A 57,671-nucleotide genomic window follows, 5' to 3' on the forward strand; every position below is an offset into this window, starting at 1 on the left:
ATGGGTACGGCAGTTCGAGGATCTGACCAGCCGCCACCGGGACTACCGCATCGGCAGGTTTACAGAAAAAGAACGGCGGTTCGCGATCCGGATCAAAGCCCATTTCACGGGCATGGGCGGCATAGTTACGGCCCACGCAGTAAACACGGCGCACAGGAAATTGTTCATCACAGCCAACAACCGGAACGGTAACAGGCGCTTGTGGTTCAAATACGTATTGCGTCATTTTCTCTCTCCCAAATTAATAGCGTGCTTCGCGGAACAACCCCAGTGCTTCCTGAACCGGTCTGTCCGAAAAACTGAATAAGACGGTATCTTCGTGGGTCTGGAACGACACGCCGTGCCAGGTTGGCACCACAAAGATATCTTTTGGCGAAAAGTTGAAGGTCTCGTTACCAATGGTGACCTGCCCACATCCTTCCACCACGTGGTAGATAGTGCTGTCGGTGGTACGCGCCATCCGTGAGGAAAAGCCCTGCGGCAACAGTTGCAGGAAGGTTCCCATCGAAGGCATGGGATAACCGCCGGTTACCGGGTTGACGTAACGCATCTTGTAACCGTCCCACTCATCGGCGTCGCCCATGCGCGTCAGGTCATGCAGTGCTTCACGGCTGCGATCGTAGCGATAGTTAAAAATCGGCGATGAGTTACCTTTCTGATGACGCAGCGGCAGCATATTGGCCGCGTAGCGCGGTAAGTAATCCCCTTCCTTGCGCGTGACCGGCTGCTGATCTTCCGGGTAGTCTTCCGCAAAGCCACAGCCCAGCAGGTTCACCAACGGCAGGTCCAGACCGTCCAGCCACACCACCGGTTCACTGCCCGGGTTGCCGTGATCGTGCCAGCGCCACTGCGGCGTCAGAATAAAATCGCCTTCATGCATCTGGGTGCGCTCACCGTCCACAGCGGTAAATGCCCCTTTCCCTTCGACAATAAAGCGCAGCGCAGACTGATTATGACGATGACTCGGCGCAACCTCGCCCGGCATAATTAACTGCAATCCCGCGTACAGCGTTGGGGTGATTGAAGACTGTCCACGCAGCATTGGGTTTTCCAGCACCAGCACGCGGCGAATCGCCTCTTTCGCGCCAATCAGATCGCCACTTTCCAGCAGCAGCGGGCGGATCTCCTGATAGTTCCAGTACGCAGGCGCGCAATGTGCGTTCGGTGTTGGCGGCACCAGGCGGTGCAGCGACTCCCACAGCGGGGTCAGATTCTGCCCGGAAATATGCTGGTAAAACTGCTGACGGCTGTTCTTAACGTCCTGATTCAGTTCAGACATAGGGATTCTCCTTATTCATTCACAACACCTGCGCGTGGCAGAGTATTTGAGGCAGAGGCCGACTGGCGGATAACAACCGTCAGCAGCGTAAGCATTACCGCGCTGATGGCCGCCGGGACGGCAATAATGAAAAACAGGTTATCGAATGAGAAATTCATCGCCATCATCACCCCGCCGGAAAGCGAGCCGACAATCGCGCCGCAGCGCCCCACTGCATTAGACCAGCTGACGCCCGTCGCCCGGCTTTGTGTCGGATAAAGCGTGGCGGTTAACGCATTAAGACCAACCTGAGAACCGCTGATGCCGATGCCGGTGCCAAAAATAGCCAGTGCCATCAGCCACAGACCGTTTTCGCTCAGGCCAATCATGACGATACACACTGCGCCCAGCGCATAACTCACGGCCAGCACGCGGAAAGGATTGTATTTGTCCATCAGCACGCCCAGCGCCAGTGCCCCCAGCGTTCCTCCAATCTGGAAGGCGGCAGTTACCCAGGAGGCATGCTGCAGATCAATTCCACGATGGTTAAGCAGCGTTGGCATCCAACTGGAGAGCAGATAAATAATCAGCAGGCTCATAAAGAACACTACCCATAGCATCAGAGTAATAGGCAGTTGTCGCCCAACGAACAGCTGGCGAATGCTGCCTTTAGCTATCGCGGCACCTTCGTTGAGATAAAAATGGGTATTGTCATAACGTTCCCGGGTGATGGCGCTAACGGTTCTGGCAATCACGTTTTGCGGCAGTTGACGACGAACCTGCCAGCGCGGGGATTCCGGTAGCGCAAACAGCAGAGCAACAAACAGCATTAGCGGTAGAACGCCTCCCAGCACCAGAATGCCGTGCCAACCAATCACCGGCACCAGCTGTGCGCTGACGATACCGCCCATTGCCGATCCCAGAGTAAAGCCACAGAACATCATGGTGACCAGTGCGCCACGCCGACGCGCGGGCAGGTATTCCGAAGTCATAGTAATGGTATTCGGCATCGCGCCGCCCAGCCCTAAGCCGGTAAGAAAGCGCAAAATAACCAGCGTTTGCAGATCGGGTGAAAAAGCCGAAATTAGACTAAGCGCACCGAACAGCGCCACGCAGAGTTCTATCACTCGTTTGCGGCCAAAACGGTCGGACAGCGGGCCACAGAGCAGCGCGCCAGCGGTCAGCCCCAGCAGACCTGCACCAAACAGCGGTGCCAGATCGCCGGCAGTCAGTTGCCAGTGAGTGCGAATGTCGGGTGCGATAAAACCAATCGCCGCGGTATCAAATCCGTCGAGCATGACAACCAGAAAGCAGCAGATGATAACGCGCCACTGGGTCTTACCGACGGGGGCGGAATCGATCAGTGCTTGTAGATCACGTTGTTGAGTCATAGTGAATGCCTCAGTGCAGGTAGAGTAGATGTCTGTTTTGTTTTAGGTATGTTGCGACTTTGTATGTTTGGAGATGAAATGTACAATGGCTTTTCATGCAGAGGCATAACCTGGAGGTTATAGCAAATGGCAAACTGGGCGCAGAAACTGAAGTTGCAACACCTGCAAACGCTTATCGCGCTGGGCGAACAGGGAAATCTGACGCACGTCGCCCGGATGATGAATATCACCCAGCCCGCGTTGTCGAAATGGTTATCACAGCTCGAAGATGAGATTGGCATCACGCTCTTTGAACGTCACAGTAAAGGCTTGCGTCCTTCCGAAGGCGGCAAGTTGCTACTGCAACATGCCCAACGCCTGATCAATGATATGGAGCGTTCGCAGTATGAAATCGCCCGTTTTAAGCAAGGCGGCCTTGTAGGGAGTCTGAAGATTGGCTGCTCGCCGGTAGCGACCGACTGTGTTTCACAGGCAATACTGGGTTTGCTCACAGAACTGCCAACCCTGCATCTAAATATTGAAGAGAAAGTGATGACCCCGCTGCTGCACGATCTGCTCGCGGGTTCGGTGGATGTCGTCGTCGGTCGGGTCGGCGGTCGGGCGCTTCAGTTGCCGCTCAATTATCAAGTGCTGTATACCGAGCCGGTCTGTTTCGTCGCCCGCCCCGATCATCCCTTGGCAAAATATCCCCTGCTCACCTGGCACGATCTGGCTAACTGGCGCTGGATTGTCTGGCCGACAGGAACCCCTATCCGGATAAGCATTGATAACGCGCTGGTTGATAACGGCGTAATGTTGCCGGAAAACATCATTGAATCGGCATCAATCAACGTCAGTACCAACCTGCTGCAAAGTAGCGACATGATCTCTATTCTTTCTCTACGGCTGGCACAACGGTATGCCGCCCAGGGACAACTGGTTATCCTGAATCTGCCGAAGATTGAACAAAAAGGCAGCGTCGGCGTATTCTGGCGCAACAACGAAACGCCGACTACCGCCCTGAACCGTTTTCTGTACTACCTGGCACAAGTTTAGCGCGGAGAGTTAGGGCCATCGCCCGATGTTCCAGATATCTATTTCCTCTATGCTTAGAATTCATGATGTGATCGGTAGCACGTTTTTAAGTTTAATTGTATGATGAATCAGTCTCGTCAAGGGTTTCAACTATGAGCAAAGCACTGAACGTTATCTGGCAATATTTGCGCGCATTCGTCCTGATTTATGCCTGCCTCTATGCAGGTATTTTTCTTGCATCGCTACTCCCTATCACCATTCCGGGCAGCATTATCGGCATGCTGATCCTATTTGTCTTACTGGCTTTGCAGGTGTTACCGGCAAAATGGGTTAACCCCGGCTGCTACGTGCTGATTCGCTATATGGCCCTGTTGTTTGTCCCGATTGGCGTGGGGATCATGCAGTACTTTGACCTGCTGCGCGCGCAATTTGGTCCGGTGGTGGTGTCTTGTACCATCAGTACGCTGGTCGTTTTCCTGGTGGTGAGCTGGAGCTCGCACATTGTGCACGGTGAGCGCAAAATCGTTGGGCAAAAAGAGGCTAAAGCAAAAAAATGATGTCGTATATCTGGTGGTCATTACCTCTTACGCTGGCGGTATTTTTTGGCGCACGTAAGCTGGCAGCTCGCTTTAAAATGCCTTTGCTGAACCCTCTGCTGGTCGCCATGGTGGTAATTATTCCCATTCTGCTGCTGACCGGTATTCCCTACGATCACTATTTCAAAGGCAGCGAAGTGCTGAACGATTTGCTGCAACCTGCCGTGGTCGCGCTGGCCTATCCGTTATACGAACAGTTGCACCAGATTCGCGCCCGCTGGAAATCAATCATTGCTATCTGTTTTGCTGGGAGCGTTGTGGCGATGGTAACAGGTACAACAATCGCCTTGTTGATGGGCGCATCGCCGCAAATTGCCGCGTCTATCATGCCAAAATCGGTCACCACGCCTATCGCTATGGCCGTGGGAGGCAGTATTGGCGGCATTCCGGCTATCAGCGCCGTATGCGTCATTTTTGTCGGCATTCTCGGGGCGGTATTTGGACATACGTTACTCAATGCCATGCGTATTCGCACTAAGGCCGCTCGTGGGCTGGCAATGGGCACCGCGTCGCACGCCCTGGGCACCGCACGCTGTGCGGAACTGGACTATCAGGAAGGTGCGTTTAGCTCACTGGCGCTGGTCATTTGCGGCATTATTACCTCGCTGGTAGCCCCGTTCCTGTTCCCGATTATTCTGGCAGTGGTGGGTTAATCTTCATTTTTTAGCTATTTATTTGCGATGCGTTGCACATTTTTCATTTAAGTTTCATAAGTTGCATACACAATGAGATTTGGATCACATATAAAGCCATAACAGGCCCGTAAACTACGATTCCATTACATTGTTATGAGGCATCGCCATGCATCCACGTTTTCAAACTGCTTTTGCCCAACTCGCGGATAACTTGCAATCAGCCCTGGCCCCTGTTCTGGCGGATGTGCATTTCCCCGCCATGCTGACTGCTGAGCAGGTCTCTTTGCTGAAACGCGAATCGGGACTGGACGAAGACGCGCTGGCATTCGCTCTGCTGCCGCTGGCTGCGGCCTGCGCACGTACTCCGCTGTCCAACTTCAACGTTGGGGCAATTTCTCGCGGCATCAGCGGCAACTGGTACTTCGGTGGGAACATGGAGTTCCTGGGCGCGACCATGCAGCAAACTGTTCATGCCGAGCAAAGCGCTATCAGCCACGCTTGGCTGCGCGGTGAAAAAGGGCTCGCCGCCATCACCGTCAACTACACGCCGTGCGGCCACTGTCGCCAGTTTATGAACGAACTGAACAGCGGACTGGATTTACGGATTCATCTGCCGGGACGTGCGCCACACATGCTACGTGATTACCTGCCAGATGCCTTCGGCCCGAAAGATCTGGAGATTAAAACGCTGCTGATGGACGAGCAGGATCACGGCTTCGCGCTGCAGGGCGATGCGTTGACCCAAGCGGCAATCACCGCTGCTAACAGATGTCATATGCCGTACAGCAAATCCCCAAGCGGCGTGGCGCTGGAGTGTAAAGATGGCCGTATTTTTAGCGGCAGCTATGCTGAAAATGCCGCCTTTAACCCGACCCTGCCTCCGCTGCAAGGCGCGTTAAACCTGTTGAATCTGAACGGTTATGATTATCCAGATATCCAACGCGCCGTGCTGGCTGAAAAAGCCGACGCGCCGTTGATTCAGTGGGATGCGACCTCCGCCACGCTGAAAGCACTGGGCTGCAATAATATTGAGCGCGTTCTCCTGGGTTAATCGACTCAATAACGCCAGTTCGTAGGCCGGATAAGGTGTTTACACCGCCATCCGGCACTATGCAGAATGCCTAAAATCCCCTCAATCAGACTGCTGTTTCTTGCGCTACGTCTTCCGGTACAGTAGCCTGATTGAAATTCCATCCAAATAACGAGTTTTCTGCATGTTAAAGCGCGTGTTTTACAGCCTGTTAGTCCTGTTAGGCTTGCTGCTTTTGACTGTGCTTGGACTCGATCGCTGGATGAGCTGGAAGACGGCTCCCTACATTTACGACGAACTGCAGGATTTGCCCTACCGCCAGGTCGGTGTGGTTCTGGGCACGGCGAAGTATTACCGCACCGGCGTCATCAATCAGTATTACCGCTACCGTATTCAGGGCGCATTGAACGCCTATAACAGCGGGAAGGTAAACTATCTGCTGTTAAGCGGCGACAATGCCCAGCAAAGCTACAACGAACCCATGACGATGCGTAAGGATCTGATTGCCGCAGGCGTCGATCCCGCTGACATCGTGCTTGATTACGCCGGGTTCCGCACGCTCGATTCCATCGTGCGTACGCGTAAAGTATTCGACACCAACGATTTCATCATTATTACTCAACGATTCCACTGTGAGCGCGCCTTGTTTATTGCGCTGCATATGGGCATTCAGGCCCAGTGCTACGCCGTACCTTCGCCAAAAGATATGCTCACCGTGCGGGTACGTGAATTTGGCGCCCGTTTTGGCGCACTCGCCGATCTCTACATTTTCAAACGTGAGCCCCGTTTTTTAGGCCCACTGGTGCCCATCCCTACCATGCATCAGGTACCGGACGATGCGCAGGGGTATCCGGCGGTCACGCCTGAACAATTACTCGAATTACAAAAGAAACAAGGAAAATAAGCATGGAAGGAAAAACGATCTTTATCGTTATTGGCGTACTGATGATTGTTCTCTGGACGTGCAGAGAAGGCCTGAAGGGACTGCGTTCCGGTATCGTCGAGAAAACAGTGAAAGGTTCGCAGACGCCAATGATCATTTCTCGCGCTAAAGAACCCAGCACTTACTGGAGCTATATCATCGTTTATTTCGGTATGGCCATTGGTGCACTGTTCACTGGTATCTGGTTACTCTTTATCAAATAAAAAACCGATGCAGAAAGCCTCTGCACCGGTTTTATTTTTCTCTTCCCAGATTACTTCTTACGCGCGTACTTCAGTGAGTCCAGCGCGACCGCGAAGATGATAATGCCGCCTTTGATAATATACTGCCAGTAAGGGTTCACGCCGATGTAGGTCAAACCGTAGTTGATGACGGTGAAGATAATCACACCGGTCACTACGCCAAACACGGTACCTACCCCGCCGCTGAACGACACGCCACCAACCACGCACGCCGCAATCGCATCCAGCTCATACATAAAGCCGAGGTTGTTGGTCGCAGAGCCGATACGTCCGGCTTCCAGCAAACCACCGAAGGCATAGAACACGCCAGACAACGCATAGATAATCAGCAGGTTCAGCGCAACGTTTACACCGGACACTTTCGCAGCTTCCGGATTTCCGCCGATGGCGAAAATGTTTTTACCGAAGCGGGTCTTGTTCCACAGCACCCACACAAAAGCCACCGCAATCAGCGCATAGAAAGTGATGTAGGAGAGTCGGAAACTGCCCAGTGCAATAAAGCCCTGCGCAAAGGTTGAGAATCCACTGTCAAAGCCAGAAATTGGCGATGCACCGACGAAGTCGTAGTACAGGGAGTTGATCCCGTAAACGATAATCATCGTACCCAGTGTGGTAATAAATGGCGTTACGTTCAGATAAGCAATGATAATACCGTTCACCAGACCGATAATGGCGCCAATCACGCAGACAATCAGCACCACTACAATGATCGGCATCGTCGCCATTTCCGGGAACACCTTGTTGGCATTCTCCATCGACTGCAACAGAGTTGCCGCCACCACTGCCGCCAGGCCAACCTGACGCCCCGCCGACAGGTCGGTCCCTTGGGTAACAATCAGTCCAGCCACACCCAATGCGATAATAATACGCACCGAGGATTGCGTGAGAATATTACTCAGGTTCAGTAAGCTTAAGAAAGTGGGATCCTGGAAAATAATAATCGCCAGCAAAACCAAAAGAACAACGTAAATTCCGCCTTCTTTCAGGTAAGTAAGAAAACTTTTCTTATTTAACGCACTCATGAGGAGCCCCTAATCTTAAAGGTGCAAAGACGCAAGACGGAGGATTTCGTTTTGCGTTGTTGTTTTAGTGTCAACAATTCCAGCAACGAGACCATTGCTCATCACCAGAATACGATCGGTAATACCCAGCAGCTCCGGCATTTCAGAGGAAATAATAATAATCCCCTTATCCTTTTTCGCGAGTTCGGCAATCAACTGATAAATTTCAAATTTCGCACCAACATCGATTCCGCGCGTCGGTTCATCCAGCATCAGAATTTCTGGCTGGGTTAATAACCAACGACCAATAACCACTTTTTGCTGATTACCGCCAGAAAGTGAACCGATTTGCGTACGATGACCCGGCGTTTTTACCCTCATGGAGTCAATTACCCACTGGGTATCACTCTTCATGCGGGAATTATCCAACAGACCAACTTTGTTTTTATAGTTTTGGATATTGGAGATTAACGAGTTAAAGCCAATGTCCAGATACGCATAAATACCGGTTGAGCGGCGCTCTTCCGTGACCAGTGCAAAACCATGGTTGATGGCTTCATTTGCACTGTGGTTATTAATCTTTTTGCCGTGTAGCGTAATCGTACCCGATGACTTCTCACGAATACCAAAAAGCGTTTCAACGATATCCGTGCGTTTTGCGCCTACCAGACCGGCAATTCCAAGAATCTCCCCTTTGTGCAAATCAAACGAGATATCACGAATCGACGGCTGGCGCAGCGAGGTCAGGTTACGCACTTGCAGAATGACTTCACCAGGTTTGTTTTCTTTATCCGGAAAACGTTGGTTTAGTGAACGTCCAACCATCATGGCGATGATCTTATCCATATCCAGCCCTTCCAGCGGCTGGGTCGCAATCCACTGACCGTCGCGCAGAACGGTAATTTCATCGCACAGCTGGAAGATTTCTTCCATTTTGTGAGAGATATAAACAATACCGCATCCACGCTCTTTCAGCTTACGGATGATGGTGAACAGATGGTTAACTTCTTTTTCGGTTAACGATGAAGTTGGCTCATCCATGATGACGATTTTGGCGTCATAGGAGAATGCTTTCGCAATTTCAATCATCTGCATTTGTGAAACGGATAATGTGCCGACACGCGCACGCGGATCGATATCAATATCCAGTTCATCAAATATCGCTTTGGTATCGCGGTACATTTTTTCCTGATCGACAAACATGCCTTTGGTGGGATAGCGTCCCAGCCACATGTTGTCCATCACAGAACGTTGTAATACCAGGTTTAATTCCTGGTGTACCATCGAAATACCATTTTCGAGCGCTTCTTTCGCAGAATGAAAATCGATTTCTTTACCCTGAAATAAAATACTGCCGGAATCTTTTTGATAGATGCCGAAAAGACATTTCAATAATGTTGATTTCCCCGCTCCATTCTCTCCCATTAGGGCGTGAATAGAATGCGGGCGGACTTTTAAATTGACATTATCAAGCGCCTTAACGCCGGGGAAGGACTTGTTGATGCCGGTCATTTCCAACAAGTATTCGCCTGACGACTGAGTATGTGTGCTGACCATAATTATACCTTGTTGGCCTTGCAGAGTGCGTTATTAAGGGCGCAATGAAATTGCGCCCACATACGGAGTATTTATTTGTTGGTGAACTCTGCCAGATTATCTTTATCGACACCTACGTACGGAACGCGAACAATCTTGTTCTCAATTTTCCAGTTAGTGCCATCTGCCGCACCTTTACCGTCAGCCAGGTTTTTCGCCAGATCGAAGGTGGCTTTCGCCTGGTTGTTGGCATCGTTCAGCACGGTACCGGCCATGGCGCCAGATTTCACCAGAGCCAGCGCTTCAGGCAGCGCATCCACACCAAATACTGGTACGCTGGTTTTGTTGTGCGCTTTCAGCGCTTCAACTGCACCCATTGCCATCGCATCGTTGTTAGCGATAACCACTTCAATTTTGTTCGCGTTTGGACCAGACATCCACGCATCCATCTTATCTTTCGCCTGAGCGGTATCCCACATTGCAGTATCTAACTGCAGCTGCTCAGTTTTAATGCCTTTGTCGTTCAGCTCTTTAATCACGTAAGTGGTACGTGCTTCAGCATCCGGGTGTCCCGGTTCGCCTTTCAGCAGAACAAACTGAATTTTGCCGTCTTTGTTCAGGTCCCAGTTCGGGTTAGCTGCCCAGTGTTTGGCAATCAAATCACCCTGAATAATGCCGGACTCTTTAGAGTCGGTACCGACGTAATACGCTTTGTCATAGCTGTCCAGCGCTTTACGAGAAGGTTCTTTGTTGAAGAATACGATCGGTACGTTCTGTCCGCGTGCTTTTTCAATGACCGTGCCAGCAGCTGCCGGGTCAACCAGGTTAATCGCCAGTGCTTTAACGCCTTTTGCCAGCAGCACGTCGATCTGATCGTTTTGTTTGGACTGGTCGTTCTGCGAGTCGTTCATCAGCAGCTGTACATCTGGTGCCGCTTTGGCATCTTTTTCAATAGCCTTACGTACTACAGACATAAAGTTATCGTCATACTTATAGATAGTTACACCAATGCGGGTATCAGCAGCGTGCGCAGCCGCGCCGAATAACATGCTTGCCATTACAGCAGACAGGGTCAACACCTTCTTATTCATGGTATCTCCGGTTTTATTATGCAGGGTAGTACTTGAGATAAATGCTCGGCAGGCAGAACGTTACTGAAGTGTTACTGAACGCCGAAGCTCACTTTTAAAAAATATTTCTTCCGTGTCTGGCAACGCTCCAAAAACAGGCTTTAATTTTTGTTTAAGGCACCTATACCTCGATGAAAGTGATTATTCACCGTTACATAGTAGTTACAGCGCAACAAACAGTGTCATCATAGCTATCGCATTGTTAATATACTGTGAATTTACTCACATATTGAAAGCGGTTACATCGCGCAACGTTATGAGTTAGTGATCGGTGCCGCATTCTGCCGCAACGCGACTGAATGACGACGCACCAGTGTTGGCATAAAACAATGTGACGCCTGCGGATCCAACGTGCCAGCCGCCCCTTGTAGCGCAAGCTCCGTCGCCATTTTTGCCATTGAGGCAATGGGATAGCGCACAGTGGTTAGCTGCGGATCGGTGTAACGCGCGATGGGAATATCATCGAAGCCAATGATAGAAAGGTGTAATGGAATAGCGATGCCGTTATCTTTTAGCGCAGTCAGCGCGCCGGCTGCCATATTGTCGTTGTAAGCAAAGACCGCCGTCAGTTGTAAGTTACGCCCCAGCAGTTCCACCATCGCGGACTCTCCACCCTGCATATCGGGCGAACCGGTGCCGACCCAGCTTTCTGCCGCAACAATCCCCTGCTCTTGCAGGGCAGTTAACCACCCTTCTTTGCGCATGGCGTCATCTTCAATGCGGTGGCTTGATGCCAGATAACCGATGCGTTGATGACCATTATTTAGCAGCATTCGGGTAGCCATTTTGGCACCGCTGATGTTATCCAGGCAGACGCAACGGTGTGCGTAGCCAGGAACAAGGCGGTTGATCAGAACCATGCCGGGGATTTGATCCATAAACTCGGCCAGTTCCCGATCGCTCAGTGCTTTAGAGTGTACAATCAGTGCGTTACAGCGTTGGCGAATCAACACCTCAATGGCATGACGTTCTTTTTCCGCCTCATGGTAGCTGTTGCCAATCAGGACATACTTCTGATGCTGCTGGGCAACCATATCCACGGCTTTTACCAGCGCGCCAAAAAACGCATCTGATACATCCATGACGACAACACCAATCGTGTCGCTTACCTGCGTCGCCAGCGCTTGTGCGTTGGCATTAGGTCGATAGCCAAGCTGAGTGACTGCCTTCATTACCGCTTCACGCGTATCGGGACTCACCAGCGCACTGTTGTTCAGTACGCGGGAAACGGTCGCTACAGAAACGCCAGACTGCCGTGCCACATCACGAATGGTTACCATATTCACTGCCCTGTTTTAGATTGCGGCTGCCCGCAGACACCCCAGGCTGGGTATTTTGTCAGCACAATGAAACGGACTGCGTGAGTGATGTCACAGGAATGAAAGCGCTTACATCCATTTTGTTAATGAATGTGATCCAGATCGTTATCTGGATGTTCGCGGTAATGATGTCCCCGCAGCACGCAGGGTTAATTGACGCCACAGCCATTCCACCGGGCCCTGGCGGTAAAAACGCAGCCATATGACAGAGAAAAGTAAGTTAATCGCCCAGACCGGGATGACGAAAAACAGCAGCTCCAGCCGGTCAAATTTCATAAATAAACCGGCCTGATAAAACAACGTGGTGCAGATTAAGGTTTGTAACAGATAGTTGGTTAATGCCATGCGCCCCACACAGGCGATAGCAATGACCCATTTGAAGCGACTAAGCTGCGGCCAGAAACCAAACATCAGCGCGGCATAACCAATGGTTTGCAAAGGCGCACCCAACTCTCGCGGGGCTTGTAACAGGAAGGCACACCAGCGGTAGGACCAGTCCAGTTGCCACTGGGCGACGATAGCAGGCAGGTTAATCGCCATGCCGATAATAACCAGCAAAACGCCAGTGCGTCGATAATGCTGCAAACTGTACTGCCCTTTTAGCCAGCCGCTACGCATTAATGCCGCGCCGAGCAGCATCATTCCCGCCAGTTGCCAACCGTATTGCGCACCCAGCGCCAGCAAGCTATTGGACATCATATCCACGCGATTGCTGATTGCTTCCATTCCGCCGTTCACTTTCCAGTATTTTTCATACAGCAACGCTGAAGCATCCGGTGTCCAGGCGCGGCTGGTTTCGCTCCCGGAGATCACTCCCAGCAGCAGCAGTACGCCAACGCCCACCAGATACAGCAGCACACCGGTGTTAAATAAGCTTTTTACCGACGGCGCATCCCGGATCAGCCGCCAACAAATCAGGCCGATCAAGCCATATGCCAGCAGGATATCGCCATCCCAGAAGAGTAAACCGTGAATAAAACCCAACAGCACCAGCAACGTAAGCCGCGACTGGATCCAGCGTTTACCACGCGGGAGCAGCATTTGCAGACCGGCACCGAACAGTAGCGCAAACAGCGTGAGGAATTTTACCTGCGCGAAGAGATCGAGCAGCGCCCAGGTCCAGGCGTCGGATAAGGTGATGTTGCCATACCAGGCGGGATTGAGGTATGCCGCCTTTGGCAAGCCAAAGGCGCTAATATTGAGAAGCAGGATACCAAGAATGGCGACGCCACGAATAAAATCCAGCGTGACATTACGCTCCATGGTTCCTGCCCTAATCAGTTGTGATGACGTACTGCGCGCAGAAATTCCTGACGCGTGTTCTGGCTGGACTTAAACAATCCGCCAAGAGAAGTGGTGGTGGTCGCACTGGTCGCATCGCGAATGCCGCGCGCTTTCACACAGTAATGCACCGCATCAATCGATACCGCCACATTATTCGTCCCGAGCAGCGTTTGCAGCGCGGTGAGAATTTGCTGGGTCAGACGTTCCTGTACCTGCGGACGCTGCGCAAAGAACTGCACAATGCGGTTAATCTTCGACAGACCAATGACCGAATCTTTCGGAATATACGCCACCGTCGCTTTGCCATCGATAGTGACAAAGTGGTGTTCGCAGGTGCTGGTCAGCGTGATATCGCGAACCGTGACCATCTCGTCCACCTTCATTTTGTTTTCAATGACGGTGATTTTCGGGAAGTTGGCGTAATCGAGGCCGGAGAAAATCTCATCGACATACATTTTCGCAATGCGATGCGGAGTTTCCATCAGACTGTCATCGCTCAAATCGAGATTGAGCAATTGCATAATCTCGGTCATATGGCCAGAGATAAGACGTTTGCGTGTTTCGTTATCCATCTCTTGCACGGGCGGGCGCAGCGGGGTTTCGAGACCACGCGCAACCAGCGCTTCATGAACCAGTGCCGCTTCTTTACTGAGTGATGACATTTCTTCTTCTCCTGCAGGTGGGGCGCCTCTGCCCTGCATGGGGCAAAGTTTTTAGGCTGTGTCACAGCCAGAACATTGTGCGTGAGGCGGCGCACATAATCCAGTATTCACCGTGATAATTATTGAAATTGGCACAGCCTTTCAGCGTTGCTGATTTCACTTGTCGTTCAGCCCGGTGACGTCGAGTGTTAATGTAAAGTTATATAGATGATGAAGTATGTTTGCTCAATGCGGAAGTGAAAGTTACTCACAGTGCTATGAATAATCTGTATTATGATGAGTTCGCAAACACATTCAGGTTCAACACAACAAGGAGCCACGCATGGAAATGCTTGAAGAGCACCGCTGTTTTGAAGGCTGGCAGCAACGCTGGCGTCACGACTCCGCCACGTTAAATTGCGCCATGACCTTCAGTATTTTTCTTCCACCACCCCGTGATAACGCCGCGCCTCCGGTGCTGTACTGGCTGTCGGGCCTGACCTGTAATGATGAAAACTTCACTACCAAAGCAGGCGCGCAGCGCATTGCAGCTGAGCTGGGTATTGTTCTCGTGATGCCGGACACCAGCCCGCGCGGCGAGCAGGTTGCCAACGATGATGGCTACGATTTAGGTCAAGGGGCAGGATTTTACCTCAATGCCACCCAGCAGCCGTGGGCAACGCATTTTCGTATGTATGACTATCTGCGTGATGAGCTTCCGGCACTGATTCAGTCGCAGTTTAACGTCAGCGATCGCTGCGCCATCAGCGGACACTCCATGGGCGGCCACGGCGCATTGATTATGGCGCTGAAAAACCCCGGGAAATACACCAGCGTTTCCGCCTTTGCGCCGATCGTAAACCCTTGTCGCGTTCCATGGGGTGAGAAGGCTTTTAGCGCTTATCTGGGCGAAGATAAAACACAGTGGGCAGAGTGGGATAGCTGCGCGTTAATGCTGGCCAGCAAACCCGCAGACGCGATCCCGACGTTAATCGATCAGGGAGACAGCGATCAGTTTCTTGCCGATCAGTTGCAGCCCGCGGTACTGGCCGAAACTGCCCGTCAGACCGCATGGCCAATGACGCTACGCATCCAGCCTGGTTACGACCACAGCTATTACTTTATTGCGTCGTTTATTGAGGATCACCTGCGCTTCCACGCCCAGTATTTGCTGAAGTAATTCCTGAGTTGAGGGCGGAAGCCCTCTTCATTTCTCCATCATTCCTTCACTTTTTCTCCTTTTTTCTTCCCCCACTATCTTATTGATTAAAAAAGCATTTCACTCCAAATCATATCAAACACAAATGATTTCTATTATCATTTGTGTTTACAAATATTCATACTTTTGTACAATCCCCACGCTTCTTTACTGAAAAGAGTCCTTAAAAGACAAATACATACAATTGTCATGGCCTTTCACATGACGCGCAGTTTGATTCATTTAAATGGAATGATACAAATGACTATACCTCACGTTAAGGCTGTAGCTGCCGCAGTATGCGTCGCCTGCCTCCCATCACTCGGCCATGCCGCTGAACAAGACACCGTGGTCGTTACCGCTACCGGTTTCGAGCAGAAAATTCAGGATGCCCCGGCTTCAATATCTGTTATTACCAAGCAGCAGATTGAGGACAAAGCCTATCGAGATGTCACCGATGCGCTAAAAGATGTCCCTGGCGTCGTCGTCACTGGCGGGGGGAGCAGTAGCGATATCAGTATTCGCGGTATGGCTTCGCAATACACACTCTTCCTGGTCAACGGTAAACGCATCAGCACCCGCGGTACACGTCCTAACAGCGACAACTCAGGTATTGAGCAAGGTTGGCTGCCGCCGCTGGAATCCATCGAGCGTATCGAGGTAATCCGCGGCCCGATGTCGTCCCTCTATGGCTCTGATGCGATGGGCGGCGTCATTAACGTCATCACCAAAAAAGTGTCGAATACTAAAGCCTGGACCGGCTCTTTGCACGGCGATGCCACTTTCCAGGAAGACAGAGATTCCGGTGATATTTACCAGACCAACGCCTATGCGTCTGGACCACTGATTGACGGATTACTTGGCGCGAAGGTGACCGGATTATTCTCCCACCGCGCAGAAGATGAAATCGTAAATGGCTACAATGAACAGCGTATGCGTAGCGGGGGATTAACCCTGAACTTTACGCCAGATGATAAAAACGACATCGATTTCGATTACGCACGTGAATTGCAGGATCGCGACAGTACGCCAGGCAAATCCATGGCAGAGGAAAACTGCCGTAACGGAAGCTGTAAGCCCAACAGTAAAAGCGAAAACAAGTATGTGCACACCACGTACTCAATAACCCACAGCGGTTATTACGACGACTTCAACTCCACCAGCTATGTCCAGCAGGAAGAGACCGATAACCCCGGTCGCCAGATGAAGTCTTACAACACGATTTTCAATAACCAGAACCAGGTCTTCCTTGGGGCACACACCCTGACGCTAGGCGGGCAATACCGTTATGAAAAACTGCGCGATAACGGTAACCAGCTGCAAGCGGCTGATGGGCTTAACAAACTAACTCGCTGGAGCTGGGCGCTGTTTGCTGAAGATGAATGGGCCGTAACCGATACCTTCACGCTGACCGGCGGTCTGCGTATGGATAAGGATGAAAACTACGGTGACAACTGGACGCCACGCGGCTATGGCGTATGGCATCTGAGCGATCAGTGGACCTTAAAAGGTGGCGTTTCCGCGGGCTATCGTGCACCGGATCTGCGCCAGTCTTCTGCCAGTTGGGGACAGGTTACCGGCGGTGGCCGTCTGAACGGAATCATTGTCGGCAACCCGGATCTGAAGCCAGAGAAAAGCCTCAGCGAAGAGATCGGTTTACTGTGGGATAACGGCAACGACCTCAACGCAGGCGTTACGTTGTTCAATACCGACTTTAAAAACAAAATCACCGAAGTTCGCCGTTGTAACAGCAGTTCCGATCCGGCCTGCACCATCGGCGGCACCCATTATGACTTCGTCAGCGATCGCGTTAATGTCGATAAAGCCAATATGCGCGGCGTAGAATCCACCTTCGGCTGGAAAATAACCTCCGACGTCAACTGGACCGCGAACTACACCTACACGGAATCTGAGCAGAAAAGCGGTCAGTTCTCTGGCCAGCCGTTGAACAAAATGCCGAAGCATATGTTTAACACGACGCTGGACTGGCAGGCCACCCAGGATCTCGGTTTCTGGAGCCGTCTGAATCTGCGCGGGAAAACGTCTGAATACCTGAGCCGTACCTCAATGGCACAGGGCACCCCGTCCTATACTCAGGTCGACGTTGGTTTACGTTACTATGCTACCAAGGATCTATTGATGACCGCTGGCGTGTATAACGTGCTGGATAAACAAATCGATTACGATACCTACGACACCGTTCTTGATGGACGTCGTTACACGGTTGGCATGACTTACAGCTTCTAAGTCTGACGCAATAAAAAACCCCGGTACTCATCATGCCGGGGTTTTTGTTATGCTTTTTTATACTGTTACTTCTTCACGCGACCCGGAAATTTCATTTCGCTGTAGCGAACAAAACGGGTTCCTTTGGTCAGCTTATAGCCAAACCAGATAATCAGGAACAGCGGGATACCGATATAGGTAGCCATCACGCCGCCCCAGTCAATGCTGTCTTTCAGGAACGCTTCGTAGTTCTGACCCAGGGTGATAATCAGGCACAGCACAAAGGCGAAGATCGGACCCAGCGGGAAGAAGCCAGAACGGTACGGCAGATCCTTCACATCGTGACCCTGCAGCACATAACCGCGACGGAAGCGATAGTGGCTAATAGCAATCCCCAGCCAGGCGATAAAGCCCGTCATCCCGGAAGTATTCAGCAGCCACAGATACACGGTCTGGTTGCCAAACATTGAAGTCAGGAAGCACAGCCCCGCCACCACGGTGGTCGCATACAGCGCGTTACGCGGTACGCCGCCACGAGACAGTTTACCGAAAATACGCGGTGCTTTACCGTCACATGCCAGGGTATAAAGCATACGCGTGGAGGCGTACATCCCGGAGTTACCTGCCGACAGCACCGCCGTCAGGATAACTGCGTTCATCACCGCTGCCGCAGACAGCAGACCCGCATGCTGGAATACCAGCGTGAACGGGCTAACGCTGATGTCTTTTACATCGTTACGCAGCAGGCTTGGATCGGTGTACGGAATGATCAGGCTGATAATCAAAATCGCGAACACATAGAACAGCAGGATTCGCCAGAATACCTGACGTACCGCACGTGGAATGTTCTTTTCAGGATCTTCAGATTCGCCAGCCGCGATACCGATAAGCTCTGTCCCCTGGAAGGAGAAGCCGACGATCATCGCCACGCCAATCATCGCAGCAAAACCACCGGCAAACGGTGCATCACCGGTCGTCCAGTTGCTCCAGCCCACCGGCTGAGCGCCTTTGAAGATACCGAAAATCATCATCACACCGACCACGATGAAGATAATGACGGTGGTAACTTTGATCAGCGAGAACCAATATTCCGCTTCACCAAATCCGCGAACGGAAATGTAGTTCAGCAGGAAGATAACGCCGAGGAACAGCGCACTCCAGATCCAGCCCGGCGTGTCCGGGAACCACCAGCTCATCACCAGCTGTGCGGCCACCAGGTCAACGGCAATCGTTACCGCCCAGTTGTACCAGTAGTTCCAGCCCAGCGCGAAGCCAAAGCCCTCTTCTACGTAGTTCTGACCGTAGGTGGAAAACGAGCCGGAAACCGGCATATAGGCAGCCAGTTCACCGAGGCTGGTCATCAGGAAGTACACCATCAGACCGATCAGAATATAAGAGAACAACGCGCCGCCTGGACCCGCTGCAGAAATAGTTGCACCAGATGCAACGAAAAGACCTGTACCGATGGAGCCTCCAATGGCAATCATCGTCAGGTGACGCGCCTTCAGTTCACGACGTAGCGTGGGCGCTTCTGTGGTTTTAGTTTCGGAAACCATGTGAAAATGCTATCCATCCAAAAAATGAGGCGCGATTGTAGCAGACGAAATGGCATTCTTCCGGCACAAATACGCTGTTATAAGAGACCTTCATGACTGGCCGCGGATTATAAGTAAAGCAGAAAATTTGCGGCGCACAGCGGTTAAGATATAACCGCCGTTCTATAAAGAGATGACCTTACGACTGTAAGCGCCCTATTCGCCCAGCTCGACCTGGTCGCTGTAATGCAAAAATCGCGTAATGGCATTGGAGATGTGTTTTTGCCTGTGATGCACGCGCCAGAGAGTGCGGACTAAACGCGGCAGCGGCACGGGAACTTCGCTCAGCGTTCCCGCCTGCAGATGCTCCGCAATGACCCGACGCGACAAGCAGCTGATCCCGAGACCATGGCGTACCGCATGCTTAATGGCCTCTGAGTTACCCAACTCCATTGCCATCTGAAATCTCGGCAGATGAGACAACAGCAGGTAATCCACCAGTTCACGCGTACCGGATCCTCGCTCACGCAGGATCCACGGCGAAGCCGCCAGCTGTTCCAGCGTAACAGGCCCCTTTGTGAGCGGTGACGACGGTGCGGCAAACACCACCAGCTCGTCTTCCAGCCACGGTTCAGAGATAATTTCAGTACTGTGACAAGGCCCTTCGATCAGTCCGATATCTACCCTAAAATCCAGCACCGCATTGATCACATCCTGACTGTTACCCACGCTCAGCTCGAGCGGCAAATCAGGAAAATCCTGCCGATAGCGGGCGATCATAGCAGGCAAGATATAGTTACCAATGGTGCTACTGGCATAGACCCGAATGGCACCATTATCTTCGCGAAAAAGCTGCTCGATTTCGGTCGTTTGCTCAAGTAACGCCAACGCTCGTGGGTAGAGCAAACGCCCGTGCTCATTGACCACTAGCCGTTTGCCGACGCGGTCAAACAGTTGCACGCCGAGTTGCCCTTCCAGATCGGTAAGTGCCGCACTCACCGCCGATTGCGACAATGCCAGCATGACAGACGCCTGGGTCGTTGAACCGCTTTTTAGTACCTCAGCAAACACTTCAAGTTGTCGCAAGGTGATATGCATAGTCGTTTTCCACCGGATATCCGTTACTTACCACTTATAGAGATTAATTATAAATATATAATCAATTTTATTTTTAAACCACTTCGCCGTACTCTTTTACCCAGATAAAGGAGAAGGATATGACAGAACTCACCTTGCAGACTCATCGTCGTACAGCGTGGCATTTTATTCCGGGGCTTGCCCTGAGTGCAGTTATCACTGGGGTCGCCTTATGGGGTGGATCTATTCCCGCCGTCGCAGGTGCCGGGTTCAGCGCCCTCACCTTAGCAATCTTGTTGGGGATGGTCCTCGGCAACACCGTCTATCCACACATCTGGAAAAGCTGTGACGGCGGCGTGCTATTTGCTAAACAACATTTATTACGTTTGGGGATCATCCTCTACGGCTTCCGCCTCACCTTCGCGCAAATTGCTGACGTCGGCGTCAGCGGTATCGTGATTGATGTGTTAACGCTGAGCAGTACCTTTTTGATTGCCTGCTTCCTGGGGCAGAAAGTGTTTGGTCTGGACCGCCACACCAGTTGGCTGATTGGTGCGGGGAGCAGCATTTGTGGGGCCGCCGCCGTGCTGGCAACCGAGCCGGTAGTGAAAGCGGAAGCCAGTAAGGTAACCGTCGCTGTCGCCACCGTGGTGATCTTCGGTACCATCGCTATCTTCCTGTATCCGGCAATGTATCCGCTGCTGGCACACTGGTTTAGCCCAGAAACCTACGGCATTTACATTGGTTCCACCATGCATGAAGTAGCACAGGTAGTGGCTGCCGGGCACGCCATTAACCCGGATGCAGAAAACGCCGCGGTTATTGCCAAAATGCTGCGTGTCATGATGCTGGCACCGTTCCTCATCCTCCTGGCCGCACGCGTTAAACAGTTGTCTCCGGCTACGGGCGGTGAGAAAAGCAAAATCACTATTCCATGGTTTGCCATCCTGTTCATTGTGGTCGCGATTTTTAACTCGTTCCACCTGCTGCCGCAGTCGGTTGTGAACATGCTGGTAACGCTGGATACCATTTTGCTGGCAATGGCAATGGCTGCACTGGGGTTAACCACTCACGTTAGCGCACTGAAAAAAGCCGGTGCCAAACCGTTACTGATGGCCCTGCTGCTGTTTGTCTGGCTGATTGTCGGTGGTGGTGCGATTAACGTCGCTGTCCACGCCCTGATGGCATAAACGATCACGACTCACCTCCATTAACCCGCTATACTCTCCCTTTTTGTATTTGAGTATGGCGGGTTAAATTTATGAAATATATCGGAGCGCACGTAAGCGCCGCTGGCGGTCTGGCTAACGCCGCTATTCGAGCCGCAGAAATCGAAGCGACCGCATTCGCCCTGTTCACCAAGAATCAGCGCCAGTGGCGTGCTGCGCCGCTAACCACCGAAATCATTGATGATTTCAAATCTGCCTGCGAGAAGTACCACTACACCTCCGCACAAATACTGCCTCACGACAGTTATCTGATTAACCTCGGTCACCCGGTCAGCGATGCGCTGGAAAAATCACGTGATGCGTTTCTTGATGAAATGCAGCGCTGTGAACTGCTGGGCTTATCCCTGCTGAACTTTCACCCCGGCAGCCATTTGATGCAGATCCCGGAAGATGAATGCCTGGCGCGCATTGCCGAATCCATCAACATCGTCCTCGCTCAGACCCAGGGCGTTACGGCAGTTATCGAAAATACCGCCGGACAAGGTAGTAATCTGGGATTCAAGTTTGAGCACCTGGCCGCCATTATCGACGGCGTCGAAGATAAGTCCCGTGTTGGCGTTTGTATTGATACTTGCCACGCTTTCGCGGCGGGTTACGATTTGCGTTCCGCAGAAGAGTGCGAAAAGACGTTTGCGGAATTTGAACGCATTGTCGGTTTCAAGTATCTACGCGGTATGCACCTGAACGACGCCAAGAGCGCGTTTGGCAGTCGCGTTGACCGTCATCACAGCCTGGGTGAAGGTAATATTGGCCATGATGCCTTCCGTTGGATTATGAAGGATAATCGTTTTGACGGTATTCCGCTGGTACTGGAAACCATTAATCCGGATATATGGGCCGAAGAGATCGCCTGGCTGAAAGCCCAGCAAACAGAAAAAGCAGTGGCGTAACGATCCCCGCGCGCCAGACAAGCTGGCGCGTATCAAGTGAGCGTAACCAGATCCTCTGGCATATGGTTGTACAAAATCCGCCAGAAATGCTCAGCCGTTTTATTCAAACGGGTATCCATTCGGTAAATATAGGCCTGAATTGGCACCATCAACTCCGGCGTGTCCAGACAAACCAGGCGCTTATCCCGTAGTTCGTTCACGATCGTCCACGCTGGCAGCCAGGCGATACCATGACCATCCAATGCCATATTCTTCAATAGCTCACTCATCGAAGACATAAACAGCGTACGCGCTGAAATACTACCCACCTCCGCCAGGTGACGGTTAACCAATCTTCCCATGTAGGAAGTGCTGGTATAGTTCAGAATCGGCACCTGCGGCTGATAGATATCAAACAACGCCTTACCCTGTGCATCCGCAGCACAGACGGGATACAGCTCAGACTCAAAAACCTTCAAGCCGCAGAAAGGCGACTGCATTAAGTCTTCATCGCGAAAGGAGATAATGAAATCACTTTTCCCTTCGCGCAATGTATTCACCGCCTGGACTACGTCAATCGCTTCGACGTGGTAAACAAACTCCTCGCCCCATGCCGACATTGAATGTACTAATCTGGGCAACATCGTCAGCGACAGAGAATGTGCCGCCGCTATTTTGATATTGGGAACGCCAAGCAGGTTGTGACCACTTAGCTCATCTAAATTGCATTCCAGCTGTTGTAGCAGGCTACGGGTCTGCGAATGGAATAACTTACCCTCCTCCGTCAGCTGCAGTGGACTTGTCGTACGGTCAAACAGCAGCACCCCAACAGCGGATTCGAGCGCCTTGATCCGCCGACTAAATGCCGGTTGGGATAGGTTGCGCTCCTCTGCGGCCTGAGAAAAATGACGACACGCTTCCAGCGTCAGAAAATCATATAACCATTTTGTCTCGATATTTTTCATGCCTGTCACGCGGATGTTTAAATATGTCGATTAGTCTTAAGCATCATGCCTGAATATTCCCGGAGATGATATTCAACATCAGCATCTGGTGATTCGTTTTTTGCATAATACCTTCGTTTTTGACATTAACATGTTTCTTTACCCATCGACCACGACCGCTCACCCACCGCGTAATGTCGGGCCTCTGGCTGATTACCGGCCTGCTGAAGTGGTAAAAGACATCACACTCATGCGTTTTTTGCATTGAATCAAACATTATTGCATTTCTCCTCACGACACTCTGCTGTTAAACATAAGCACCAGATAGAAACCAGCTCTGAATATTAAAAATCGGTAAATAGAGGTATATATCGTGAAAGGTTTAATTGGCGTACTTGGTGGTATGGGGCCTGCTGCAACCGTCGATCTTTTTAATAAATTCGTCACCTTTACCGCAGCACAACGCGATCAGGAACATATTCCATTAATTATTTCATCCATCCCTGATATTCCAGACCGAACTGATGCGTTAATGCATCATGGTCATTCCCCACTTCCGGCAATGCGTGATTATATGCACAAACTGGAAGATGCTGGTGCGGAGTGTATTGTGATCCCCTGTAATACCGCCCACTTTTGGTTTAATGAATTAAAAGAGTGCTGTCATACAGAGTTACTCAGTATCGTTGAAACAACCATGAATGAGGTCAAAAACTGCGGAAAATCACGTATCGGTTTACTTGCTACTAACGCCACCCTTTACATGGGACTCTACCAAAAAGGCATAGAATCTCTTGGTTTAACCTGCATCAGTCCTGATTCATCCGGTCAGGAAAAGGTCATGGAAAGTATTTATTGCTTAAAAGCCGGCGACCTTAAGCGGGCACAAACGCTGATGAATGAACAGGCTGAAGTGCTCTTCTCACGCGGCGCACAAATCATTGTACTGGGATGTACTGAAGTCCCCGTCATTCTTGCCGACGCAGTCAGAAAGTCTCCAGATAAATATATTGACTCAACCGGTTCATTAGTTCGCGCCGGTATTAAATGGTACGAAAAACGAGTTGGCAAACATCATCTTCTGGCGCAATAACAGCCGTTACCAGATTAATAAAGCATTAAACAACCACTTATTTTAATAACAAATTATTCTCTGGCGGAGGCCATTATGGTTTGGTTAGAAATTATCGTCGTGTTGGGTGCAATATTTTTTGGTATCCGCCTCGGCGGAATAGGTATCGGTTTATGCGGTGGTCTGGGGCTGGCTATTTTAACGTTGGGATTTGATCTGCAAATTGGCTCGCCACCCGTTGACGTTATCCTCATTATTATGACAGTTGTCGTGGCAGCATCGGCGCTACAGGCCGCAGGAGGTATGGATTATCTGGTTCGCGTTGCCGGTAATTTCATGCGGCGTAACCCTAAATATATCAATATTATTGCACCGATTATCACCTGGTCGATGACCATTATGGCCGGAACAGGGTTCATTGTATTTTCTACCCTGCCAGTGATTGCCGAAGTCGCCAAAGAGTCCGGTATCCGCCCTTCTCGTACTCTCGCCGGATCCGTAGTCGCCTCCCAGGTGGCGATATCCGGTTCGCCGATCAGTGCCGCAATGGCGGCTATGCTGACCATTATGGAAGGCAACGGTATCACTTTTATTCAGGTCATGGCGGTATGTCTGCCAGCTTCGTTTGTCGCCGCGATGGTTGCCGCTTTTATCGCCTCACGTCAGGGATGCGAGCTTCAGGATGATGAAGTCTATCTGGAACGCCTGCAAAAAGGATTAGTGCGTAAATATGAAGGGCAAAACAGCACCACGCCGGGTGCCAAACTCTCAGTCGCCCTGTTTATGCTGGCAACGGTCGTCATCGTTATTCTTGCCGCCTGCCCGCAGCTACGCCCTGGATTCGATGCTGGCAACCCAATGAATACCCGGGATATCATCATTATCTGTATGCTGGCTGCCGCTTGCCTGATGGTGGTGTTATGCAAAACATCAACCGATGCTATTGTCCTGACATCCACGTTTCGATCAGGGATGAGTTCACTGGCGGTCATTCTCGGGATTGTTACACTGGGAACGACCTTTATTGATGCCCACTTAGCGGAGATTAAGGATATCGCAGGCGATATCCTACGGGCTTATCCTATGCTGTTGGCACTGGTACTGTTTGGTACCTGCGCGCTTCTTTACTCGCAAGGTGCCACCACGCCGCTGATCATCCCTCTGGCCGTTGCGCTCGGCGTGCCTACATGGGCAATTCTGGCCTCCTATGTGGCGGTAACCGGGGTGTTTGTTCTACCAACATACCCGACTTCGCTGGCGGCAATGGAGTTCGACACCACAGGGACAACGCGCGTGGGCAAGTATGTCTTAAACCATCCGTTTATGCTGCCAGGACTGGGTGGGATCATTGCTGGCGTTGCCTTTGGTTTTATCATCGCGCCAATGATTGCCTGACCCGTTTTATTAAGGCTGGATGGATTATTGTGGCGATGCTGCAACGGTATAGGTAAAAACATAAAAAAGGGGCAGAGAATTCTCTGCCCCTGCTATTGACGTTAAATCAGGCCGCCTTTGCCACAACCTCAGCTTCCGGGCGCTTCAGCACCGCGTAGGAGAGACCGGCTACCAGCGTACCAGCAATAATTGCCAGCAGGTATCCCAACACCGGCGTGATTGCGCCTGGGATTAACAGGACAAACAGCCCGCCGTGTGGCGCCATCAGCTTCGCACCCACCGCCATCGAGATAGCCCCGGTAATCGCACCACCAACGATACAGCAAGGCAGAACGCGCATTGGGTCACGGGCAGCGAACGGGATTGCCCCTTCGGTGATAAAGCACAGGCCCAGTACCAGGGCAGCTTTGCCGCCTTCCTGCTGCGCTTTGTCGAACTTACGACGCGCAACCAGCGTTGCCAGACCCAGAGCCAGCGGAGGTACCATACCCGCAGCCATGATGGCCGCCATCGGCGCATAAGTTTGCGTACTCAGCAGACCCACACCGAAAGCATACGCCGCCTTGTTAACCGGACCACCCATGTCGGTACACATCATGCCACCAAGAATCGCGCCAAGCAGCACCGCATTGGCCGTACCCATGGTTTGCAGCCAGTGAGTCAAACCTTCCAGAATACCCGCCACCGGTTTGCCGATCAGGTAAATCATGGCCAGACCAACCACCAGGCTTGAGAACAGCGGAATGATCAGGATCGGTTTCAGCGCTTCCATACTCTGCGGGAGTTTCAGCTTCGTGCTGATAAGCTTCGCCACATAACCGGCAAGGAAACCAGCAATAATCCCGCCAATAAAGCCGGAACCGGTGCTTACCGCCAGCATACCGCCGATAAGACCCGGCGTCAGACCCGGACGGTCAGCGATGGAAAACGCGATATAACCTGCCAGTACCGGCACCATCAGCGCGAAGGCTGAACCACCGCCAATCTGCATCAGCGCCGCCGCCAGCGTCCCCTGCTCTTTAAACGCTTCGATACCAAAAGCGAACGAGAGTGCAATACACAGACCGCCAGCAACCACCATCGGCAGCATGTAAGAGACACCCGTCAGCAGGTGACGATACGCCCCCGCGCTCTCTTTCTTACTTTCGGTTGCTGAAGTCTGCGCTTTACCGGTTGGCTGGTACGGTGTTGCTTCTTCCAGCGCTTTGTCCAACTCCTGCTTGGTTTTCTTCAACGCAAGACCGGTAGAGGTGCGGTACATCGGTTTGCCGGCAAACTTCGCCAGATCAACTTCAATGTCAGCGGCCACAATCACCAGATCAGCCTGAGCCACTTCTTCCGGCGTAATGGCATTACCTGCACCAACAGAACCTCGGGTTTCAACCTTCACCCACCAGCCACGTTTTTTCGCTTCAGTTTCAATCGCTTCAGCGGCCATAAACGTATGAGCAACACCGGTCGGACACGCCGTCACCGCCACCACGCGTTTTGGACCACTGCTGGCCACAGGTGCTGTTGCAACCGGGGCGCTGTAGGGTTTTGCATGGCCTTTAGCTTCGCTGAGGAAGAGTTCAGGATGCGCAACCGCACGACCAATGTCGCCCAGCCAGACTTTTTTGCCGTTCAGCGAACTGTCGGCAGGAAGCGTATCGCCCAGAACAATTGCCAGTTCGGCATCATTCGGATTATCAATAATTTCCAGATGTGCTTTCTGTGCCGCCGCTCCAAGCAGGGTTTTCGCCATGTAAGCGCGAGCCTGGCCGAGATTAGCGTCAATAATCAGCAGCGTTTTCATTATGCCTCTCCTGCTGTCAGTTAAACGGTTTTAAGTCGACACGCGCCATCATTGCGGCCAACTGAGGACGATCGGTAATGCCTACATTACTTTGGCTTACCGCCAGGGCGGCAACAGCCGTCGCCAGACGCAGGGTATGTTCGCTGGACTCACGCATCAGCAGACCGTAAATCAGACCGCCAACCATTGAATCACCTGCGCCGACGGTGCTGACCACCTCAACTGACGGCGGTTTAGCAATCCACTCACCTGAGGCGTTAACCCACAGCGCACCTTCTGCGCCGAGTGAAATCACCACATGAGCGATCCCCTGTTCACGCAGCGCATGCGCCGCTTCAATCACATCTTTCATTTCCGGCAGCTTACGACCGGCCCAGATTTCCAGTTCGCGACGGTTTGGCTTCACCAGCCATGGTGCCGCTTTCAGACCTGCTACCAACGCTTCACGACTACTATCAAAGATAATGCAAGGACACTGACTACGCAGGCGCGTCATCCAGTCGGTGAAGGCTTCCGGGCTCACGCCGGTTGGCAAACTGCCGCTGACGCACACCATGTCGAACTGGCCCAGCCAGCTCAGCGAATCATTTACAAAGCGTTCCCAGTCAGCCGGGGTGACTTCAAAACCAGAGAAATTGAAGTCAGATACTTCACCGTCTTTTTCGGTCAGCTTGACGTTAATACGGGTACGGCCCTGCACGACCTGAAAACGGTTGGCAATGCCCAGCTCGCTGAACAACTGCTGAAAACCATCCTGGTTGTCTTTACCCAGGAAGCCGCCCACAGTGACATCGATACCTAAATCCTTCAAAACCTTAGCGACGTTGATCCCTTTCCCTGCCGCATGCAAACCGGTGGTTTTAACCAGGTTCACTTCACCGCGTTCAATTTCTGGGCAGAAACCCACCAGGTCGTAGGCCGGGTTAAGGGTGATAGTAGCAACACGTCTGCTCATTACACGCCCTCCCCAAGACCTGCCGCGATGGCTTCGCCAATCGCCTTCAGCGCCTGTTCAGCATCTTCACCTTGTGCAGTAAAGCGCAGGTGATGTCCTTTCTTCACGCCTAACGCCACAACTTTCATCAGACTGCGTCCATTCGCCGGCTTGCCGGTTCCATCAAGATTTGTCACGGTAATTTCACTGTTAAATTGTTTAATCGTATTCACCAGCATGGTGCCCGGGCGGGCATGTAAACCATGCTCATTGCGCACAATAAATTCGGCGCTCAGTACATCATCAGTTAAGGCGTCATCGCTGGTCAGCAGCGCCAGCACCGTTGCCGCATCAGCTTTCAACAAACGGTCAGCTTTATTATTCAGCAGCAGATCGCCAAGGCGCTTCAGCACAGCAACCGGTTGATCGTCATTCATGGCGACGGTCACCAACAGGGCGGCAACTTCACCTTGTACATCGAACGCTGTTGCTGCACGGCTGACCGCAACGGCGCTACGCACGTTACCTTCAGCACAGTCATTCAGCCAGATCCCCTGACCAAGATTCATCGGCTGCTCATTGATTGCTCTGGCCACAAAGGTGGCGTCAACCGCACCGACTTCTTTCAGCCGTGCCGCGTTGAGTGCCTGCAGCGTCACCAGCGAGTTGGCCACGACATCCAGCGACAGCGTTTCGTTATCAAGCTTCAGCTGTTCACTTTGCTTTTCACCCATCAGCAGCGCACGCAGTTCTTCCGCCGTGGTCGCGGACTTCAGCTGTTCAGCGACGGAGTCATCGCTCAGCACGTGTGTCAGCTGACGCAGTAAACCGAGGTGTTCATCAGAGCTTGCGGCTATACCGATTGCCACATAAGCAACCTGCCCTTCGCCCCAGGTCACGCCCTGTGGAAACTGAAATACCTGCACACCGGTTTTCAGTACCTGATCGCGCGTGTCCGTCGTACCGTGAGGAATCGCAATACCGTTGCCGAGGAACGTGGACGTCTGTTGTTCGCGCGCCAGCATGCCATCGACGTAGCCTTCCGCGACGTTACCCGCCTGCACTAAGGCAGCGGCAACCTGGCGAATAGCCTCTTCTTTATTCCCGGCCTGTTCGCCCGGGTGAATATCCTGAACAGATAACTGGAACATGATTCTCCTCTCCCGCTGAATTGAAACGATTCAGCCAACATGAGAAAAAAGGCGTCACCCGACTCCATCAGTTAAGGCAAGATGACGCTGAAACGTTTCAAGAAGTCTTGCTCTTTTTTCTTCAGCACACAAGTAAAGTTGACAAATTACTTGCTGAATTTAGAGATAACGCACATTTTCTCTGCGAAGGAGAAAAAAATGCTGACGCAAAAACGCCGTCAGCTTGTCAGATTCAGCAACGTCAGCAAACAGCATTCTTTGACTGAAATGCTATTTTGATTTTTGATGCCGATTTTGATTTGGCTCCCTGTTTATTTTCTGACAAGCGGCGTAAACTCCGCGTCTCTTCACATCATTGATATCAAAACATGCATAACACCCCCGTAGCCGCCACACCCAAGGCGTTTGATTTAACGTCTTCGGCGTTCCTGCTTGTCGCATTTCTGACGGGTATCGCCGGTGCGTTGCAGACGCCAACGCTCAGCCTTTTTCTGACGGATGAAGTCCACGCCCGTCCCGGCATGGTCGGGTTCTTTTTTACCGGTAGCGCTGTGATCGGTATTCTGGTAAGTCAGCTTCTGGCCGGACGTTCAGATAGAAAAGGCGATCGCAAGAACCTGATTGTGTTTTGCTGCGTGCTGGGGATGCTGGCCTGCGTGCTGTTCGCCTGGAACCGTAATTATTTTATCTTGCTGTTTGTCGGGGTATTCCTCAGCAGCTTTGGATCGACCGCCAACCCGCAAATGTTTGCTCTCGCCCGTGAACACGCCGACCGCACAGGTCGGGAAGCCGTCATGTTCAGCTCAATATTACGTGCACAGGTTTCGCTGGCCTGGGTAATTGGCCCGCCGCTGGCCTACGCGCTGGCCATGGGATTCAGCTTTACGGTGATGTATCTCAGCGCGGCGGTGGCGTTTGTTGTCTGCGGCGTAATGGTCTGGCTGTTTTTACCCTCAATGAGTAAAAACGTGCCTCTCGCGACAGGCGCAGTTGAGGCCCCGCGCCGCAATCGACGCGACACGTTGCTGCTGTTTGTTATCTGCACATTAATGTGGGGAACCAATAGTCTCTATATCATTAATATGCCGCTGTTTATCATCAACGAACTGCATCTGCCGGAAAAACTGGCGGGCATCATGATGGGCACCGCAGCCGGACTGGAAATCCCAACCATGCTGATTGCTGGCTATTTTGCAAAGCGTCTGGGTAAACGTCTGTTGATGAGAATTGCCGTGGTTGCCGGATTCTTCTTTTATGCCGGTATGCTGCTGGCTCACTCTCCGGCGATATTGCTTGGCTTACAGCTGCTGAACGCGATTTACATCGGTATTCTCGGCGGGATTGGTATGCTCTATTTCCAGGACCTGATGCCGGGACAGGCGGGTTCAGCCACCACCCTCTATACGAATACCATTCGCGTGGGCTGGATTATTGCCGGATCGCTGGCGGGGATTGCCGCTGAAATTTGGAACTATCACGCGGTGTTCTGGTTTGCGCTGGTGATGATCGTCGCCACCGTCGTGTGCCTGGCGCGCATCAAGGACGTTTAAGGCGCGGTTAGCGCTTCAAGCTCGATGAGATAAACCATGGCCTGGTGCGTCGTCCGCCCGCACATTTCCGCACCAGGCTGTAAACCGCCGCACACCTTTGGTCGTAGCGGCGACGCAAAAATTTTGCAACGCAGGGATTCATCCAACTGAACGCAGGGCGTATTAGCGGGTTTGCCATCAGGCATACCGGGGATGGGACTGGAGATTGAAGGCGCGGTGCAGCATGCACCACAATCCGGACGGCATTCCATACAGTACTCTCTTAATCGTAAACCATCGGATTGTGCGGGAAGGGCACAGTACCACCTTTTTTGCACCAGCAAAAGCATGAATTCCGCTTGCCTGAATGCCCCGGCGCGAGTAGTTTTACGCGATATTTTAGACACTCCTCACTACAGGATTTTTTCGATGCCAAGAGCGAACGAAATTAAAAAAGGTATGGTACTGAACTACAACGGCAAACTGCTGATTGTAAAAGATATCGATATTCAATCACCGTCTGCACGTGGTGCTGCCACGCTGTACAAAATGCGTTTTTCTGATGTGCGTACCGGTCTGAAAGTTGAAGAGCGCTTCAAAGGCGACGATATCGTGGATACCGTCACTCTGAGCCGTCGTGGCGTTGATTTTTCCTACGTCGATGGCAACGAATACATCTTTATGGATAAAGAAGACTATACCCCGTATACCTTCACCAAAGACCAGATTGAAGAAGAGCTGCTGTTCATGCCGGAAGGCGGTATGCCGGATATGCAGGTACTGACCTGGGACGGCCAACTGCTGGCGCTTGAACTGCCGCAGACCGTAGACCTGGAAATCGTTGAAACCTCACCGGGGATTAAAGGTGCTTCAGCGAGTGCGCGCAACAAGCCAGCAACCCTGAGCACCGGTCTGGTGATCCAGGTTCCTGAGTATCTGAGTGCGGGTGAAAAAATCCGTATTCATATCGAAGAACGTCGCTATATGGGCCGTGCAGATTAAGCTCCTGTCGTTACAGGTGAACCAAAGATAATGACATGTTGTCTCTGGCAAAATGTTCCGTTCACTTTAGTGATATCACTTCTCTGAAACGATACTGCCTGTGAACGTGTTAAGGGTACTATCGCCGTACCCTTAACAATCCCGCCGGGAGCCTGGGTTGCAAGGGAGGCGGCGGTGAGCCTCCCTTGCACGTTCACGGGTATCTGCGCTTCAGAGAAATGACTCCGCTGAGGTGAACGGAACCCTATGCCGCAATAAAATATGCTCCATAATGCTTAACTGACTGGCATTACAACGCAGGCTGTCCCTTTTTTCATTTTCAGCGCTGGCTGCTGAAATAAAAATCATCCATCAGCAATGACTCCAGATACTGTTCATCCTCTTGCATAAAACGCACTATCAGATTCACCGCCTGAGGATAAAACCCCTCGTTATCCCGCACCAGACAAGCGTCGCGAAATAACGGTGCCCAGCACAGAATATGATGATGCAAAAAGTAATATTGCGCCGATAGCCTCTCCTCTTTAGCAACCATCCTCGCCATTAATGCCAACTGCACAGCAATATGATCGGAGGGTTCATTCTCTCGCGCTGCCAGACCTTGCTCAATCAGCAGCACATTCATTTGCCGACGTTCTTCTGCCGCTGTCGTGTGTGGATAGTGCCCTGCATAGGGAGAAACACTTGCCGGCGGGGCCAGCAGAAACAGCGAGGCAAAATCTGCTGCCAGCTCCAGCTGTCGGGAGTCGCGCCGCAAAACCCGGCCCAGGCTGCGCTCAAAACGTTTAACCTCGGCAGACACTCCAGGAACCGCCGCCAGTGAGGCAATCCAAGCCTGGCTATCGCCGTTTTCCAGACTGGCGAGCTGTTTTTCATCCAGTTCACGAAATAGCAGTTGCGAAAACCACTGGTACACAGCTGCCCGCTGCTGATGAATTTGCTTATGCTGCACTGGTCCCCTCCTCTTTCACAATCTGCGGACCACCGAAAGCCGTCACCTGCGGGGCTTTCTGCTGATAACGCTCGACCTCCACCAGCACGGTATGCGCTGAAGGCCCCTGGGCCAGCTGTGAAGTACCGATATCCGCGCTCAGCACGTTCGGGTCGCCATAGGTGCATAATGTCCCGGCTTTCCCCCCTTCCTGCGGGGAGTACCATGCACCTTCATGAATACGGACCACGCCAGGGGAAAAATCCGGACTGACAACTACGCCAGCCAGTACCTGACCGCGAGCGTTAAAAACGCGGGCGATATCACCGGCTTTTAAGCCACGAGCGGTGGCATCCTGTTCACTGATATAAAGCGGTTCTCTTCCGGCAACCGCATAGGTGTTGCGAAACGCCTCGCTAGAGCACAGTTGGGAATGCAGACGTTTGTCCGGATGGCAGGATTGCAGATGCAGCGGGTATTTATCTTTTTTGCCGCTATGGGTACGCTCAAAGGGTTCCATCCACACCGGATGCCCCGGACAATCCTCATAGGCAAAGCCCGCGATGGTTTTGCTGTAGATTTCAATCAGACCTGACGGCGTTCCCAGCGGATTCAGGTCTGGCTGGTCGCGAAACTCACCGTGACGTACCCACGGCTGGCCCGGCGGATATTCAATATATCCGTCCCCCTGCCAGAACGTTGTGAAATCCGGTAATGAGACGCCGAGCGATGCCCCCATCTTCACACCTTCGTCATAAAGCGCCTGTATCCACTGCATTTCATCACGGTTTTCACGGTACACCGCTTCCTTGTCAAAGCGCTTACACAGCCCGGCAAATACATCAAAATCATGCCGCGCTTCATATTGCGGTTTGACGATCTGATGCAACGCCATCAGCCCTTTATTCGAATGCGTACCGAACTGCTCAATATCGTTACGTTCAAAGCGGGTAGTAACGGGCAGGACGATATCGGCAAATCGGCACGACGCGGTCCATTGGTGATCCAACACCACCACGGTTTCCAGCTTGTTCCACGCGTCGATCATGCGATTCCTGTCCTGCTGCGCATGAAATGGATTCGCCGCGCTGTAGATCGCCATTTTGATGTCAGGCCAGGTTAACGTCTCGCCGTTAAAGGCAACCTTTTTGCCCGGCTCAAGCAGGCAGTCAACGATACGCGAAGTGGGGATATGCTCCGATGCGCCGCGAAAATCCGCGTTGTACTTTGCCTGCGGGGGATTCGTGATCCCTCCCAGTCCAGAAAGCACAGGCCCGGCGGATGTTACCGTACCACCGCCGTTGTAGTGCCAGCCAAATCCTACCCCGCCGCCGGGCAAACCAATTTGACCGACCATGCTGGCCAGCACCACCAGCATCCACGGATACTGCTCACCATGGTGCATGCGTTGTACGCACCAACCGCCCATAAACTGTGTCCGACCTTTCACCAACAGGCGGGCGAAGTCTCGGATCTGCTCTGCCGTCAGGCCGCAGATTTCAGCCGCCCATTCGGCATTTTTCGGCTGTTTATCGGTTTCGCCCAGCAGATACGGCAAAAACTGCTCAAAGCCGACGGTGTAATCGGTAATAAACGCCGTGTCGTACAGTTTTTCTTCGTACAAGGTATGCGCCAGCGCCAGCATTAACGCCACATCGGTTTGTGGCCGCAACGCCAACTGCTCGCAGCCAAGATAGTTTTGCGACTTGCTACGCACCGGATCAACACTGATAACGCGCATCTTACCCTGCGCTATCGCCTCTTTAATCTGCTGCCAGTAGCCAAACGCATCGTGATCGGGAACCAAAAACTCGATCTGCAAGTTCTTGATCGGATCGCAGCCCCACAGCACGATGGTATTGCTGTTTTGAATCACCAGCGGAAGCGACGTCTGCTGCTCATAAACTTCCAGCGAACCAATCACATGCGGTAAAATGACCTGTGCCGCTGCCGCAGAATAGTCGCCGACGGTTGTCACATAGCTACCATGCAGGCCAAGTCCCCGATCCATCGCCCCGCCCGCTTTATGGTATTTGCCCACCATTTGCCAGTCGGCAAGCCCGGTAAATACGCCTGATGAGCCATAGGTTTTTTGCACCCTCTCCAGCTCTTCGTAAAACAGATCCAGCGCCTGATCCCAACTGACCCGTACAAAACGGTTATCTCCGCGCTGACTGCGATCTGACTTCTCACGCTTACGCAGCCAGTCCAGACGCACCATCGGGTAGCGCACCCGCGACGGGTTGTAGACCACTTCACGCACCGCGTTCAGCATATCGCAGGGGTATTTGTCATGTTTGAACGGACGGGTTTCGGTCCACTCACCGTTGACCACTTTGGCTTCAAAAGCGCCATAGTGCGAACCAGATTGGATCCACTGTTCGGGATTTTCCCCCGCCGCCCACACTTTTGATATCAGCGGATTAGGCGCCAGTGCACTGGCAGCCCCCACCGCCAGCATTCCGTTGAGAAAACGGCGACGGGACGGATTAAAGTCATGAATATCCATACATTATCCTTACTTTTTGTTGGTTTCAGACACATCGCTGGCGTGGGTCTGGAGGTATTTCAACAACGTACGTTCCTCCACCGGATTAAGCCGGTAATAGGTCGACATGGCTTTCAGTCCGGCGATCCAGCCGTTAGCGGTATATCGGGTTGTAGGAGGAGTGCTATGACAGGCGCTACAGGTGGATTGCAGCATTTGATCTGAGTACTCCCAAATTGGCGCAAGCGTGTTGATAAAGTCCTGATCGGTGGCCCAGGCGGTGACGCTCACCTGCTGCCATTCCTGATGTGAGTCAGGATCGACCTGGGTTTGTAGCACTTTTACGTTCGCCATCAGGGGCTCATCGAGAACGGCGGAGAAAACGCGTTTCCCCATATACTGGGTGATCACCCGTCCACGCCCTTTGCTTTCTCGCCAGCCCGTGATTTCGAGCTGCACGTTACTGCCTTCTTTTTTCAGCACCTTGACCTCGGTAGCAGGAAATAACAGCGCCTTCCCGGCCGGACTCCCTGCCGTTGCCGCCAGTGATTTTTCGCTTAATGAGAACAGTGTGGTCGCATCTGTTGGCATATCTCCCTGACGCTGTAGCTGCTTATAGCGATCGCGAAAACCGCTGCTCATATCGGGTTTGTGATGGGCTATTCCTTTGTGACAATCGATACAGTTACTGTCTTTTGCTGCCGCTGCGGTCATTTGCGCCGCCGCGTTTGCCGATTGCTTGCCATGATCCATTGCCTCATAGCTATGGCAGGATTTACACGCCGCTGAATTATTCGCGCTCATGCGTGCCCACTCCCGCTGGGCCAGCTCCGGGCGTTTGGCAGCAAACTTTTCAGGAGTATCGATAGAAGGAGAAATAAAGGTGTGATAGAGGTCGTTTAAGGCTTCAGTTTTACGAATAAGCGTTGGAACAACGCCCGGGGGGATATGACAATCCTTACACTCAGCCCGCACGCCAGATGCGTTACGAAAATGCACGCTGGTTTTATATTCCTCTCCAGCAGTGCGCATCGAGTGACACGATAAACATAATTCGGTGGTACTGGTGTAATGAACGCCTTGCCACGTTCCCCAAATAGCCAAGGCCATTGCCACCGCCCCAGCCAATACGCACCACAATGCGTTCTTTCTTATCCACGACATGCTTGCCTCCATTTTTTTAATAGCGACACGCTAAGGGATAATAAAAACCAAAAATAGAGACAGCGATGGCAAGCTATAGGAACAGCCGCTACTCCATGAGGTGTATCAAATAGTAAAAACGAGAAATTCGTAATATAGTGGCTATATATTAATAAGGAATTCCTCATGCTTACATTAACGCTCAATAGAGAACTCCGCACTCCGCTGCAATTGCAAATTTTTCAATTTTATTTCCAGGCTATTCAGCGGGGAGATTTGCTTTGTGGCGATAAGCTTCCCTCTATTCGCGAGCAGGCTCAGGTATTGAACGTAGCCAAAATAACGGTAGTGATGGCCTATGATAAGCTTATGGCTGCAGGGTTAATCAAGAGCCGACACGGCATTGGCTATGAAGTGATATTCACCACGCCTGTACGTATAACACCAACGCATGTGCCCGTTACCCAGGGTTCTCCGCCGACAAAACCTAAAGCTGCCGGAGTCTCAACCGATGTTTACGCCGAGCCTGGACGAGAGTGCTACTGTCGGATGGGCGTCCCCGATCCCAACGCTTTTCCCTGGTCAAGTTGGCGGAAATGGAATAATGCTCCAAGCATACTTAAAGAACAATTATTTACCCGATACCATTCACCAAGTGGATTATTTTCACTGCGTGAGCAATTGGTCAGATACCTTAATTTATCCCGCGGAATTAATACCCGAGCAGAGAACATCATCATTACCAACGGGATTCAGGAAGGATTATCACTGCTCAGCCAAATATTTATTATTCATCATGCTGTCAGTCAGCAAAAAAAGTGCCATATTGTGACCGAATCCCCTTGTTATTCTGGCGCATGGCATCTTTTTAATTATTACGGTGCAGACATTACGTCAATTGCCGTAGATAACCACGGGCTGCAAACAGATAATTTACCCGAGTATGAAACCCAGCTTTGTTATGTTACTCCAGCGCATCAGTATCCGATGGGAAGCGTGCTTTCACTGGAGCGCCGTCAGTCATTATTAACGTGGGCGCAACGCGTCGGCGCTTACATCATTGAAGATGATTACGATGCCGTTTTTACCTATGGGGAAAATCCCCTTCCCGCGCTGAAAGCCATGGATTATCACAACCGGGTTATCTACATGGGGACATTTTCTAAAACGCTGGGGCCAGGCGCACGGCTTGGCTATCTTATTTGCCCTGATGAATTGCTTCCGGCGGTACAGAATATGAAAGCGCTCAATAACAACGGCAGCCAGTGGTTGTTGCAGCAATTTTTGGCCGAACTGATGCAAAATCAGGTGTTTTATACGCATATCAGCAAGCTGGCCTGCAGCTATGCGACGCGCCTCACCCTGTTACGCGATGGCCTTTCCACTCTGTTTCCCGAAGGGAAAATCGCTGGCGCAACGGCAGGTCTGCACCTCTCATTACGCATTGCCAGACACGCAGAATTCATCACCAGGTTGCAACAATGCTGCCTGTTGGCCGGGATCCGTTTCGACACTCTGCCGGATATAGAAAATGGATCAGAAGCAGCATGGCGCAAAGAGAACAGCGATGCTGTTATGTTTTTTGGATTTGGTGGATTGCAGATACAGCAGATCAATAAAGTGCTGACAGTGCTGGAGCAGGCGCTCGCGCAGCCTTGATGAAAAACAGGGATCGCGCCTGTCGCGCAATCCCTGTTGTTAGACTTACAGCAGATCGCGGAACTGCGTTTGTTTCAGCGCCAGCTCAACGCCACGGACTTCTGCCAGGCCTTTCAGGCGGCCAATCGCAGAGTAGCCCGGGTTGGTTTTCTTGTGCAGATCGTCAAGCATCTGGTGTCCATGATCCGGACGCATCGGGATAGGACGCAGGTCGCCCGCTTTTTTACGCCGCTGCTCTTCGCTCAAAATGGCAGCCACCACCGATACCATATCCACATCGCCCTGCAGGTGCGCACCTTCATGGAAGGTTTTCGGGTTATCTTCACGACAGGTTGAGCGCAGGTGCGTGAAGTGGATTCGATCGCCAAAGGTTTCGATCATTTTCACCAGATCGTTATCAGCGCGCACGCCGTAAGAACCGGTGCACATGGTGAAACCATTATTAATGCTATCGACCGTTTCTTTCAGCCACTGCATATCTTCGATAGTCGAAACGATACGCGGCAGGCCGAGGATCGGGCGCGGCGGATCGTCAGGATGCACGGCCAGACGCACGCCGACTTCTTCTGCCACTGGCACAATCGCCCGCAGGAATACCGCCATATTATCGCGCAGATCGTCCTTGCTGATGCCGTCGTATTCAGCGAGACGCGCACGGAACTGATCCAGCGTATAGCCCTCTTCTGCACCAGGCAGGCCAGCAATGATATTGCGGGTCAGTTTTTCAATTTCTGCATCACTCATGGCATTGAAGTAGTCCATCGCCTGGCGTTGTTCTTCGGCGGTATAATCCGCTTCAGCTCCCGGGCGTTGCAGAATGTGAAGTTCAAAGGCCGCAAAAGCAATCTGGTCAAAACGCAGCGCTTTGGAACCATCCGGCAGTTGATATTCGAGGTCGGTACGCGTCCAGTCGAGGATCGGCATGAAGTTATAGCACACCGTATCGATACCACAGGTCGCCAGATTACGGATACTCTGCTGATAGTTGGCAATCCACGTTTGATATTGACCTGAACGCGTTTTGATATCTTCGTGGACAGGGATACTTTCCACTACCGACCAGGTCAGCCCTTTTTCAGCCAGAATGGCCTGACGCTGCTGAATTTCTTCTACCGGCCACACTTCACCGTTAGGAATATGGTGCAAGGCGGTCACAACACCCGTTGCGCCAGCCTGACGCACATCATCAAGCGATACCGGATCGTTAGGTCCGTACCAACGCCAGGTTTGTTCCATTGTTTCACCTCACAAGTTGTTATACCAAATTAAATCATCTTAATGACGACTACCATACAGGCATCCGTCAACTGATCAACACATTGCCGATGATTGGTTGATCAAGCTCACATTCCCCGGATAAATGAGGCACACCAATTCAATTTGTTGTCATATAACTTTATACTACCATTGTTAATTTATGGTTAATCAGGTGTATTAAATGAAAACTATTGCCTCAGCGCCACTGGCGGAAAATGTCATGATGCCGCAATACGACCGCCAGCAATTAAAAACGCGGATTGTGCATTTTGGTTTCGGTGCTTTTCACCGCGCCCATCAGGCGTTACTAACCGACAGGGTGCTGAATGCGCAGGGTGGAGACTGGGGTATTTGTGAGATCAGTCTGTTCAGCGGCGATCGACTGATGAGCCAACTGCGCGAACAGGATCATTTATTTACCGTGCTGGAAAAAGGGGCCAACGGCAACCAGCCAATTGTTATCGGCGCCGTCAACGAATGTCTCAACGCCAGGCTGGATTCGCTGGCGGCCATTATCGAAAAATTCTGCGAGCCTCAGGTGGCTATTGTCTCACTAACCATCACAGAAAAAGGCTACTGCATCGATCCGGCGACAGGCTCGTTAGACCTCAGTAATCCACGTATTGCTCACGATCTGCAAACACCGACTGAACCGCACTCTGCCCCCGGAATTATTGTTGAAGCCCTACACCGCCGACGTGAACGCGGGCTACAGCCGTTTACCGTCCTCTCTTGCGATAACATCCCGGACAATGGTCATGTGGTAAAAAACGCCGTCCTTGGAATGGCGGAGAAACGTTCACCAGAACTGGCAACCTGGATTCAGGAGCATGTCAGTTTCCCAGGCACCATGGTCGACCGCATTGTCCCTGCCGCCACTGAAGAGTCACTGGCCGAAATTGCCCGCGAGCTGGGGGTTGCTGATCCTTGCGCAATCAGCTGCGAACCGTTTATCCAGTGGGTGATTGAAGATAATTTTGTGTGTGGCCGCCCACAATGGGAAACGGCGGGCGTCCAGATGGTCGAAAATGTGTTGCCGTGGGAACAAATGAAACTGCGGATGCTGAACGGCAGTCATTCGTTTCTCGCTTATCTCGGCTATCTGGCCGGGTTCCAGCACATCAGCGACTGTATGCAGGACAGCGCATTTCGTGAAGCCGCTTACCGCCTGATGCTCAACGAACAGGCACCTACGCTGCAAATTACCGATGTTGATTTAGACCAGTATGCCCTAAGCCTGTTGGAGCGTTTTGCCAACCCAGCGTTGAAACATAAAACCTGGCAAATCGCGATGGACGGTAGCCAGAAATTACCCCAGCGCATGTTGGAAGGGATCCGCGTACATTTAGCCCGCCAAAGCGAGTGGCCACTGCTGGCGCTCGGCGTCGCGGGCTGGATGCGTTATGTGAGCGGCGTGGATGATTCAGGCACCGCTATTGATGTTCGTGACCCGTTGAGTGAAAAAATTGCCGCTCTGGTTAAACAGACCACAGAGTCAGAACGCGTCAACGCCCTGCTTTCGCTGCGCGAGATTTTCGCCACCGATCTCGTACAGAATCCGCAGTTTGTCGCGGCCATTCAGCAGGCCTGGCAACGCATTGCCCAATACGGTGCGCATCAGGCTGTCATCGAGACGTTAAAAAGTTAACGATTTCTGCCATTAAGCAGGACGAAGCGCCTCTTCGTCCTCTCACCCCTTCTCTTTTTCCCCGTTTTTCGCCAGGATTGTTAAATGCCATTACGGTAATTTATGATTCTGGAGTAAATGTGACTAAAACCAATCTCATCACCGGTTTTCTCGGCAGTGGCAAAACCACCTCTATTCTTCATTTATTGGCAAACAAAGATCCTGCTGAGAAGTGGGCCGTGCTGGTTAATGAGTTTGGTGAAGTTGGCATTGATGGCGCGTTGCTGGCCGACAGCGGTGCGCTGCTAAAAGAGATCCCCGGCGGCTGTATGTGCTGTGTTAACGGTCTGCCAATGCAGGTTGGCCTCAATACGCTGCTGCGTCAGGGGAAACCCGACCGCCTGCTGATTGAACCCACCGGCCTCGGGCATCCCAAACAGATTCTGGATTTACTCACCGCACCGGTTTATGAGCCGTGGATCGATCTGCGCGCAACCCTCTGTATCCTTGATCCTCGCCTGTTACTGGATGAGAAAAGCGTCGCCAATGACAATTTCCGCGATCAGCTGGCCGCTGCTGATATCATTGTTGCCAACAAAACCGACCGTGCCACGACGGAAAGCGAAAACGCCCTGCAAAGCTGGTGGCAACACTTCGGTGGTAATCGCCAGTTAGTTCATGCCGACCATGGGCAAATTGACGGTCAGCTACTGGATTTGCCCCGACTAAACCTGGCGGAGCTTCCTGCAAGCGCGGAGCACGCCCATAGCCATGCCAACAAAAAGGGGCTGGCAGCGTTGAGCTTACCCGCACAGCAGCGTTGGCGGCGTAGCCTGAACAGCGGTCAGGGCCACCTGGCCTGCGGTTGGATTTTTGACGCCGATACAGTGTTCGATACCATCGGTCTGCTGGAATGGTCGCGTCTTGCTCCTGTTGGACGCGTAAAGGGGGTAATGCGTATTAAAGAAGGACTGGTACGCATTAACCGCCAGGGAGACGACTGGCATATAGAGACGCAAAACGTCGCGCCACCGGATAGCCGTATTGAACTCATCGCCGATACCGAGACCGACTGGAATGCGTTACAGAGCGCGTTGTTGAGACTTCGTTTAGACGCTAGCGCGTAAGGTTGCCTTCGTTTTTAGCAATGGTAAACGACGATGAAAACCCGATACCCTTTAATCCTCCTGCTTAATATTGCGGGCCTGGCACTGTTTCTGTCCTGGTATATTCCAGCCGGGCATGGGTTCTGGTCTTCACTCGATACGGGCGTCTTCCGATTTTTTAATCACAAATTGATTGAAAGCCCACTGTTCCTGTGGATTGTTGCTATTACCAATAACCGGGCATTTGATGGCTGCTCATTGCTGGCTATGGGCGCATTGATGCTGCACTTTTGGATCAAAGAGACGTCGGAAGGTCGCCGACGTATTGTGGCTATCGGTTTGGTTATGCTGCTCACCGCAGTGGTATTAAATCAGCTGGGCCAGGCGCTTATTCCCGTTAAACGCGCCAGCCCCACGCTTATGCTGGATAATATTTATCGCGTCAGCGAACTGCTGCATATTCCGACCAAAGATGCGTCGAAAGACAGTTTTCCTGGCGATCACGGCATGATGCTGCTTATTTTTTCCGCATTTATGCTGCGTTATTTCGGAAAAGTCGCAGGAATAATCGGCCTTATTATCGCTGTGGTTTTTGCCTTCCCGCGCGTAATGATTGGCGCCCACTGGCTCACCGATATCGTGGTTGGTTCCATGACGGTGGTCTTGATTGGCCTTCCCTGGTGGCTAATGACGCCATTAAGCGACCGATTAGTCACTCTGTTCGTGAATTATCTACCCGGCAAAAACAAACAATTTTTAAACAAATAACGCAGAGTAATTAACATCATCAGGGATACTTCTGATTCCCTGATGATGCCGGGCAATATTTCATCATTCTGATTGTCATTCTCCTGTCATCTTATTCATGTTTAAAATGAGTAGGTTGCGTATTTTTTACCCTGATTGTTCTTAATTTAGACAATGCCGTTTATTCACTTTCTGTATCAATTTTTCTTATAAGAAATCACGTAAAATCACTCGCATTGACCGGAACGATCGGGTAATCTCGAACTCGTTTTGCCTCGCGGGATAATTATTCCCTTTCAGAATAAATTTGTGCGTTCTGCCACAGATTTGACCTTAAGGAATTGTCTCATCGTGCGATGGTAATTAGTCTCGTCACGTTTGGCATTTTTTATAACGATATTTATCGTTAAGGACTTCAAGGGAAAACAAACAAAATGGTCAAATCTCAACCGATTTTGAGATATATCTTGCGGGGCATACCCGCGATAGCAGTTGCAGTTCTGCTTTCTGCATGTAGCACAACGAACACCGCCAAGAATATGCATTCTGAGACGCATGCTGTGGGCAATGGAGATAACTCTTCACTGCAAGCCTCTCAGGATGAATTTGAAAATATGGTACGTAATATCGATGTTAAATCACGTATTATGGACCAATATGCTGACTGGAAAGGCGTGCGTTACCGCCTTGGCGGCAGCACCAAAAAAGGTATTGATTGCTCAAGCTTCGTGCAGCGTACATTCCGCGAGCAATTTGGTTTAGAGCTTCCGCGCTCAACCTATGAACAACAGGAAACGGGAAAATCCGTTTCGCGCACTAATCTGCGCACAGGCGATCTGGTTCTGTTCCGTGCTGGTTCTACTGGCCGTCACGTCGGTATTTATATCGGTAACAACCAGTTTGTACATGCCTCGACCAGCAGTGGCGTTATCATTTCCAGCATGAACGAGCCTTACTGGAAAAAACGTTACAACGAAGCTCGCCGGGTTCTGAGCCGCAGTTAGTTTCGTTTGGCAGCTATCCCTTGGCTATCCTGATGAGACATTCCAAAAGCACTGCTTCGGCGGTGCTTTTTTGTTTCACCCTGCCACTAAGAAAAATCTCACAACATGAGTCATTTCAGGTTATATTCATACAGAGTAAGCGGTTAAATCAGGTAAAATAAGGATCTATGTTCAGACGCTCTTCTTCATCCGGTCGGAAAATCCTGCTTTCCTGTATGTTAACGGGGCTTATCGTCGCAATACTCGTGAGTACCCTGCAGTTTTTCGTCACCTGGCATAAACGAGAAGTTAAGTACGACACGCTCCTTGCCGATATCCAGAATTACGTCAGCAGCTACTTCACCGACCTCAAAACCACCACCGATGCCCTTCAGCCGCTGGTTGCCAACAGTTGCCAACAAGTCGGCGCTAAACTGACCTCCAGTGCAGCCTTCAGCCTGAACGTTCGCGCTTTCTTACTGGTAAAAGACGGCATCGCTTTCTGCTCTTCCGCGACAGGTTCCATGTTCACTCCGATTTTGGATTTGATACCAAACCTCGATATCAGCAGAAATATTGATGTGGAATTACTTCCCGGTACGCCCATGATGCCGGATAAGCCAGCGATCATGATTTGGCACCGAAACGCGTCGTTCAATGATAGCGGCGTATTTACCTCACTGAATATCAATCTGGCACCTTATCTGCTCTATACCGCCCGGCAGGATGATTTTGACGGTATTGCGATTATCGTCGGTAATACCGCAATTTCGACATTCTCATCGCGAATCATCGATGTCTCCGCTCTTCCTCATACCTCCTGGCGGCAGGCCACTCTTGAAGGGATCCCGCTTAAAATTCGCTTATACGCACAAGAGTGGAGCTATACCGACGTCTGGTATTCTATTTTGTTGGGATGTATGGCCGGGATTATTGCCGCCCTTCTCCTCTGGTACTACATCTACAGCATCCGTTTACGCCCAGGCAAAGATATCCTCAACGCCATCAAACATAACCAGTTTTATGTGGTGTACCAGCCCGTCGTAGAGATGCAAACGCTGGAAGTGAAAGGCGTCGAGGTCCTGTTACGTTGGAATCACCCAACAACGGGCGAGATCCCACCGGATGCCTTTATTCATTACGCTGAATCACAGAAAATGATTGTCCCACTGACTCAGCATCTCTTTAAGTTGATCGCCCAGGATGCCCCGGCGCTGCAAAAAGTGTTACCCGCTGGCGCAAAATTGGGGATCAATATCGCGCCATCGCATCTGCATGGCGAGACATTTAAAGACGACATCCGGCACCTGCACGCTTCACTTCCCGCAAACTATTTTCAGATAGTGCTGGAAATCACTGAACGAGATATGCTCAATCAACACGAGGCCACAAAGCTATTTGAATGGCTGCATTCCGCAGGTTTTGAAATTGCGATTGATGATTTTGGCACCGGCCATAGCGCGCTTATTTATCTGGAACGCTTTACCGTTGACTACCTGAAAATCGATCGTGGGTTTATTAACGCCATTGGAACAGAAACCCTGACCTCTCCGGTTCTGGACGCCGTGTTGACACTTTCTAAACGTCTTAATATGCTGACGGTTGCGGAAGGGGTAGAAACTCCTGAGCAAGCCCGTTGGCTGCGCGATCGTGGAGTGCATTTTTTCCAGGGATACTGGATTAGCCGACCATTAAAGCTTGCTGATTTTGTGCGTTGGATGGCACAGCCCAATAAGCCGACGTGGTGATCGCAGTATGCGATTCATATACTCTCACTCGCCGCTACATCCCTTATCTTTCAGGCATGATGCCCGTCGGGTTGTGGCAGGAAAAGGAAATCGCTTTTATATGATCCCTCGCGTACTGCTTCTGTTTATTACCCTCATCGGGTTTAGCGCCCAGGCGCAATCCATCAAAGAAAGCTATGCTTTTGCCGTACTGGGTGAACCGAAGTACGCATTTAACTTTAATCACTTCGATTATGTGAATCCCGCAGCCCCTAAAGGGGGTCAAATCACCCTGTCCGCCATTGGCACGTTTGACAACTTTAACCGCTATGCGATGCGCGGTAACCCCGGCGCACGTACCGAAACGCTTTACGATACGTTGTTTACGACCTCTGACGATGAACCTGGTAGCTATTACCCGCTCATTGCCGACAGCGCACGCTATGCTAACGACTATTCCTGGGTAGAAATTGCCATTAATCCACGAGCGCGTTTTCACGATGGCTCACCCATTACCGCCCGCGACGTCGCATTCACCTTCCACAAATTTATGACTGAAGGCGTGCCGCAGTTTCGTCTGGTCTACAAGGGAACAACGGTAAAAGCCATCGCGCCATTAACCGTACGCATTGAATTAGCCAAACCGGGTAAAGAGGACATGCTCAGCCTGTTTTCATTACCCGTGATGCCAGAGAAGTACTGGAAAGATCATAAGCTCAGCGATCCCTTATCATCGCCACCGCTCGCCAGCGGCCCTTATCGCATTACGAAATGGAAGATGGGCCAGTATATTGTCTATTCGCGCGTCAAAGATTATTGGGCCGCTAATCTGCCCGTCAATCGTGGACGCTGGAACTTTGATACCATCCGCTACGACTACTATCTGGATGATAACGTCGCCTTTGAAGCGTTTAAGGCCGGTGCGTTTGATCTGCGTCTTGAAAATGATGCCAAAAACTGGGCGACGCGTTATACCGGGAAAAATTTCGCGAATCATTACATCATCAAAGATGAGCAAAAAAACGAGTCCGCGCAGGATACCCGCTGGCTGGCATTTAATATTCAGCGTCCGGTATTCAGCGACCGACGGGTACGGGAAGCCATCACGCTGGCCTTTGATTTTGAATGGATGAATAAAGCGCTGTTCTATAATGCCTGGAGCCGGACCAACAGCTATTTTCAGAATACCGAATATGCCGCGACAAAATACCCCGACGCAGATGAGCTGGTGATACTCGCGCCCTTGAAAAAAGATATCCCCTCTGAGGTCTTTAGCCAAATCTATCAGCCGCCAAAATCAAAAGGCGATGGCTACGACCGCGACAACCTGTTGAAAGCCGATACCTTACTGGAGCAGGCCGGGTGGGTACTAAAGGGTCAGCAGCGCGTAAACAGCGCCAGCGGTAAACCTCTGAGCTTTGAACTGTTGCTCCCGGCGGGCAGCAACAGTCAGTGGGTGCTGCCGTTCCAGCACAACCTGCAGCGCTTAGGTATTACCATGAATATCCGCCAGGTGGATAACTCACAAATCACGAACCGCCTGCGCAGTCGCGACTATGACATGATGCCGAGGTTGTATCGCGCGATGCCGTGGCCGAGTTCGGACCTGCAAATTCTGTGGGCCTCTCAATATATTGATTCCAGCTACAACGCCCCCGGCGTACAAAGCCCGGTGATTGATAAACTGATCGACCAAATCATCGCGGCACAAGGTGATAAAGCCAAATTGATCCCACTAGGCCGGGCACTGGACAGGGTATTAACCTGGAACTACTACATGTTGCCGATGTGGTTTATGGCAGAGGATCGCATCGCCTGGTGGGATAAATTTTCACATCCTGCTATTCGCCCAATTTACACCATTGGCCTCGACAACTGGTGGTATGACGTCAACAAAGCGGCGAAACTGCCCGCTGCCAGACGACAGGGAGAATAAATGGGCGCGTATCTGATTCGACGTCTACTGCTGGTGATCCCAACGCTTTGGGCCATCATCACCATCAACTTTTTTATCGTGCAAATAGCCCCAGGCGGACCGGTTGAACAGGCCGTCGCCGCCATTGAGTTCGGGCAAAGCGGGGCATTACCCGGCGCGGGTAGCGAAGGCGTTCGCGCCAGCCACGCGCAAACCGGCGTTGGTAACATCAGCGACAGTAATTATCGAGGCGGCCGGGGTCTGGACCCGGAAGTGATCGCCGAAATCACTCGCCGCTATGGGTTCGATAAGCCCATTCATGAGCGTTACTTCAAAATGCTCTGGGATTACATTCGTTTCGATTTCGGTGACAGCCTGTTTCGTAGCGCCTCGGTGCTGACGCTTATCAAAGACAGCCTGCCTGTTTCCGTCACGCTGGGGCTGTGGAGTACGCTCATCATCTATCTGGTGTCGATACCGCTTGGGATCCGCAAAGCGGTGCATAACGGCAGCCGGTTTGATGTCTGGAGCAGCGCATTTATTATTGTCGGCTATGCCATACCGGCCTTTCTGTTTGCCATTTTGCTGATCGTCTTTTTTGCCGGGGGAAGCTACTACGACCTGTTCCCGCTTCGCGGGCTGGTTTCGGCCAATTTTGACTCCCTGCCCTGGTATCAGAAAGTAACCGACTACCTTTGGCATATTACCCTGCCGGTGCTGGCGACGGTGGTTGGTGGGTTTGCCGCACTGACTATGCTGACCAAGAACTCATTTCTGGATGAGGTGCGCAAACAATATGTCGTCACCGCACGCGCTAAAGGGGTCAGCGAGAAAAATATTCTGTGGAAACATGTGTTTCGCAATGCCATGTTGCTGGTGATCGCCGGCTTCCCGGCAACGTTTATCAGCATGTTTTTTACCGGCTCACTGCTGATTGAAGTGATGTTCTCACTTAACGGCCTGGGATTGCTGGGTTATGAATCCACCGTATCACGCGACTACCCGGTAATGTTTGGCACGCTTTATATCTTCACCCTGATCGGTCTGCTGCTGAATATCCTCAGCGACATCAGCTATACGCTGGTCGATCCTCGTATTGATTTTGAGGGACGCTAATGTCGCGATTAAGCCCCGTCAATCAGGCCCGCTGGGCGCGCTTTCGCCACAACCGTCGCGGCTACTGGTCGCTGTGGATTTTTCTGGTGCTGTTCGGTCTTAGCCTGTGTTCAGAACTGATTGCCAATGATAAGCCGCTACTGGTGCGCTACGACAATAGCTGGTATTTCCCCCTGTTCAAAAACTACAGTGAAAGCGACTTCGGCGGACCGCTGGCGACTCAGGCTGATTATCAGGACCCGTGGCTACAACAGCGCCTGGAAAACCAGGGCTGGATCCTGTGGGCACCAATACGCTTTGGGGCCACCAGCATTAACTTTGCCACCGATAAGCCCTTCCCTTCCCCACCTTCCGCACAAAACTGGCTGGGAACAGACGCCAACGGCGGTGATGTACTGGCGCGCATCCTCTACGGCACACGTATTTCTGTCTTGTTTGGTCTAATGCTCACTCTCTGTTCGAGCGTGATGGGCATTATGGCTGGCGCAATTCAGGGCTATTATGGCGGCAAGGTGGACCTGTGGGGGCAACGATTCATTGAAGTTTGGTCAGGAATGCCAACGCTGTTTCTCATCATCCTATTGTCGAGCGTGGTCCAGCCTAACTTCTGGTGGCTGTTGGGCATTACCGTATTGTTTGGCTGGATGAGTCTGGTTGGCGTGGTGCGCGCGGAATTTTTACGTACCCGAAACTTTGATTACATTCGAGCCGCTCAAGCGCTAGGCGTAAGCGATCGCAGTATTATTCTGCGTCATATGCTGCCTAACGCGATGGTCGCGGCCCTGACTTTTTTACCGTTTATTTTATGCGCCTCGATAACCACCCTGACCTCACTGGATTTTCTTGGGTTCGGTTTACCGCTTGGCTCGCCATCACTGGGAGAACTCCTGTTGCAGGGTAAAAACAACCTGCAGGCACCGTGGCTTGGCATCACCGCATTCATCTCCGTTGCCCTGCTACTATCGCTACTGATCTTTATTGGTGAAGCGGTACGCGATGCGTTTGATCCCAACAAGGCGATTTAAAATGACACAACCTCTGTTAGCCATTGAGAATTTATCGGTAGGTTTTCGTCAACAAGAGACCGTGCGCACCGTAGTCAATGCCCTCTCACTACGGGTTGATGCCGGACAAACGCTAGCGCTGGTGGGCGAGTCTGGATCGGGGAAAAGCGTGACCGCGCTTTCTATCCTACGGTTGTTACCGTCCCCTCCGGTAGTTTACCCTTCCGGAGACATCCGTTTTCATGGTGAATCATTACTTCACGCCAACGAGCAGACGCTTCGCGGCGTAAGGGGGAATAAAATCGCCATGATTTTCCAGGAGCCGATGGTGTCACTGAACCCGCTCCACAATCTGGAAAAACAGCTTTATGAAGTGCTGTCGCTGCATAGGGGAATGCGTCGGGAAGCGGCGCGGGCAGAAATCCTGACCTGCCTGGATCGCGTTGGCATCCGTCAGGCAGCCAAACGTCTCGCAGATTACCCACACCAACTGTCCGGCGGTGAACGCCAGCGTGTGATGATCGCCATGGCACTGCTGACACGACCTGAGCTGCTTATTGCTGATGAACCGACTACCGCGCTGGACGTTTCCGTTCAGGCACAGATCCTGCAATTGCTGAGGGAACTACAGCGCGAGCTGAATATGGGATTACTGTTCATCACCCACAACCTGAGTATTGTGAAAAAACTGGCCGATACCGTGGCGGTCATGCAAAACGGCCAGTGCGTTGAGCAAAATAGAGCAGCACAGTTGCTCACTGCGCCAACGCATCCCTACACGAAGAAATTGTTAAACAGCGAACCTTCCGGCGACCCGGTACCTTTGCCTGTCGGGCAAGCTCCGTTGCTGGAAGTGGAAAAACTCCGCGTCGCCTTTCCTATCCGCAAAGGTATCCTGAAACGCGTGGTGGACCACAACGTCGTCGTTAACGACGTCAGTTTTTCCCTCCGGCCCGGTGAAACGCTGGGGCTGGTTGGAGAGTCAGGCTCCGGAAAAAGCACTACCGGACTGGCGCTTCTGCGGTTAATCACCTCGCAGGGAAGCATTGTGTTCGATGGTCTGGCACTGCATACCTTAAATCGACGCCAGCTGTTGCCGGTCCGTCACCGTATTCAGGTGGTATTTCAGGATCCCAACTCCTCGCTGAACCCACGCCTGAGCGTGCTACAGATTATCGAGGAGGGGTTGCGCGTTCATCAGCCTACCCTGTCAGCCGAACAACGCGAGGCACAGGTGAAAGCGGTAATGGCGGAAGTGGGATTGGATAGTGAAACGCGACATCGTTATCCTGCGGAGTTTTCTGGCGGACAACGCCAACGCATTGCTATTGCGAGAGCATTGATTCTCAAACCTTCCCTGATCATTCTGGATGAACCAACATCGTCGCTCGACAGGACCGTACAGGCGCAAATCCTGACGTTGTTAAAATCCTTACAGGAAAAGCATCGGCTGGCTTATATTTTTATCAGCCATGATTTGCACGTAGTACGCGCATTATGCCATCAGGTTATTGTGCTACGTCAGGGAGAGGTTGTGGAGCAAGGGCAATGCGAGCACGTCTTTAACGCACCACAGCAGGCCTATACGCGTCAGCTGCTCGCGCTAAGCTGACGCTCAAAAAGGATTGTTGTTTGAAAACGGTTCTGCGATAGCCACGCCGAAGTTTTTCAGTCTGCAGGTCGCGGCAAATTCGTCCTGGCGATTCACAAACAGGCACGGCTCTCCTTCACATTCCAGTACGGAACAAGGAACCTCGATATCACTGAGGGCCTGGCTGAGCTTATGCATGACTGACCACGCGCTGTCACCATCAGGACTGAGCAATTTGAGTGCCACCAGGCTGTTCTCATTACTCTGACCGTTTTGCGGAATCGGTTCAACTTTCGAACCTGCGAAACCCACCGACCAACGATAGCTCTGCGGCAGACGATGAACGATTGAGAGTTGTAATGTCATCACTTTCTTTCCCTGGAAGCACAATCACTTCACAATTATTTTACATCAATATTAACACATCATTGACAATACGTCTTTAGACAGTTGGTAAACGTTTACATCCAGTACTTATGCTGCTTACAGAACCCAGTAATTAAATTTATTCAACGGTTCTGGCATATTTCCGGGCTATATGTACTCGTTTCTGCGATCTAACTCAACCTTTTTAACTACAATGATGTGACTTTTTACATAAATTGATTTTACATAAAATAAACATAAGCGGGGGAAATGATAGATTTGCGGTTGATGTACATCAACTCTGGAGACCTTATGGCCCCCAGGTTGTGTAATAGATCACCGTTTTTGAGCGCGACTGGCGTAAAGATAGAAGAGAATTGAGCAGGTAGCGCAAAATGCGATCGACCATATCATTGGCCAGGCCGAGTTAAAGGTCGCCAGAGACAACAGGGCCCCGACAATGGCGCCAATACCAAAGCGGAATGTCCCAGCCAGCGATGACGCCGTTCCCGCCATATGCGGAAATTCATCCAGAATAACCGCCATGGCGTTTGATGACACCATCGATACACAGCCAACAAACGCCGCAACGCCAACGACCAGAGCCCAGAACCCCAGCCCAAACAGTGCGCTAAAGACCATCCATCCCGCCATCACGAACTGGATCCACAGACCGGTACGGAACATATTCAATGCCCCAACCCGACGCACAAAGCGACTGTTGATGATAGTCATCACGAACAGGAATACGATGTTCAGTGCGAAGTAATAACCGAAATGCTGCGGTGAAACGTGGTTGATCTCAATGTAAACAAAGGGTCCGGCGCTCAGAAACGAGAACATCCCGGCAAAGCTGAACCCGCTGGCCAGCATATAGCTCAGCACTCGTTTATGACGAAACAGCGAGGCAAAGTTGCCAATAGTGGTACGCAGGCGAAACGGCTGGCGACGCTCTACAGGCAGGGTCTCTTTGATCAGCGTAAAGATCATCACCGACGCCAGAACAGCCGCCATGGCGAGGATCCAAAAGATATAGTGCCAGCTAAGCCATACCAGCACCCAACCACCCACGATAGGTGCCAACAAAGGCGCAATTGTGGTCACCAGCATGACGAATGACATCATGCGCGAGAACTCTTCCTTCGGATAGATATCGCGCATCAGGGCGTTGATAACCACGCTGGCCGCCGCGGCAGCCAGACCGTGGAAGAAACGCATCACGATCAGTTGATCAATAGTTTGCGCCAGGGCGCAGGCCACTGCCGCCGCCGCAAACACCAGCGTTCCGCCCAGAATCACCGGCTTGCGCCCAATGCTGTCAGCCATTGGGCCATAGAGCAACTGCCCCACTGCAAACCCCAGAATATAGGTACTGAGGGTCATCTGCGCGCTACCCGCAGGCACACCAAACTGTTCTGAGATAACAGGTAGCGCCGGAAGATACATATCAATCGACAACGGCATCAGCATGGCTAACAAGCCAAGGATAAAGACTATGGCAATTGACGAGTTCTGCCGGGTGGTCACATTTAGCTCCTGAAATTAACGCGGGGTTAAGTTAACGCTGGCGATTTCTTCTTCGGTCAATGGACGGTATTCACCCGGCTCCAGATCGTCATCAAGCCTGATGTCACCAATTCGTTCACGGTGCAGTTCCACAACGTGGTTACCCACCGCGGCAAACATACGTTTTACCTGATGATAACGCCCTTCGCTGATGGTCAATCGCACCTGAGTTGGCGTAATGACCTCCAGAACAGCCGGTTTGGTCAGGTCTTTTTCATTATGCAACTGTACGCCATGGGCAAACTGCTCGGCGGTATCGTCTGCCACTGGCGACTCCAGCGTCACCAGATAGGTTTTCTCACAATGGTGACGAGGAGAGGTGATACGATGCGACCACTGTCCGTCATCGGTCATCAGTACCAGTCCGGTGGTGTCGATATCCAGACGCCCTGCCGCATGCAGTTTGTAGGCAACCGGTTCATCAAGGAAATAGAGCACCGTCGGATGATCCGGGTCATCCGTTGAGCAAACATAACCCTGAGGCTTATTCAGCATAAAATAGCGCGGGCCATTTTGTTGAACCAGGGAATTACCGTCATATTCGACGTCGTGTTCTGGTAGCAGCTTAAAGGCACTGTTTTTAACGATTTCACCGTCGACGGTAACGCGGTTAGCACGGATCTCACGCCCGGCAATAGCGCGGCTGACGCCGAGTTGCTGAGCGATAAATTTATCAAGTCGCATGAGTGTGATTTTTGCCTGTAAAAATACGAGAAGCGGGTTTACGCCCGAAAAGTGGGACTATTATCCGCCCAGTATAGCGGTGTTACACCATCCCTCAAGGGAAATGATTCATGGCATACTATACATTGTTGCTGTTTACCTTAATGAGCTCATGATTTTTACTCTTCGCCCGTACCAAAAAGAAGCCGTGGACGCCACGCTCAACCATTTTCGCCACCACCGCACCCCGGCGGTTATCGTCCTGCCAACCGGCGCGGGCAAAAGTTTGGTGATTGCTGAACTGGCCCGCGTGGCACGTGGTCGCGTACTGGTACTGGCGCACGTCAAAGAACTGGTCGCACAAAACCATGCCAAATATTGTGCGCTGGGGCTGGAAGCCGATATTTTTGCCGCAGGCCTGAAGCGTAAAGAGAGCCACGGGAAGGTAGTCTTTGGCAGCGTACAGTCGGTAGCGCGTAATCTGGACGCCTTTCAGGGTGAATTCTCACTGCTGATCGTCGATGAATGCCACCGTATTGGCGATGATGAAGAGAGTCAGTATCAGCAAATCCTCACTCACCTGACTAAAGTAAATCCCCACTTACGTCTGCTCGGGCTTACCGCCACACCTTTTCGTTTGGGTAAGGGCTGGATTTATCATTTTCATTATCATGGTATGGTGCGCGGTGATGAAAAAACGCTGTTTCGCGACTGCATTTATGAATTACCGCTGCGCTACATGATTAAACACGGCTACCTGACGCCGCCAGAACGCCTCGACATGCCGGTCGTGCAGTATGACTTTAGTCGCCTGCAGGCGCAGAGTAACGGCCTGTTTAGCGAAGCGGATCTGAATCAGGAGCTGAAAAAGCAGCAACGAATAACGCCGCATATCATCAGCCAGATTGTCGAGTTTGCCCAAACCCGCAAAGGGGTGATGATTTTCGCCGCCACCGTTGAGCACGCCAAAGAAATTCTGGGCCTGCTGCCCGCTGACGACGCCGCGCTAATCACTGGGGATACGCCAGGCGCTGAGCGCGACGTGCTGATTGAAGAGTTCAAAGCCCAGCGCTTTCGCTATCTGGTGAATGTGTCGGTCCTGACCACCGGCTTTGATGCCCCGCACGTTGACCTTATCGCCATTCTGCGCCCGACGGAGTCAGTTAGCCTTTACCAACAAATTGTCGGTCGCGGGTTGCGCCTTGCACCGGGTAAAACCGACTGTCTGATCCTCGATTATGCCGGCAACCCGCACGATCTGTACGCACCGGAAGTGGGTGCTCCGAAAGGGAAAAGCGACAACGTTCCGGTACAGGTGTTCTGTCCTGCCTGCGGATTTGCAAACACCTTCTGGGGCAAAACCACGGCAGACGGCACGCTGATTGAACATTTTGGCCGCCGCTGCCAGGGATGGTTTGAAGATGATGACGGCCATCGCGAACAGTGCGATTTTCGTTTCCGTTTTAAAAACTGTCCACAATGCAACGCGGAAAATGACATTGCTGCCCGCCGTTGTCGGGAGTGCGACACGGTGCTGGTTGACCCGGATGACATGCTGAAAGCCGCGCTCAGGCTCAAAGATGCGCTGGTCCTGCGCTGTAGTGGTATGGTGTTACAAAACGGGCAGGATGATAAAGGCGAATGGCTGAAAATCACCTATTACGATGAAGATGGCGCTGACGTCAGCGAACGCTTTCGCCTGCACACTCCCGCGCAGCGTACGGCCTTCGAACAACTGTTTATTCGCCCGCACACCCGAACACCCGGTATACCCTTACGCTGGATAACCGCCGCCGATATCCTCAATCAGCAGGCGTTGTTACGGCATCCTGATTTCGTGGTGGCGCGCATGAAAGGTCAGTACTGGCAGGTCCGTGAAAAGGTCTTCGATTATGAAGGACGCTTTCGTCGGGCACATGAATTACGCGGTTAATCGTACTTTTGATTGATGTACCAGCCGTTTGAGTATAGAATCTCGCCCGCTTTTGCATACGCAAAGCAGATCACTTACCTGTTGCTGGGTCGCCTGTAGCAGGAATTATTAAAGAGAGATTTAAATGTTTACTATCAACGCTGAAGTACGTAAAGAGCAGGGTAAGGGTGCGAGCCGCCGCCTGCGTGCCGCTAACAAGTTCCCGGCAATCATCTACGGTGGCGCAGAAGCCCCGATTGCTATCGAACTGGATCACGATGCAGTTATGAACATGCAAGCTAAAGCTGAATTCTACAGCGAAGTTCTGACCATCGTTGTTGACGGTAAAGAAGTTAAAGTTAAAGCTCAGGCTGTACAGCGTCACCCGTTCAAGCCGAAGCTGTCCCACATCGACTTCGTTCGCGCGTAATCGCAAACAAGTTGAAGAAAAACCCCGCCAAGGCGGGGTTTTTTTATGGGGTTTTGTCATCGATACTGATGGTTCTCGTCGACCGGATAAGGCGTTAACGCTCTCACCCGGCACACGGTTTTATTTCCCGCCAGACGTGCGGCGCTGCAGCTGGTCGCGCAGGTTCGGCGGCGTACCTTTGATGGTCAAGGTGTCCGTCGCCGGATCCCAGAAAATACGTTCACCCAGTAACATAGCGTCGAAGTTAATGGTTAACCCACCGCCGCTGCCGGCAAATTTGGTTAACTGACGCAGCGTACTGCGATCCGCAGGGAAGCTCTCTTCCAGCTCGTAGCCTTTATCAGCGGTAAATTCGCTGAAGCTAACTTCACTGACGCCGGAAAGCTCTTTAGACAGCGACTCTAGCTCGATCTCTTCACCTGCCTGCAACTGCTCGTTACAGTAGCTGTACACCTGCTGACGTACATTCTGGCGTTCGGCTTTATCGAGTTGCGCCTCGGCAGTAAAGTCATCGACCGCCTGCAGCAGACCACGGTTTTGTGCTTTGGCGTTCAGACCTTCGCTGGCACCGAGGAAATCCATAAAGAAATCGGCGACTTTGCGCCCTACTCGCCCTTTCAGGAACGTCAGATAGCGCGTGGACTCCGGATTGGTTTCCCACTCGGTTAAATCAATACGCGCCACGATGTCCGCATGATTGATATCCAGATAGTGCGTCGGGTTGATATCCAGATTTTCATTGACGCGCATGCTGCTTAAATTGTTCAGCACGGCGACCAGCAGATACTCTACCGCCAGATAGCGGTAATGGCAGAACAGGACAATACCGCCGTCGGCAAAAGGATATTTCGCCAGCTCGTCCCGCAAGCGTCCGGTCGCGGCACGACTAAATGCCAGAAAATCCTCTTCACCCTGACGCTGTAAACGCAGCGTTTGCGCCAGTTCACTCTCTTCGCTAAACAGGCCATAGGCTTTATTCTTGGCGCTATACACCCGATGCAACTCAGCCATCATATCGACAACCGTCGCTGTCGGTTCCAGTAATGAATCGCGCAAGACCAGCTCAAGGTTCTGCTCGTCACGTTTGATAAGCTGGTGCAGGGCAATCTGGTTGATATCCAGACTCATGATAAACTCTCCTTTTAGACCGGGCGGTATTCAACCACCTGCCGGGCAGTGACGCAATAGAAGATAAAAAAGCAGAAAAAAAACTGTCTGTACGGTAATATGTTGCCCTTTCATGAACAGACTGATTTCGATTTATGCCACAAATTTCCCGCTATAGTGACGAACACGTTGAACAACTGCTGAATGAGATGCTCAACGTACTGGAAAAACATAAGGCGCCGACCGACCTTTCCCTGATGGTTCTGGGAAACATGGTGACTAACCTTATCAATACAAGCATCGCACCGGCCCAGCGCCAGGCGATTGCCAACTCTTTTGCCCGCGCATTGCAGTCTT

51 protein-coding genes (2 of these 51 running past the window's edge) are annotated in these 57,671 nt (G+C 51.7%); 27 read left to right on the forward strand and 24 right to left on the reverse strand.

Going from position 1 to position 57,671, the window contains the following annotated elements; translation table 11 throughout:
• The 3 genes in view from OGX96_RS08260 to mhbT are tightly spaced (at most 15 nt apart) and all read right to left on the reverse strand, a layout consistent with a single transcriptional unit that may run on beyond the window.
• Nucleotides 1-226 carry the 5' end (the start) of a fumarylacetoacetate hydrolase family protein gene (locus OGX96_RS08260; RefSeq protein ID WP_003845199.1) on the reverse strand. 476 nt of this gene lie to the left of the window's left edge, so 226 of the gene's 702 nt are visible here — the first part of the coding sequence; its start codon is at nt 224-226; its stop codon lies beyond the left edge, outside the window.
• A 15-nt stretch (nt 227-241) separates the two neighbouring features.
• Entirely contained in the window at nt 242-1,279 is a 1,038-nt protein-coding gene (gene gtdA / locus OGX96_RS08265; RefSeq protein WP_008785260.1) for a gentisate 1,2-dioxygenase, read from the reverse strand.
• A gap of 11 nt (nt 1,280-1,290) precedes the next feature.
• Nucleotides 1,291-2,649 (reverse strand): 3-hydroxybenzoate transporter MhbT, encoded by a 1,359-nt coding sequence (gene mhbT, locus OGX96_RS08270; protein WP_128611991.1) that lies wholly within the window; start codon nt 2,647-2,649, stop codon nt 1,291-1,293.
• Between the two features lie 126 nt (nt 2,650-2,775).
• Here mhbT and OGX96_RS08275 point away from each other — a divergent pair, with 126 nt between their 5' ends.
• The 6 genes from OGX96_RS08275 (at nt 2,776) to OGX96_RS08300 (ending at nt 7,070) form a co-directional block, all read left to right on the forward strand.
• Nucleotides 2,776-3,684, forward strand: a complete 909-nt coding sequence (locus OGX96_RS08275) for a LysR substrate-binding domain-containing protein (RefSeq protein ID WP_071444684.1) — start codon at nt 2,776-2,778, stop codon at nt 3,682-3,684.
• 131 nt (nt 3,685-3,815) lie between these two features.
• Entirely contained in the window at nt 3,816-4,220 is a 405-nt protein-coding gene (locus OGX96_RS08280) for a CidA/LrgA family protein (protein ID WP_003834497.1), read from the forward strand.
• Nucleotides 4,217-4,912: a CidB/LrgB family autolysis modulator gene (locus tag OGX96_RS08285; protein ID WP_003027380.1), complete on the forward strand. Its 696-nt coding sequence runs from the start codon at nt 4,217-4,219 to the stop codon at nt 4,910-4,912. Before OGX96_RS08280 ends, OGX96_RS08285 begins: the two co-directional genes overlap by 4 nt.
• Before the next feature lie 148 nt (nt 4,913-5,060).
• Entirely contained in the window at nt 5,061-5,945 is an 885-nt protein-coding gene (gene cdd, locus OGX96_RS08290) for a cytidine deaminase (RefSeq protein WP_191227003.1), read from the forward strand.
• Between the two features lie 163 nt (nt 5,946-6,108).
• Nucleotides 6,109-6,828: an outer membrane permeability protein SanA gene (sanA, locus tag OGX96_RS08295; RefSeq protein WP_003027383.1), complete on the forward strand. Its 720-nt coding sequence runs from the start codon at nt 6,109-6,111 to the stop codon at nt 6,826-6,828.
• A gap of 2 nt (nt 6,829-6,830) precedes the next feature.
• Nucleotides 6,831-7,070, forward strand: coding sequence for a DUF2542 family protein (locus tag OGX96_RS08300; RefSeq protein WP_003834502.1), 240 nt, complete (start codon nt 6,831-6,833; stop codon nt 7,068-7,070).
• Between the two features lie 50 nt (nt 7,071-7,120).
• Here OGX96_RS08300 and mglC read toward each other — a convergent pair whose 3' ends face one another.
• From mglC to folE, 6 genes are all read right to left on the reverse strand, one after another.
• The gene (gene mglC, locus OGX96_RS08305) at nt 7,121-8,131 is read right to left on the reverse strand and encodes a galactose/methyl galactoside ABC transporter permease MglC (RefSeq protein ID WP_003027393.1); all 1,011 of its coding nucleotides are present in this window, start codon (nt 8,129-8,131) and stop codon (nt 7,121-7,123) included.
• Nucleotides 8,132-8,146: 15 nt separating this feature from the next.
• Nucleotides 8,147-9,667, reverse strand: coding sequence for a galactose/methyl galactoside ABC transporter ATP-binding protein MglA (gene mglA / locus OGX96_RS08310; protein ID WP_003027396.1), 1,521 nt, complete (start codon nt 9,665-9,667; stop codon nt 8,147-8,149).
• Between the two features lie 71 nt (nt 9,668-9,738).
• On the reverse strand, nt 9,739-10,737 hold the full coding sequence (mglB, locus tag OGX96_RS08315; protein WP_003027399.1) for a galactose/glucose ABC transporter substrate-binding protein MglB: 999 nt from the start codon (nt 10,735-10,737) through the stop codon (nt 9,739-9,741).
• A 293-nt stretch (nt 10,738-11,030) separates the two neighbouring features.
• Nucleotides 11,031-12,056, reverse strand: coding sequence for an HTH-type transcriptional regulator GalS (gene galS, locus OGX96_RS08320; RefSeq protein WP_020996668.1), 1,026 nt, complete (start codon nt 12,054-12,056; stop codon nt 11,031-11,033).
• A 144-nt stretch (nt 12,057-12,200) separates the two neighbouring features.
• Complete coding sequence (gene yeiB / locus OGX96_RS08325) at nt 12,201-13,358, reverse strand: DUF418 domain-containing protein YeiB (RefSeq protein ID WP_032944001.1); 1,158 nt, start codon at nt 13,356-13,358, stop codon at nt 12,201-12,203.
• A gap of 14 nt (nt 13,359-13,372) precedes the next feature.
• Nucleotides 13,373-14,041: a GTP cyclohydrolase I FolE gene (gene folE, locus OGX96_RS08330; protein WP_003027410.1), complete on the reverse strand. Its 669-nt coding sequence runs from the start codon at nt 14,039-14,041 to the stop codon at nt 13,373-13,375.
• Nucleotides 14,042-14,363: 322 nt separating this feature from the next.
• Here folE and fghA point away from each other — a divergent pair, with 322 nt between their 5' ends.
• Together fghA and OGX96_RS08340 are read left to right on the forward strand one after the other, a co-directional pair.
• Entirely contained in the window at nt 14,364-15,200 is an 837-nt protein-coding gene (gene fghA, locus OGX96_RS08335) for an S-formylglutathione hydrolase (protein ID WP_071444680.1), read from the forward strand.
• Nucleotides 15,201-15,479: 279 nt separating this feature from the next.
• Entirely contained in the window at nt 15,480-17,465 is a 1,986-nt protein-coding gene (locus OGX96_RS08340) for a ligand-gated channel protein (RefSeq protein ID WP_003834514.1), read from the forward strand.
• A 65-nt stretch (nt 17,466-17,530) separates the two neighbouring features.
• Here OGX96_RS08340 and lysP read toward each other — a convergent pair whose 3' ends face one another.
• On the reverse strand, nt 17,531-19,000 hold the full coding sequence (lysP, locus tag OGX96_RS08345; protein ID WP_003834517.1) for a lysine-specific permease: 1,470 nt from the start codon (nt 18,998-19,000) through the stop codon (nt 17,531-17,533).
• 195 nt (nt 19,001-19,195) lie between these two features.
• Entirely contained in the window at nt 19,196-20,077 is an 882-nt protein-coding gene (gene yieE / locus OGX96_RS08350) for a DNA-binding transcriptional regulator YeiE (RefSeq protein ID WP_286582699.1), read from the reverse strand.
• A 119-nt stretch (nt 20,078-20,196) separates the two neighbouring features.
• On the opposite strand from yieE, the gene OGX96_RS08355 reads away from it, so the two are divergent.
• Nucleotides 20,197-21,246 (forward strand): YeiH family protein, encoded by a 1,050-nt coding sequence (locus OGX96_RS08355; RefSeq protein ID WP_008785269.1) that lies wholly within the window; start codon nt 20,197-20,199, stop codon nt 21,244-21,246.
• Between the two features lie 71 nt (nt 21,247-21,317).
• On the forward strand, nt 21,318-22,175 hold the full coding sequence (nfo, locus tag OGX96_RS08360) for a deoxyribonuclease IV (RefSeq protein WP_008785270.1): 858 nt from the start codon (nt 21,318-21,320) through the stop codon (nt 22,173-22,175).
• A gap of 32 nt (nt 22,176-22,207) precedes the next feature.
• On the opposite strand, the gene hypT is transcribed toward nfo, so the two are convergent.
• On the reverse strand, nt 22,208-23,119 hold the full coding sequence (gene hypT, locus OGX96_RS08365) for a hypochlorite stress DNA-binding transcriptional regulator HypT (RefSeq protein WP_020996669.1): 912 nt from the start codon (nt 23,117-23,119) through the stop codon (nt 22,208-22,210).
• A 352-nt stretch (nt 23,120-23,471) separates the two neighbouring features.
• On the opposite strand from hypT, the gene cuyB reads away from it, so the two are divergent.
• Together cuyB and OGX96_RS08375 are read left to right on the forward strand one after the other, a co-directional pair.
• Complete coding sequence (gene cuyB, locus OGX96_RS08370) at nt 23,472-24,191, forward strand: cysteate racemase (protein ID WP_020996671.1); 720 nt, start codon at nt 23,472-23,474, stop codon at nt 24,189-24,191.
• A 75-nt stretch (nt 24,192-24,266) separates the two neighbouring features.
• Nucleotides 24,267-25,565, forward strand: a complete 1,299-nt coding sequence (locus OGX96_RS08375) for an anaerobic C4-dicarboxylate transporter (RefSeq protein ID WP_008785273.1) — start codon at nt 24,267-24,269, stop codon at nt 25,563-25,565.
• Nucleotides 25,566-25,671: 106 nt separating this feature from the next.
• On the opposite strand, the gene fruA is transcribed toward OGX96_RS08375, so the two are convergent.
• The 3 genes from fruA to fruB are packed head-to-tail and all read right to left on the reverse strand — an operon-like array spanning nt 25,672 to nt 29,445.
• On the reverse strand, nt 25,672-27,360 hold the full coding sequence (gene fruA / locus OGX96_RS08380) for a PTS fructose transporter subunit IIBC (protein ID WP_048215908.1): 1,689 nt from the start codon (nt 27,358-27,360) through the stop codon (nt 25,672-25,674).
• 16 nt (nt 27,361-27,376) lie between these two features.
• Nucleotides 27,377-28,315, reverse strand: a complete 939-nt coding sequence (fruK, locus tag OGX96_RS08385; RefSeq protein WP_003834544.1) for a 1-phosphofructokinase — start codon at nt 28,313-28,315, stop codon at nt 27,377-27,379.
• Nucleotides 28,315-29,445: a fused PTS fructose transporter subunit IIA/HPr protein gene (gene fruB, locus OGX96_RS08390; RefSeq protein ID WP_219987571.1), complete on the reverse strand. Its 1,131-nt coding sequence runs from the start codon at nt 29,443-29,445 to the stop codon at nt 28,315-28,317. Before fruB ends, fruK begins: the two co-directional genes overlap by 1 nt.
• A gap of 368 nt (nt 29,446-29,813) precedes the next feature.
• Between fruB and setB the strand changes: the two genes are divergently transcribed.
• Entirely contained in the window at nt 29,814-30,995 is a 1,182-nt protein-coding gene (gene setB / locus OGX96_RS08395; RefSeq protein ID WP_286582702.1) for a sugar efflux transporter SetB, read from the forward strand.
• Here the strand turns inward: setB and OGX96_RS08400 are convergent.
• Entirely contained in the window at nt 30,992-31,246 is a 255-nt protein-coding gene (locus tag OGX96_RS08400; protein ID WP_286582704.1) for a YkgJ family cysteine cluster protein, read from the reverse strand. The two genes, setB and OGX96_RS08400, sit on opposite strands and share 4 nt — an antisense overlap.
• A 157-nt stretch (nt 31,247-31,403) precedes the next feature.
• Here OGX96_RS08400 and yeiP point away from each other — a divergent pair, with 157 nt between their 5' ends.
• Nucleotides 31,404-31,976, forward strand: coding sequence for an elongation factor P-like protein YeiP (yeiP, locus tag OGX96_RS08405; RefSeq protein WP_003027452.1), 573 nt, complete (start codon nt 31,404-31,406; stop codon nt 31,974-31,976).
• 319 nt (nt 31,977-32,295) lie between these two features.
• On the opposite strand, the gene torD is transcribed toward yeiP, so the two are convergent.
• The 3 genes from torD to torC are packed head-to-tail and all read right to left on the reverse strand — an operon-like array spanning nt 32,296 to nt 36,559.
• Entirely contained in the window at nt 32,296-32,928 is a 633-nt protein-coding gene (gene torD, locus OGX96_RS08410) for a molecular chaperone TorD (RefSeq protein WP_008785279.1), read from the reverse strand.
• The gene (gene torA / locus OGX96_RS08415; protein ID WP_286582707.1) at nt 32,918-35,416 is read right to left on the reverse strand and encodes a trimethylamine-N-oxide reductase TorA; all 2,499 of its coding nucleotides are present in this window, start codon (nt 35,414-35,416) and stop codon (nt 32,918-32,920) included. The genes torD and torA overlap by 11 nt, the downstream gene beginning before the upstream one ends.
• Before the next feature lie 9 nt (nt 35,417-35,425).
• Nucleotides 35,426-36,559 carry a pentaheme c-type cytochrome TorC gene (torC, locus tag OGX96_RS08420; protein WP_286582711.1) on the reverse strand — a complete coding sequence of 378 codons (1,134 nt, stop codon included), beginning with the start codon at nt 36,557-36,559 and terminating at the stop codon, nt 35,426-35,428.
• 165 nt (nt 36,560-36,724) lie between these two features.
• Here torC and pdxR point away from each other — a divergent pair, with 165 nt between their 5' ends.
• Complete coding sequence (gene pdxR / locus OGX96_RS08425; protein WP_060683525.1) at nt 36,725-38,197, forward strand: MocR-like pyridoxine biosynthesis transcription factor PdxR; 1,473 nt, start codon at nt 36,725-36,727, stop codon at nt 38,195-38,197.
• 45 nt (nt 38,198-38,242) lie between these two features.
• On the opposite strand, the gene uxuA is transcribed toward pdxR, so the two are convergent.
• Nucleotides 38,243-39,433, reverse strand: a complete 1,191-nt coding sequence (gene uxuA, locus OGX96_RS08430) for a mannonate dehydratase (protein ID WP_032944021.1) — start codon at nt 39,431-39,433, stop codon at nt 38,243-38,245.
• Nucleotides 39,434-39,635: 202 nt separating this feature from the next.
• On the opposite strand from uxuA, the gene OGX96_RS08435 reads away from it, so the two are divergent.
• From OGX96_RS08435 to yejF, 9 genes are all read left to right on the forward strand, one after another.
• Nucleotides 39,636-41,102: a mannitol dehydrogenase family protein gene (locus tag OGX96_RS08435; protein ID WP_286582715.1), complete on the forward strand. Its 1,467-nt coding sequence runs from the start codon at nt 39,636-39,638 to the stop codon at nt 41,100-41,102.
• Nucleotides 41,103-41,221: 119 nt separating this feature from the next.
• On the forward strand, nt 41,222-42,208 hold the full coding sequence (locus OGX96_RS08440; RefSeq protein WP_267454499.1) for a CobW family GTP-binding protein: 987 nt from the start codon (nt 41,222-41,224) through the stop codon (nt 42,206-42,208).
• 33 nt (nt 42,209-42,241) lie between these two features.
• The gene (locus tag OGX96_RS08445; protein WP_286582718.1) at nt 42,242-42,955 is read left to right on the forward strand and encodes a phosphatase PAP2 family protein; all 714 of its coding nucleotides are present in this window, start codon (nt 42,242-42,244) and stop codon (nt 42,953-42,955) included.
• A 413-nt stretch (nt 42,956-43,368) separates the two neighbouring features.
• Nucleotides 43,369-43,938 carry a bifunctional murein DD-endopeptidase/murein LD-carboxypeptidase gene (mepS, locus tag OGX96_RS08450; protein ID WP_003834567.1) on the forward strand — a complete coding sequence of 190 codons (570 nt, stop codon included), beginning with the start codon at nt 43,369-43,371 and terminating at the stop codon, nt 43,936-43,938.
• 167 nt (nt 43,939-44,105) lie between these two features.
• Nucleotides 44,106-45,665: a cyclic di-GMP phosphodiesterase gene (locus OGX96_RS08455; protein WP_008785287.1), complete on the forward strand. Its 1,560-nt coding sequence runs from the start codon at nt 44,106-44,108 to the stop codon at nt 45,663-45,665.
• 100 nt (nt 45,666-45,765) lie between these two features.
• Complete coding sequence (locus OGX96_RS08460) at nt 45,766-47,580, forward strand: extracellular solute-binding protein (protein WP_167820138.1); 1,815 nt, start codon at nt 45,766-45,768, stop codon at nt 47,578-47,580.
• Entirely contained in the window at nt 47,581-48,675 is a 1,095-nt protein-coding gene (locus OGX96_RS08465) for a microcin C ABC transporter permease YejB (RefSeq protein ID WP_103285562.1), read from the forward strand.
• Nucleotides 48,675-49,700, forward strand: a complete 1,026-nt coding sequence (locus tag OGX96_RS08470) for an ABC transporter permease (protein WP_003834577.1) — start codon at nt 48,675-48,677, stop codon at nt 49,698-49,700. The genes OGX96_RS08465 and OGX96_RS08470 overlap by 1 nt, the downstream gene beginning before the upstream one ends.
• 1 nt (nt 49,701) lies before the next feature.
• The gene (gene yejF / locus OGX96_RS08475; protein WP_032944026.1) at nt 49,702-51,291 is read left to right on the forward strand and encodes a microcin C ABC transporter ATP-binding protein YejF; all 1,590 of its coding nucleotides are present in this window, start codon (nt 49,702-49,704) and stop codon (nt 51,289-51,291) included.
• A gap of 3 nt (nt 51,292-51,294) precedes the next feature.
• Here yejF and OGX96_RS08480 read toward each other — a convergent pair whose 3' ends face one another.
• From OGX96_RS08480 to rsuA, 3 genes are all read right to left on the reverse strand, one after another.
• The gene (locus OGX96_RS08480) at nt 51,295-51,639 is read right to left on the reverse strand and encodes a YejG family protein (RefSeq protein ID WP_085951589.1); all 345 of its coding nucleotides are present in this window, start codon (nt 51,637-51,639) and stop codon (nt 51,295-51,297) included.
• Between the two features lie 333 nt (nt 51,640-51,972).
• Entirely contained in the window at nt 51,973-53,163 is a 1,191-nt protein-coding gene (locus OGX96_RS08485; protein ID WP_003834584.1) for a Bcr/CflA family multidrug efflux MFS transporter, read from the reverse strand.
• A gap of 15 nt (nt 53,164-53,178) precedes the next feature.
• On the reverse strand, nt 53,179-53,886 hold the full coding sequence (rsuA, locus tag OGX96_RS08490; RefSeq protein WP_008785291.1) for a 16S rRNA pseudouridine(516) synthase RsuA: 708 nt from the start codon (nt 53,884-53,886) through the stop codon (nt 53,179-53,181).
• 151 nt (nt 53,887-54,037) lie between these two features.
• Here rsuA and radD point away from each other — a divergent pair, with 151 nt between their 5' ends.
• Nucleotides 54,038-55,798 carry a DNA repair helicase RadD gene (gene radD / locus OGX96_RS08495; protein ID WP_167820140.1) on the forward strand — a complete coding sequence of 587 codons (1,761 nt, stop codon included), beginning with the start codon at nt 54,038-54,040 and terminating at the stop codon, nt 55,796-55,798.
• A 124-nt stretch (nt 55,799-55,922) separates the two neighbouring features.
• The gene (rplY, locus tag OGX96_RS08500) at nt 55,923-56,207 is read left to right on the forward strand and encodes a 50S ribosomal protein L25 (protein ID WP_003027502.1); all 285 of its coding nucleotides are present in this window, start codon (nt 55,923-55,925) and stop codon (nt 56,205-56,207) included.
• A gap of 120 nt (nt 56,208-56,327) precedes the next feature.
• Here rplY and yejK read toward each other — a convergent pair whose 3' ends face one another.
• Nucleotides 56,328-57,335 carry a nucleoid-associated protein YejK gene (gene yejK / locus OGX96_RS08505; protein WP_003027504.1) on the reverse strand — a complete coding sequence of 336 codons (1,008 nt, stop codon included), beginning with the start codon at nt 57,333-57,335 and terminating at the stop codon, nt 56,328-56,330.
• 134 nt (nt 57,336-57,469) lie between these two features.
• Here yejK and OGX96_RS08510 point away from each other — a divergent pair, with 134 nt between their 5' ends.
• A protein-coding gene (locus tag OGX96_RS08510; protein WP_003027506.1) for a YejL family protein crosses the window boundary here: on the forward strand, nt 57,470-57,671 show its 5' portion. 26 nt of this gene lie beyond the right edge of the window; 202 of the gene's 228 nt are visible here — the first part of the coding sequence; the start codon lies at nt 57,470-57,472; the stop codon falls past the right edge of the window.

It is taken from the genome of Citrobacter sp. Cpo100, assembly GCF_030332595.1.
In the GTDB taxonomy this organism is placed as follows: Bacteria; Pseudomonadota; Gammaproteobacteria; order Enterobacterales; family Enterobacteriaceae; genus Citrobacter; species Citrobacter portucalensis.

What these genes read in the sequence shown, in the direction of transcription:
- gtdA (WP_008785260.1), bottom strand. Translation starts at nt 1,279, where the DNA reads ATGTCTGAACTGAATCAGGACGTTAAGAACAGCCGTCAGCAGTTTTAC.
- mhbT (WP_128611991.1), bottom strand. Translation starts at nt 2,649, where the DNA reads ATGACTCAACAACGTGATCTACAAGCACTGATCGATTCCGCCCCCGTC.
- OGX96_RS08275 (WP_071444684.1), top strand. Translation starts at nt 2,776, where the DNA reads ATGGCAAACTGGGCGCAGAAACTGAAGTTGCAACACCTGCAAACGCTT.
- OGX96_RS08280 (WP_003834497.1), top strand. Translation starts at nt 3,816, where the DNA reads ATGAGCAAAGCACTGAACGTTATCTGGCAATATTTGCGCGCATTCGTC.
- OGX96_RS08285 (WP_003027380.1), top strand. Translation starts at nt 4,217, where the DNA reads ATGATGTCGTATATCTGGTGGTCATTACCTCTTACGCTGGCGGTATTT.
- cdd (WP_191227003.1), top strand. Translation starts at nt 5,061, where the DNA reads ATGCATCCACGTTTTCAAACTGCTTTTGCCCAACTCGCGGATAACTTG.
- sanA (WP_003027383.1), top strand. Translation starts at nt 6,109, where the DNA reads ATGTTAAAGCGCGTGTTTTACAGCCTGTTAGTCCTGTTAGGCTTGCTG.
- OGX96_RS08300 (WP_003834502.1), top strand. Translation starts at nt 6,831, where the DNA reads ATGGAAGGAAAAACGATCTTTATCGTTATTGGCGTACTGATGATTGTT.
- mglC (WP_003027393.1), bottom strand. Translation starts at nt 8,131, where the DNA reads ATGAGTGCGTTAAATAAGAAAAGTTTTCTTACTTACCTGAAAGAAGGC.
- mglA (WP_003027396.1), bottom strand. Translation starts at nt 9,667, where the DNA reads ATGGTCAGCACACATACTCAGTCGTCAGGCGAATACTTGTTGGAAATG.
- mglB (WP_003027399.1), bottom strand. Translation starts at nt 10,737, where the DNA reads ATGAATAAGAAGGTGTTGACCCTGTCTGCTGTAATGGCAAGCATGTTA.
- galS (WP_020996668.1), bottom strand. Translation starts at nt 12,056, where the DNA reads ATGGTAACCATTCGTGATGTGGCACGGCAGTCTGGCGTTTCTGTAGCG.
- yeiB (WP_032944001.1), bottom strand. Translation starts at nt 13,358, where the DNA reads ATGGAGCGTAATGTCACGCTGGATTTTATTCGTGGCGTCGCCATTCTT.
- folE (WP_003027410.1), bottom strand. Translation starts at nt 14,041, where the DNA reads ATGTCATCACTCAGTAAAGAAGCGGCACTGGTTCATGAAGCGCTGGTT.
- fghA (WP_071444680.1), top strand. Translation starts at nt 14,364, where the DNA reads ATGGAAATGCTTGAAGAGCACCGCTGTTTTGAAGGCTGGCAGCAACGC.
- OGX96_RS08340 (WP_003834514.1), top strand. Translation starts at nt 15,480, where the DNA reads ATGACTATACCTCACGTTAAGGCTGTAGCTGCCGCAGTATGCGTCGCC.
- lysP (WP_003834517.1), bottom strand. Translation starts at nt 19,000, where the DNA reads ATGGTTTCCGAAACTAAAACCACAGAAGCGCCCACGCTACGTCGTGAA.
- yieE (WP_286582699.1), bottom strand. Translation starts at nt 20,077, where the DNA reads ATGCATATCACCTTGCGACAACTTGAAGTGTTTGCTGAGGTACTAAAA.
- OGX96_RS08355 (WP_008785269.1), top strand. Translation starts at nt 20,197, where the DNA reads ATGACAGAACTCACCTTGCAGACTCATCGTCGTACAGCGTGGCATTTT.
- nfo (WP_008785270.1), top strand. Translation starts at nt 21,318, where the DNA reads ATGAAATATATCGGAGCGCACGTAAGCGCCGCTGGCGGTCTGGCTAAC.
- hypT (WP_020996669.1), bottom strand. Translation starts at nt 23,119, where the DNA reads ATGAAAAATATCGAGACAAAATGGTTATATGATTTTCTGACGCTGGAA.
- OGX96_RS08375 (WP_008785273.1), top strand. Translation starts at nt 24,267, where the DNA reads ATGGTTTGGTTAGAAATTATCGTCGTGTTGGGTGCAATATTTTTTGGT.
- fruA (WP_048215908.1), bottom strand. Translation starts at nt 27,360, where the DNA reads ATGAAAACGCTGCTGATTATTGACGCTAATCTCGGCCAGGCTCGCGCT.
- fruK (WP_003834544.1), bottom strand. Translation starts at nt 28,315, where the DNA reads ATGAGCAGACGTGTTGCTACTATCACCCTTAACCCGGCCTACGACCTG.
- fruB (WP_219987571.1), bottom strand. Translation starts at nt 29,445, where the DNA reads ATGTTCCAGTTATCTGTTCAGGATATTCACCCGGGCGAACAGGCCGGG.
- setB (WP_286582702.1), top strand. Translation starts at nt 29,814, where the DNA reads ATGCATAACACCCCCGTAGCCGCCACACCCAAGGCGTTTGATTTAACG.
- OGX96_RS08400 (WP_286582704.1), bottom strand. Translation starts at nt 31,246, where the DNA reads ATGGAATGCCGTCCGGATTGTGGTGCATGCTGCACCGCGCCTTCAATC.
- yeiP (WP_003027452.1), top strand. Translation starts at nt 31,404, where the DNA reads ATGCCAAGAGCGAACGAAATTAAAAAAGGTATGGTACTGAACTACAAC.
- torA (WP_286582707.1), bottom strand. Translation starts at nt 35,416, where the DNA reads ATGGATATTCATGACTTTAATCCGTCCCGTCGCCGTTTTCTCAACGGA.
- torC (WP_286582711.1), bottom strand. Translation starts at nt 36,559, where the DNA reads ATGTCGTGGATAAGAAAGAACGCATTGTGGTGCGTATTGGCTGGGGCG.
- pdxR (WP_060683525.1), top strand. Translation starts at nt 36,725, where the DNA reads ATGCTTACATTAACGCTCAATAGAGAACTCCGCACTCCGCTGCAATTG.
- uxuA (WP_032944021.1), bottom strand. Translation starts at nt 39,433, where the DNA reads ATGGAACAAACCTGGCGTTGGTACGGACCTAACGATCCGGTATCGCTT.
- OGX96_RS08435 (WP_286582715.1), top strand. Translation starts at nt 39,636, where the DNA reads ATGAAAACTATTGCCTCAGCGCCACTGGCGGAAAATGTCATGATGCCG.
- OGX96_RS08445 (WP_286582718.1), top strand. Translation starts at nt 42,242, where the DNA reads ATGAAAACCCGATACCCTTTAATCCTCCTGCTTAATATTGCGGGCCTG.
- mepS (WP_003834567.1), top strand. Translation starts at nt 43,369, where the DNA reads ATGGTCAAATCTCAACCGATTTTGAGATATATCTTGCGGGGCATACCC.
- OGX96_RS08455 (WP_008785287.1), top strand. Translation starts at nt 44,106, where the DNA reads ATGTTCAGACGCTCTTCTTCATCCGGTCGGAAAATCCTGCTTTCCTGT.
- OGX96_RS08460 (WP_167820138.1), top strand. Translation starts at nt 45,766, where the DNA reads ATGATCCCTCGCGTACTGCTTCTGTTTATTACCCTCATCGGGTTTAGC.
- OGX96_RS08465 (WP_103285562.1), top strand. Translation starts at nt 47,581, where the DNA reads ATGGGCGCGTATCTGATTCGACGTCTACTGCTGGTGATCCCAACGCTT.
- OGX96_RS08470 (WP_003834577.1), top strand. Translation starts at nt 48,675, where the DNA reads ATGTCGCGATTAAGCCCCGTCAATCAGGCCCGCTGGGCGCGCTTTCGC.
- yejF (WP_032944026.1), top strand. Translation starts at nt 49,702, where the DNA reads ATGACACAACCTCTGTTAGCCATTGAGAATTTATCGGTAGGTTTTCGT.
- rsuA (WP_008785291.1), bottom strand. Translation starts at nt 53,886, where the DNA reads ATGCGACTTGATAAATTTATCGCTCAGCAACTCGGCGTCAGCCGCGCT.
- radD (WP_167820140.1), top strand. Translation starts at nt 54,038, where the DNA reads ATGATTTTTACTCTTCGCCCGTACCAAAAAGAAGCCGTGGACGCCACG.
- rplY (WP_003027502.1), top strand. Translation starts at nt 55,923, where the DNA reads ATGTTTACTATCAACGCTGAAGTACGTAAAGAGCAGGGTAAGGGTGCG.
- yejK (WP_003027504.1), bottom strand. Translation starts at nt 57,335, where the DNA reads ATGAGTCTGGATATCAACCAGATTGCCCTGCACCAGCTTATCAAACGT.